This is a genomic window from Pseudomonas sp. GW822-FHT06D10, assembly GCF_058799535.1.
This window is the reverse complement of the sequence record NZ_JBXALN010000003.1, coordinates 614,643-670,069: the sequence shown is the minus strand read 5'-3', so window position 1 is coordinate 670,069 and position 55,427 is coordinate 614,643. Positions and strand designations below refer to the sequence as shown.

The following is a 55,427-nucleotide window of genomic DNA, read 5'->3' as shown; positions in this document are numbered from 1 at the left end:
TGGCCCAGGCCATGCATTTCTCCGAGCACGGCGGTTACCAGTTGCTGCCGGCCAACCGCGACCTGACGGCCGCGGAGGTGGTGCTGCTGGAAATGCAGATGAAGGAAAGCCGTCTGCGCAGCGCCCTGGCGCCAATCCGTGAAAACTACGACTACATCCTGATCGACTGCCCGCCGTCGCTGTCGATGCTCACCCTCAACGCCCTGGTCGCCGCCGATGGGGTCATTATCCCCATGCAGTGCGAGTACTACGCGCTGGAAGGTTTGAGCGACCTTGTGGATAACATCAAGCGCATCGCCGAACTGCTCAACCCGGAGCTGAAGATCGAAGGCTTGCTGCGCACCATGTTCGACCCGCGCCTGAGCCTGATGAACGATGTTTCCGCGCAGCTCAAGGAACACTTCGGCGATCAGCTGTATGACACCGTGATTCCGCGCAACATCCGTTTGGCCGAAGCGCCGAGCTACGGTATGCCGGCGTTGGCGTACGACAAACAATCCCGTGGCGCGCTGGCCTACCTGGCCCTGGCGGGCGAGATGGTTCGCCGGCAACGTAAACAATCGCGCGTCGCAGCCGCCCAGCCAACTTAAGGAATCCCCATGGCCGTCAAGAAAAGAGGTCTCGGACGTGGACTGGATGCACTGTTGAGTGGTCCGACTGTCAGCGCACTGGAAGAACAAGCGGTGCAGGCCGACCAGCGTGAGCTGCAACACCTGCCCCTGGACCTGATCCAGCGTGGCAAGTACCAGCCGCGTCGGGACATGGACCCGCAAGCGCTGGAAGAACTGGCGAATTCGATCAAGAGCCAGGGCGTGATGCAGCCGATCGTGGTCCGGCCCATCGGTGGTGGTCGTTTCGAGATCATTGCCGGCGAGCGCCGCTGGCGCGCCAGCCAGCAGGCCGGCCAGGAAACCATCCCGGCGATGGTCCGCGATGTGCCGGATGAAACCGCTATCGCCATGGCTCTGATCGAGAACATCCAGCGTGAAGATCTCAACCCCATCGAGGAGGCGGTGGCCCTGCAGCGCCTGCAGCAGGAATTCCAGCTGACTCAGCAACAGGTCGCCGAAGCCGTGGGCAAGTCCCGCGTCAGCGTGGCCAACCTGCTGCGCCTGATCGCCCTGCCTGAGGTGATCAAGACCATGCTGTCCCACGGCGACCTGGAAATGGGTCATGCCCGTGCATTGCTCGGATTGCCGGAAAATCAACAGGTTGAAGGGGCGCGACACGTTGTCGCACGAGGCCTCACCGTGCGCCAGACCGAGGCCCTGGTTCGCCAGTGGCTGAGCGGCAAACAGGAACCTGCTGAACCGGTCAAGCCAGACCCGGATATCGCCCGTCTCGAGCAGCGTCTGGCCGAGCGCCTGGGCTCTGCGGTGCAGATTCGCCACGGCAAGAAGGGTAAAGGTCAGTTGGTGATCGGCTACAACTCCCTGGATGAGCTGCAAGGCGTCCTCGCTCACATCCGCTGAAACATTTCCTTATGTAGCGCGCAGTCGGAAATCACTACCCGGCAGTTGAATAGGGGCTGAACCGCCCCTATACTCTGCGCGCATTTTGTCGGCACAAATTATGCCAAGTTAATGAATTCTGGCAGCCGACCCTTGAGGAGCAAGAGCGATGGAAACCCGCACGCCAAACCGCTTGCCGTTTCATCGCTTGGCGGTTTTTCCGGTTTTACTGGCTCAGTTGATCATTTTACTGATAGCCGCTCTGGCGCTCTGGCAATGGCGTGGAGTCGTAGCCGGATACTCAGGCCTTTGCGGAGGACTGATAGCCTTGCTACCCAATGTGTATTTCGCTCACAGGGCATTTCGGTTTTCCGGCGCCCGAGCGGCCCAAGCCATCGTCCGGTCTTTTTATGCCGGTGAGGCGGGCAAACTGATTTTGACGGCGGTGCTGTTTGCACTGACGTTTGCAGGTGTGAAGCCATTGGCGCCGCTGGCTGTATTCGGCGTCTTCGTGCTGACCCAACTGGTCAGCTGGTTCGCTCCCCTGCTAATGAGAACAAGACTTTCGAGACCTTAGGGCGTTTGAGGCAACCATGTCAGCAGAAACAACCGCTTCGGGCTATATCCAGCACCACTTGCAGAACCTGACCTTCGGTCAGCTACCCAATGGGAGCTGGGGCTTTGCCCACTCCGCAGCAGAAGCCAAGGAAATGGGCTTCTGGGCATTCCACGTCGATACCCTCGGCTGGTCTGTCGCACTGGGTGTGATCTTCATTCTTCTGTTCCGCATGGCGGCCAAGAAGGCGACTTCCGGCGTGCCGGGCGCTTTGCAGAACTTCGTTGAGGTCATGGTTGGCTTCGTCGATGGCAGCGTGAAGGACAGTTTCCACGGCCGCAGCCCGGTGATCGCACCGTTGGCACTGACCATTTTCGTCTGGGTGTTCCTGATGAACGCCATCGACCTGGTACCGGTGGACTGGATTCCACAACTGGCCATGTTGATCTCCGGCGACCAGCACATTCCGTTCCGTGCCGTATCCACCACTGACCCGAACGCCACCCTGGGCATGGCCCTGTCGGTGTTTGCGCTGATCATTTTCTACAGCATCAAGGTCAAGGGCATCGGCGGCTTCATCGGCGAACTGACCCTGCACCCGTTCGGCAGCAAGAACATCCTGGTTCAGGCGCTGCTGATTCCGGTGAACTTCCTGCTTGAATTCGTGACCCTGGTTGCCAAGCCGATCTCGTTGGCACTGCGTCTGTTCGGCAACATGTATGCCGGCGAACTGGTGTTCATCCTGATCGCTGTGATGTTCGGCAGCGGCCTGCTGTGGCTCAGCGGCATGGGTGTGGTTCTGCAATGGGCGTGGGCTGTGTTCCACATCCTGATCATCACCCTGCAGGCCTTTATCTTCATGATGCTGACCATCGTCTACCTGTCGATGGCGCACGAAGAGAACCATTAAGACCAGTCTCGACTAGTCTGATGTCCCTCTCGTTGCGGCGAGAGGGGGCCCGTCTCGGGTCAATGAAACGATTTGTTTTACCGCTTTAATCTAAAAAACCTAAACCATACGACGTAAAAGTCGGGAGGAAAGATGGAAACTGTAGTTGGTCTAACCGCTATCGCTGTTGCACTGTTGATCGGCCTGGGCGCACTGGGTACCGCAATTGGTTTCGGCCTGCTGGGCGGCAAGTTCCTGGAAGGCGCAGCGCGTCAGCCAGAAATGGTTCCAATGCTGCAAGTTAAAATGTTCATCGTTGCCGGTCTGCTCGACGCCGTAACCATGATCGGTGTTGGTATCGCTCTGTTCTTCACCTTCGCAAACCCCTTCGTTGGTCAACTCGCTGGCTAATCACTCGATTCTTCGAGTTGATTGGTGTGACGGACAACGAACGAGCGAGGTGTTGGCGTGAACATTAATGCAACCCTGATTGGCCAGTCCGTTGCGTTCTTAATTTTTGTATTGTTCTGCATGAAGTTCATTTGGCCTCCGGTCATTGCAGCTCTGCACGAACGTCAAAAGAAGATCGCGGATGGACTGGACGCTGCCAGCCGAGCAGCTCGTGACCTGGAACTGGCCCAAGATAAAGCGGGTCAGCAACTGCGCGAAGCTAAAGCTCAGGCAGCTGAAATCATTGAGCAAGCCAAGAAGCGCGGTTCTCAGATCGTCGACGAAGCCCGTGAACAGGCTCGTGTCGAAGCTGAACGTGTGAAGGCTCAGGCTCAGGCCGAGATCGAACAGGAACTGAACGGCGTCAAAGACGCGCTGCGCGCCCAACTGGGCAGCCTGGCAGTCAACGGCGCAGAGAAGATCCTGGGTGCCACAATCGATCAAAACGCGCACGCAGAGCTGGTTAACAAACTGGCTGCTGAAATTTAAGCGAGGGCGATCATGGCAGAACTGACCACGTTGGCCCGACCTTACGCTAAGGCGGCCTTCGAGCACGCTCAGGCCCACCAGCAGCTGGCCTCTTGGTCAGCCATGCTCGGCCTGGCTGCAGCGGTGTCACAAGATGACACCATGCAGCGCGTGCTTAAGGCCCCGCGACTGACGAGCGCAGAAAAGGCCAGCACTTTTATCGAAGTGTGTGGCGACAAGTTTGATGCACAGGCACAGAATTTCATTCACGTTGCCGCCGAAAACGACCGTCTCCTGCTGTTGCCGGAGATCTCCGCTCTGTTCGACCTGTACAAGGCCGAGCAAGAGAAATCGGTGGATGTGGATGTGACCAGTGCGTTCGCATTGAACCAAGAACAGCAAGACAAACTCGCCAAGGTTCTCAGTGCACGGCTCGGCCGGGAAGTGCGACTGCACGCTGCGGAGGATGCCAGCCTTATTGGTGGCGTCGTAATCCGCGCCGGCGACCTGGTTATCGATGGCTCGATTCGCGGCAAACTCGCGAACCTTGCCGAAGCATTGAAATCTTGAGTTTGAAGGGGCAGCAGAGCAATGCAGCAACTCAATCCTTCCGAAATAAGTGAAATTATCAAGGGCCGCATCGAAAAGCTCGATGTGACCTCCCAAGCCCGTAACGAAGGCACTGTCGTCAGCGTATCTGACGGCATCGTGCGGATTCACGGTCTGGCCGACGTTATGTACGGCGAGATGATCGAGTTTCCGGGCGGCGTCTACGGTATGGCCCTCAACCTGGAGCAAGACTCCGTAGGTGCCGTTGTATTGGGCGCGTACACCAGTCTGGCTGAAGGCATGAGCGCCAAGTGCACTGGCCGCATCCTGGAGGTTCCGGTTGGTAAGGAACTGCTGGGTCGCGTAGTCGACGCACTGGGTAACCCAGTTGACGGCAAAGGTCCGCTGAACAACACCGAGACCGACGCGGTCGAGAAAGTTGCTCCAGGCGTGATCTGGCGTAAGTCGGTAGACCAGCCTGTACAGACTGGCTACAAGGCTGTCGATGCCATGATCCCAGTCGGCCGTGGCCAGCGTGAGCTGATCATCGGTGACCGTCAGATCGGTAAGACCGCTCTGGCGATCGACGCGATCATCAACCAGAAAGACAGCGGCATTTTCTGCGTCTACGTGGCTATCGGTCAGAAGCAATCGACCATCGCCAACGTGGTTCGCAAGCTCGAAGAAAACGGTGCACTGGCTAACACCATCATCGTTGCAGCGAGCGCTTCGGAATCTGCAGCACTGCAGTTCCTGGCTCCGTACTCCGGTTGCACCATGGGCGAATACTTCCGTGACCGCGGTGAAGACGCGCTGATCGTTTATGACGATCTGTCCAAGCAAGCAGTGGCCTACCGCCAGATTTCCCTGCTGCTGCGCCGTCCACCAGGCCGTGAAGCCTACCCAGGTGACGTGTTCTATCTCCACTCCCGTCTGCTGGAGCGCGCATCCCGCGTTTCCGAAGAGTACGTAGAGAAGTTCACCAACGGCGCAGTGACTGGCAAGACCGGTTCCCTGACCGCTCTGCCGATCATCGAAACCCAGGCTGGCGACGTTTCCGCGTTCGTTCCGACCAACGTGATTTCCATCACCGACGGTCAGATCTTCCTGGAATCGGCCATGTTCAACTCCGGGATCCGTCCTGCTGTGAACGCCGGTGTTTCGGTATCCCGTGTGGGTGGTGCCGCTCAGACCAAGATCATCAAGAAGCTGTCCGGTGGTATCCGTACCGCTCTGGCTCAGTACCGTGAACTGGCGGCATTCGCCCAGTTCGCTTCTGACCTGGACGAAGCGACCCGTAAGCAACTTGAGCATGGTCAGCGCGTTACTGAGCTGATGAAGCAGAAGCAATATGCGCCGATGTCCATCGCCGACATGTCCTTGTCCCTGTATGCCGCTGAACGTGGCTTCCTGACGGACGTCGAGATTGCCAAAGTTGGTAGCTTCGAACAGGCCATGATTGCTTACTTCAACCGCGATCACGCCGACCTGATGGCGAAGATCAACGTGAAGGGTGACTTCAATGACGAAATCGACGCTGGCCTGAAAGCCGGTATCGAGAAGTTCAAAGCCACCCAAACCTGGTAAGCCGCAGCGGGAGCCGCAAGGCTCCCGCTTGCTAACCTGATAGGTGTTACATGGCAGGCGCAAAAGAGATTCGCAGTAAGATTGCGAGCATCAAAAGCACGCAAAAAATTACCAGCGCCATGGAAAAAGTGGCGGTCAGCAAAATGCGCAAGGCACAAATGCGCATGGCTGCTAGCCGTCCTTATGCGGAGCGCATCCGCCAGGTTATTGGTCATCTGGCCAACGCCAACCCGGAATATCGTCACCCGTTCATGATCGACCGTGCTATCAAGCGCGTCGGTTACGTTGTGGTGAGCAGTGACCGTGGTCTGTGTGGTGGCTTGAACACCAACCTGTTCAAGGCCCTGGTCAAGGACATGGCGGTAAACCGCGAACAAGGCGTCGAGATCGATCTGTGTGTGGTCGGTAGCAAGGGTGCGGCCTTCTTCCGCAACTTCGGCGGTAACGTCGTTGCAGCTATCAGCCATCTGGGTGAAGAGCCGTCGATCAATGATCTGATCGGCAGCGTCAAGGTGATGCTGGATGCATACCTGGAAGGCCGGATTGACCGCCTGTCCGTGGTATCCAACAAGTTCATCAACACCATGACCCAGCAGCCGACCGTGGAGCAGTTGATTCCACTGGAGGCAACCCCGGATCAAGAACTCAAGCACCACTGGGACTACCTCTACGAACCGGATGCCAAGGAGCTGCTGGACGGCTTGATGGTCCGTTACGTGGAGTCGCAGGTCTACCAGGCGGTGGTCGAGAACAACGCAGCTGAACAAGCGGCGCGGATGATCGCAATGAAGAACGCTACCGACAACGCCGGTGATTTGATCAGCGATTTGCAGCTGATCTACAACAAGGCGCGTCAGGCTGCGATCACCCAAGAGATCTCGGAAATCGTCGGCGGCGCTGCCGCGGTTTAACGGTTCAAATATTCAGAGGATCCAGCTATGAGTAGCGGACGTATCGTTCAAATCATCGGCGCCGTTATCGACGTGGAATTTCCACGCGACAGCGTACCGAGCATCTACGACGCCTTGAAGGTTCAAGGCGCCGAAACCACTCTGGAAGTTCAGCAGCAGCTGGGCGACGGCGTGGTGCGTACCATTGCGATGGGCTCCACCGAAGGCTTGAAGCGCGGTCTGGACGTCAACAACACTGGCGCAGCCATCTCCGTACCGGTCGGTAAAGCGACCCTGGGCCGGATCATGGACGTACTGGGCAACCCAATCGACGAAGCCGGTCCTATCGGTGAAGAAGAGCGTTGGGGCATCCACCGTCCAGCACCTTCCTTCGCAGAACAGGCAGGCGGCAACGACCTGCTGGAAACCGGGATCAAGGTAATTGACCTGGTTTGCCCGTTCGCCAAGGGCGGTAAAGTCGGTCTGTTCGGTGGTGCCGGTGTAGGCAAGACCGTAAACATGATGGAACTGATCCGTAACATCGCCATCGAGCACAGCGGTTATTCCGTGTTCGCCGGTGTGGGTGAGCGTACTCGTGAGGGTAACGACTTCTACCACGAGATGAAGGACTCCAACGTTCTGGACAAAGTGGCACTGGTCTACGGCCAGATGAACGAGCCGCCGGGAAACCGTCTGCGCGTAGCCCTGACCGGCCTGACCATGGCCGAGAAGTTCCGTGACGAAGGTAACGACGTTCTGCTGTTCGTCGACAACATCTACCGTTACACCCTGGCCGGTACCGAAGTATCCGCACTGCTGGGCCGTATGCCTTCCGCAGTAGGCTACCAGCCGACCCTGGCTGAAGAGATGGGCGTTCTGCAAGAACGTATCACTTCGACCAAGCAAGGCTCGATCACCTCGATCCAAGCGGTATACGTACCTGCGGACGACTTGACCGACCCGTCGCCAGCGACCACCTTCGCCCACTTGGACGCCACCGTCGTTCTGTCCCGTGACATCGCTTCCCTGGGTATCTACCCAGCGGTAGACCCACTGGACTCGACCTCCCGTCAGCTGGACCCGAACGTGATCGGCAACGAACACTACGAGACCGCTCGCGGCGTTCAGTACGTACTGCAGCGTTACAAAGAGCTGAAGGACATCATTGCGATCCTGGGTATGGACGAGCTGTCGGAAACCGACAAGCAGTTGGTATCCCGCGCTCGTAAGATCCAGCGCTTCTTGTCGCAGCCGTTCTTCGTGGCTGAAGTCTTCACTGGTTCTCCAGGCAAATACGTTTCCCTGAAAGACACCATCGCTGGCTTCAAAGGCATCCTCAACGGTGACTACGACCACCTGCCAGAACAAGCGTTCTACATGGTCGGCGGCATCGACGAAGCGATCGAGAAAGCCAAGAAACTGTAATCCCGGCGCCCGGCAACGGGCGCTAATTTAGGTTGAGGCAAGCAGATGGCTATGACAGTCCATTGCGATATCGTCAGCGCGGAAGGGGAAATCTTCTCCGGTCTGGTGGAGATGGTGGTTGCGCACGGTGAACTGGGTGATCTTGGTATCGCTCTGGGTCACGCACCGCTGATCACCAACCTGAAGCCAGGTCCGATCCGCTTGATCAAGCAGGGCGGGGAAGCCGAGGTGTTCTACATCTCCGGTGGTTTCCTCGAGGTTCAGCCGAACATGGTCAAGGTTCTTGCCGACACCGTGCAACGTGCTGCCGACCTGGACGAAGCCTCCGCTCAGGAAGCCGTCAAGGCTGCTGAGAAGGCCCTGAATGAAAAAGGCGCAGATTTCGACTACGGTTCTGCTGCTGCACGTCTGGCCGAGGCCGCAGCTCAGCTGCGTACCGTCCAGCAGATCCGCAAGAAGTTCGGCGGCTAAGTCGCAGGCTTTCTGTGTGATTGATTAAAAAGGGTAGCCTCGGCTACCCTTTTTATTTTCCGCCATTCACCCCCCTCTTGGTCGCAGTCTGACCTTCCAGGATTGGTAGCCAGTCATGTCTCTCGAAATCGTTATCCTCGCCGCAGGCCAGGGCACCCGCATGCGTTCGGCGCTGCCCAAGGTTCTTCACCCGGTCGCCGGCAACTCCATGCTCGGGCATGTTATCCACAGCGCCCGGCAACTCGATCCACAGCGCATCCACGTGGTGATTGGCCACGGTGCCGATGCGGTGCGCGAGCGGCTGGCCGCCGACGACCTGAATTTCGTGCTGCAGGACAAGCAACTGGGTACCGGCCATGCCGTGGCCCAGGCGGTGCCCTTCATTAGCGCCGATACCGTACTGATCCTCTACGGCGACGTGCCGCTGATCGAAGTCGAGACCCTGCAGCGCCTGCTCAAGCAGGTGGGGCCGGAGCAACTGGGCCTGCTTACCGTCGAGCTGGACGACCCTACCGGCTACGGGCGCATCGTTCGTGATGCCGACGGCAAAGTCGTCGCCATTGTCGAGCAGAAGGATGCTGACGAAGCCACCCGCGCCATCACCGAAGGCAACACCGGCATTCTCGCAGTGCCCGGCAAGCGCCTGGGCGACTGGACCGGCCGGCTGTCCAACAACAACGCCCAGGGCGAGTACTACCTCACCGACGTGATCGCCATGGCGGTCAGCGACGGCCTGATCGTCGCCACCGAGCAGCCCCACGACGCCATGGAAGTGCAGGGCGCCAACGACCGCAAGCAACTGGCCGAGCTGGAGCGGCACTACCAGCTGCGGGCCGGCCGCCGGTTGATGGCCCAGGGCGTGACCTTGCGCGACCCGGCACGTTTTGATGTGCGTGGCGAAGTCATCGTTGGCCGTGATGTGCTGATCGACATCAACGTGATTCTCGAAGGCCGGGTAGTGATCGAGGACGACGTGGTGATCGGCCCCAACTGCGTGATCAAGGACAGCACCCTGCGCAAGGGCGCGGTGATCAAGGCCAACAGCCACCTCGATGGCGCGGTGATGGGCGAGGGCAGCGATGCCGGTCCGTTCGCCCGGCTGCGTCCCGGTACCGTGCTGGAAGCCAGGGCTCATGTGGGTAACTTCGTCGAACTGAAGAATGCCCACCTGGGCCAGGGTGCCAAGGCCGGCCACCTGACCTACCTGGGCGACGCGGTGATCGGTGCGCGCACCAACATTGGCGCCGGCACCATCACCTGCAACTACGATGGGGTGAACAAGCACAAGACGATCATGGGCGAAGACGTGTTCATCGGCTCCAACAACTCGTTGGTAGCACCTGTGGATATCTCCTCCGGCGCCACTACGGCTGCCGGTTCCACCATCACCCAGGATGTGGCCCCGGCTCAACTGGCGGTCGGCCGCGCCCGGCAGAAGAACATCGATGGCTGGAAACGGCCGGAGAAGATCAAGAAGGACTGAGGTTATCCACAACCGCGGAACCCTGTTCGCCGGCAAGCTGGCTCTTACACCCATCTGTAGGAGCCGGCTTGCCGGCGATTTTTTTCACCTGCGCGCTTGACGAAGTTTCGATCTTGGGTTTTTATTGCTTCCGTTATCTTTCGAATCGAAACTTAAAGCCATCATGTCAAAACGCAACACACCTCAACGTCGCCACAATATCCTCGCCTTGCTCAATGAACAGGGCGAAGTGAGCGTTGACGAGTTGGCCAAGCGTTTCGAAACCTCTGAAGTTACGATTCGAAAGGACCTGGCCGCCCTGGAGAGCAATGGCTTGCTGCTGCGCCGCTACGGTGGAGCGATCACCATGCCCCAGGAACTGGTCAGCGATATTGGCCAGCCCGTATCCCTCTACAAGCAGGCCATTGCCCGCGCTGCGGTGCAGCGTATCCGTGAGCATGCCCGGATCATCATCGACAGTGGCAGCACCACCGCCGCGATGATCCCCGAGCTGGGCCTGCAGCCTGGCCTGGTGGTCATGACCAACTCGCTGAATGTGGCCAACGCCCTGAGCGAGCTGGAGCACGAACCGGTGCTGTTGATGACCGGTGGCACCTGGGACCCGCATTCCGAGTCCTTCCAGGGCCAGGTGGCCGAGCAGGTTCTACGCTCATACGACTTCGACCAGCTGTTTATCGGTGCCGATGGCATCGATCTGGCCCGTGGCACTACCACCTTCAACGAACTGCTGGGTTTGAGCCGGGTCATGGCCGAAGTGGCCCGGGAAGTGGTGGTGATGGTCGAATCCGACAAGATCGGCCGCAAGATTCCCAACCTGGAGCTGCCGTGGAGCAGCGTCCATACCCTTATTACCGATGATCGCCTGCCCTTAGAGGTCCGCGACCAGATCCAGGCCCGCGGCATAACTCTGATTTGCGCGGCTGTCAGCTAGGAGAGAAACCATGTGTGGAATTGTTGGCGCCGTTGCTGAACGCAATATCACCGCCATTTTGCTGGAAGGCCTCAAGCGCCTCGAATACCGCGGCTACGACAGCGCCGGTGTGGCGGTCTATACCAATGCCGGCAAGCTGGAGCGCATGCGGCGCCCGGGCAAGGTCAGCGAACTGGAGCAGGCCCTGGCCAGTGAGCCGCTGGTCGGCCGCCTGGGCATCGCCCACACCCGCTGGGCCACCCACGGTGCGCCATGCGAACGTAATGCCCACCCGCATTTCTCCGGCGACCTGGCGATCGTGCACAACGGCATCATCGAGAACCACGAAGCCTTGCGCGCTCAGCTTGGCGCCCTGGGTTACGAGTTCACTTCGGACACCGACACCGAAGTCATCGCCCACTTGCTGAACCACAAGCTCAAGGACCTGGGCGACCTCACGGTGGCTCTAAAGGCCACCGTCAAGGAGCTGCACGGTGCCTACGGCCTGGCCGTGATCAGCGCCAGCCAGCCGGACCGTCTGGTTGCGGCCCGCAGCGGCAGCCCGCTGGTGATCGGACTGGGCCTGGGGGAAAACTTCCTCGCCTCCGACCAACTGGCCCTGCGCCAGGTCACCGACCGCTTCATGTACCTGGAAGAAGGTGATATCGCCGAAATCCGCCGCGACAGCGTGCAGATCTGGGACATCGACGGCAAAGCGGTTGAGCGCGAGGCGGTGCAGTACCGCGACGGCGCCGAAGCGGCAGAGAAGGGCGAGTTCCGCCACTTCATGCTCAAGGAAATCCACGAGCAGCCATCCGTGGTGCAGCGCACCCTGGAAGGCCGCCTGAGTGCCAACCAGGTACTGGTCCAGGCCTTCGGTCCGCAAGCCGCCGAGCTGTTCGCCAAGGTGCGCAATGTGCAGATCGTCGCCTGCGGCACCAGCTACCACGCCGGCATGGTCGCCCGTTACTGGCTGGAAGAACTGGCCGGTATCCCCTGCCAGGTGGAAGTGGCCAGCGAGTTCCGCTACCGCAAGGTGGTGGTGCAGCCCGACACCCTGTTCGTGACCATCTCCCAGTCCGGCGAAACCGCCGACACTTTGGCCGCTCTGCGCAATGCCAAGGAGCTGGGCTTCCTCGCCAGCCTGGCGATCTGCAACGTCGGCATCAGCTCCCTGGTGCGTGAATCGGACCTGACCCTGCTGACCCAGGCCGGTCGCGAGATCGGCGTGGCCTCGACCAAGGCCTTCACCACCCAACTGGTGGGCCTGCTGCTGCTGACCCTGTCCCTGGGCCAGGTACGTGGCACCCTGGCTGCCGGCGTGGAAGCCGAGCTGGTGGAAGAGCTGCGTCGCCTGCCGATCCGCCTGGGCGAAGCCCTGGCCATGGATGGCGTGGTGGAAAAAACGGCCGAGCTGTTTGCCGACAAGCACCACACCCTGTTCCTCGGCCGTGGTGCCCAGTACCCGGTGGCGATGGAAGGCTCGCTCAAGCTCAAGGAGATTTCCTACATCCACGCCGAAGCCTATCCGGCCGGCGAGCTCAAGCACGGCCCCCTGGCGCTTGTGGATAACGACATGCCGGTGGTTACCGTGGCACCGAACAACGAGCTGCTGGAAAAGCTCAAGTCCAACCTGCAGGAAGTGCGCGCCCGTGGCGGCGAACTGATCGTGTTCGCCGACGAGCAGGCCGGCATGACCAATGGCGAAGGTACCCACGTGATCCAGATGCCGCACATCCACGACATCCTCTCGCCGATCCTCTACACCATCCCGCTGCAGCTGCTGTCCTACTACGTGGCCGTGCTCAAGGGCACCGACGTCGACCAGCCGCGCAACCTCGCCAAGTCGGTGACCGTGGAGTGAGTTATCCACAGTGACCGCCCAGGTGCTCGCTCTTGCAACAAGGCGCTCCAGATGAGCGCCTTGTTGCAGGGGGCTGCTTCACATGGCGCCGACTCAGTTGGGCGCTAGCAGCGAGCGAAAGCGTGAATCGCTGCGGGTTGGGGCCAGGGTGTACAGCTGTTCTTTCTTGTCGATCCAGGTGTAGAGCGCGTATTCCTTGTCGCTGTCACCAACGTGTTTGCCCAGGCCATAAACCGAAAGATGACTGCTCGGGGTATTGCCATACGTGTAGAACATTGAGCAGGTGCGGTTACGTTGTTTGTCGCGCCAGGTGTAGTGATGGACAGCTTGATTGCCAATGTACAGGGGCTCGCCATCCACCGTCAGGTTGCCACGATCAAGGCGATCGAAGAGGAAGTTCATGGCTTCGATCTCGAAACCATCATGGTTGAATTGGTCAAGGTTGCCGACCAGCGTGATTGCAGGATTCAAAGTGGGCATATCAAGCCTCTCTCTACTGTGATGGGTTGCCAAATTGGCAAGCCCATCTCAGCGCCATGCCGCTGCCAGCATCAGTAGGAAACAATTCCGCGACAGCATTCGGGGCGATATTTTCTTGGGCCGGCGAGACAGTCTTTAATCCTCACTATCACTCAAGTGATGGTCCTGGATCATCGAAGCTGACACAGCAAGAGGGGAGCCCAGCCGGGCTCCCCTCTTTGTTCTTTTCCTTTGCCTGCCTGCAGCGCTCGTCGCTCAGGCGTGGCGGCGCTGAACAGCGCTCAGCGCGAATGCTGTATCGAAACAATGTCGCCAGTCGACGCGTCGATATCCACCCTGAACATTGCCTGGTCACGCTGACGGCTGAACATGCAGGTAAAGATGCTGGGCGAAACCTGCGGGAACTGCTCGAACCAGCTGTAGATACCTGCTTCGAGCTGGCCATTGATCAGTAACTGGTCGGCAATCCTGATCTGTTGCTGGCGGTCGCCGGAGACCACGTAGAGGGTTGCGGCCACGCCCGTATCGTCATCGTTCCACAGGATGGCCAGGTGTTGCCGATCCGGCACCACGATCGCCAGCAGGCCGCGGCTGTTGACCACGCTCAGGAGCTGTTCCTGCCAGCGCCAGCGAGCCTCGACGACCCGGCAAGGAGACCACCCCAGGGCGATCATCTGGTCCACCGTCATGTTTTCGTCGATGACCTTGCCGTCTTCGCGGATCCGCTCGAAATCACTAATCACAACTTTCACTCCACAGGCAGCACACCAGGCGTGCCGACAATTTTCAGATTCCTGTCACCGACGAACTCCACCTGCTGCACGCCGCCCTTGTAGTTCTCCAGCGGGCCGGTGATACCACTGTGAATCTTTTGCGGTGCGGTGGTTTCGACGGTGATCACATGGGATACGTCTGTCTTGAATCGATCGAGGATCACCAGTTTATCCCGAGCGTAGGCCTGGCTGGGAATCGGCTCGGGGGCGGCGAAACCTCCGAAGGCTGGCTTGCCCTGCATGATGGCTTCGGCCTGGCCCTTGGCGACGACCATCTGGTATTGCCTTCCCGGTGGCACTATTTCGGTCTTGACCTGGGTGCCTTCCAGCCAAGCCGGCAAGTTGCCCTCGGCGACCATCGCCTCGTTGACCTGGGCGGCCGTGCGCACCTCGAGCACCTGCGACTGGTTGGCCAGTCGCGCGGCATTGCGTTCGGCGCTCAACTTGGCCATTTTCGGCCCGGCGCCGAGCAGCGCCAGGCCGGCGATACCTTGCAGCAGGTCGCGGTAGCCCGGGCCGAGCCGGTCGCCGAGCTGGCCCAGCAACTCCATGCCGCCATAGATCGCGGCCCCCACCGCCACGGTGGTCAGCAGGGCCGCGAGGCCGGCCATGGCGGCCAGCACCAGCGCGCCGGCGGCGGCGACCAGGCCCAGCGCCTCCAGGCCGGTATGCAGCCAGCCCTCGATATCCAGCACGAATTCCACCTGCAGCGTCGGACCGCCGATGAAGGTGTTCGGGCTACCCGACTTGATATGCGCGCCGCAGGTCATCTTGCTGCTCAGTCGCGCCGCCGGCTTGCCGTTGATATACACGGTAGCGCTGCCTTCGGCGATGGTGACCGGGAAGGGCCAGGGGGGATGCGCCACGGGAAAGCCGGTACAGGAACTGGACACGTCCTCGCCGGCACGCATGGCATTGCGCAAGTTGACGAATACGTTGGGACTGCCCCTTATGAGTTCACCGGTGGTTGGCTCGGGCAGATCGAAGATGGTCGACAGCCCCTTCACCAGCTGGAACATCGACAGGCCACCGGCGGCGACCGAACCCGCCAGGATCACCACCGCCAGGCCGCCTGTTGCCGCGGTCGCCGCAATGATGGCCGCGCCAATGAGAGCGCCTGCGACCGCGCCGGCGAGCATGGCAGCAACTCCGAATCCATGGGCGATGTCGTCGCCCAACCGCGCTGCGGCCTGTACATCCATGCTGAGACTCCGCCTGCGATGCGATACGCATCTTCCCTGGGGCCAGTGGGTGGCCCGAGCGGCGGATTATCAAAGAGTAACCGGGGGCGCGGCAAGAGCTGGAAGGCAGTCTGTCGTCACAGGGGACCACTCGCGCTTCACGCCGCCGGCGGGAAGGAACCAAACGGCTGGGGTGCACCCTTGTCCTTGCTCGCCTGTCCGCGTTGGATCTTCGAAAAACAATTGAAATCAGAGCGTTATTTTTGTGCGACAGTTTTGGTTCTGCGAATCCACTGCGAGTGCCAGTGGACGCCCCGGCGAATCCCGACTTGTGCACAGGCCGGAATTTTTTAGCGCGCTAATGGAAAACCAATGACACTTCGCCTGATTCATGGATGGATGATCGTTCTGATGGTGGCTGTCCTGGGCCTGGGAGTCCTGACCCCAGTGCTCTCCAACAGCCTCTTGCTGCTGATGGACCGAACCAATTTCATTCCTGCTGAATCGTCCATCTGGACCTTTGAACCGACCCTGATCAACCAGGGTTCCTCTTCCTATTGGCTATACGGTGAAGATCAGCAGTACTACTTCTATTTTTCCTACGCCCAAGACCAACCTTACCGGTTGATTGCCAAAACCAACCGTTGCCCCGGACTTGACAAGCACGAGGTGCAGACCTGGTGCGCTCCCTGACGTCGTGGCCGTGGATTATGCTGCGCGTGCGGGGCGCCTGTCGGGCGGGCGCTGCCAGGTGAGATAAGACATGGACAGGTTTCAGGAAATGCAGGTGTTCGTCTGTGTCGCCCAGGAGCAGGGGTTCGCCGCGGCTGCGCGGCGCCTTAACCTGTCGGCGGCCAGCGTCACCCGGGCCGTGGCAGCCCTCGAACAGCGCATCGGCACCCAGTTGCTGGTGCGCACCACCCGCAAGGTGCACCTGAGCGAAGCCGGGCAACGTTATCTGGAGGACTGCCGACGCATTCTCGCCGAGGTCCAGGATGCCGAGGCCTCGGCCGCCGGCATCCACGCCCAGCCACGGGGGCAACTGAGCCTGACTGCGCCGGTGCTGTTCGGCGATCTGTTCGTCACACCGCTGCTGGTGCGCTATCTGCAACGTTATCCACAGGTCAGCGTCAACGCCTTGCTGGTGGACCGAGTGGCGAACATGGTGGATGAAGGCATCGATGTGGCGGTGCGCATCGGCGAATTGCCGGACAGCGGCCAGCACAGCATCCGAGTAGGCCAGGTGCGCCGGGTGGTCTGTGCGGCCCCCGGATTCCTGGCGGCCCATGGTTGCCCCCAGCACCCCGATGACCTGCGTCAGGCTCCGCTGATTGCGCCATCCTCCACCGGCCAGGCGCGCCACTGGCAATTCAACGACGCCGGGCGCGCTCTGAGCCTGCGCCCGGAACCGCGGCTGCAGGTGAGCGCCAACCAGGCCGCCATCAGTGCCGCCTGCCTGGGGCTGGGCCTGACCCGGGTGCTGTCCTATCAGGTGGCCGATCAGGTCGCTGCCGGCCAGCTGCAGATCGTGCTGGCGGATTTCGAGCTGCCGCCCTTGCCGATCCACGTGGTGTACCAGGGCGGTCGCAAGGCGCCGGCGCGGGTGCGCAGCTTTGTCGATTTCGCCGTGCAGGTCCTGCGCGAGCATCCATCGCTCAATACTTGATCAGCTTTATTGCGCTGGCTGAAATGCCGGATTGCGATTTCTGGTGATTCTGTTGTTTTGCGTCATGGACCAAGATGGCCCTGCCAGCGCGGCCCTTCGACCGCGTCCCAGCCTGCGGAGTCGAGCATGTCCCTGCTTCCCATCAAGTTCTACAACTTTCCCCGGTCCGGCCACGCTCACCGCGTCGAGCTGATGCTGTCGCTGCTGGACCTGCCTACCGAAACCATCTTTGTCGACCTGGCCCAGGGTGCCCACAAGCAGCCCGAGTTCCTGGCCCTCAACGCCTTTGGCCAAGTACCGGTGATCGATGACCAGGGCACGGTGCTGGCGGACTCCAACGCGATCCTGGTGTACCTGGCGCAACGCTATGGCCGCGGCCGCTGGTTGCCCACCGACCCGGTGGGCGCGGCGCAGGTACAGCGCTGGTTGTCGGTGGCGGCGGGGCCGATCGCCTTCGGTCCGGCGGCGGCGCGACTGATCACGGTGTTCGGCGCCACCTTCAATGCCGAGGAGGTCATTGCCCGCGCCCACGGCCTGCTCAAGGTCATGGACCAGGAACTGGCGAGCAGGCCGTTCCTGGTGGGTGAACAGGCGACCATCGCCGACGTCGCCGGCTACAGCTATATCGCCCACGCGCCGGAGGGCAACGTGTCCCTGGCCGATTATCCCAACGTGCGGGCCTGGCTGGCGCGGATCGAGGCCTTGCCGGGCTTCGTGCCCATGCCGTCCACGGCGGCGGGGCTCAAAAGCGCCTGAGGCGCACCTGCGGAGGCAGCACCATGAGCAGCAGTTCCCCCTGGCATGCCGGCGAGCGGCAGTTGCAGGCCCGGGCCGGAGTGGCCGAGCGCATGGAGGCCTTTGGCACCAAGGTGATCCGCCAGGCGATGCCGGATCAGCACCGGCAGTTCTACGGGCAGTTGCCGTTCATCCTGGTGGGCGCGGTGGATGCCCAGGGCAACCCCTGGGCGAGCATTCTCGAAGGCCCGCCCGGTTTCGCCCAGGCCCCCGAGGCGACCCGGCTGCGCCTGGGCAGCCTGCCGGCCGCCGACGACCCCGTGCAGTTGCAGGAAGGTGCGGCCCTGGGCTTGCTGGGCATTGAACTGCACACCCGGCGGCGCAACCGCCTCAATGGCCGGGTCAGTGCTGTGGACCGCCACGGCTTCAGCGTGACGGTGCAACAGGCGTTCGGCAATTGCCCGCAATACATCCAGCAGCGCGAGCTGCAGCAGGTGGCCTTGAGCGATCCCGCCAGCCGGCCGGCACAGTATCGCGACGGCCTGGATCCTGAGGCTCGGGCCCTGATCGGTGGCGCCGACACCTTCTTTGTCGCCAGCTACGTCGACCTGGACGGCCAGCGCTCGGTGGATGTGTCCCACCGTGGCGGCCAGGCCGGGTTCGTCCGGGTCGAGGGCAATTGCCTGACCATCCCGGATTTTGCCGGCAACCTGCACTTCAACACCCTGGGCAACCTGCTGCTCAACCCCCGGGCCGGCTTGTTGTTCATCGACTTTCCCAGCGGTGAGCTGCTGCAGCTCAGCGGCCGCACCGAAATCATCCACGACGGGCCGCTGGTCAAGGCCTTCCAGGGCGCCGAGCGGTTGTGGCGCTTTACCGTGGAGCGGCTGGTACGGCGCCCGGCGGCGCTGTCCCTGCGTTGGCAGTTGCAGGGTTTTTCCCCCAACAGCCTGCTGACCGGCAGTTGGCCGCAAGCCGAGGCTCGGCTGCGCGCCACGGCCCTGGGCCAGCAGTGGCGGCCATTGCGGGTGACTCGGATCGAGGACGAAAGCAGCAGCATTCGCTCCTTCTACCTGGAACCGGCGGACGCAGCCGGCGCCCCGAGCTTTGTGCCCGGCCAGCACCTGCCCGTGCAAGTCGTGCTCGACGGCCAGCCGCTGATTCGCACCTACAGCCTGTCCAGCGCGCCTTCCGATGATTTTCTGCGTATCAGCGTCAAGCGCGAGGGCCAGGTTTCCCGCCACCTGCATCAGGCACTCAAGGTCGGCGACTTGCTGCAGGCCCGCGCCCCACAGGGGCGTTTCACTGCCGATGCGCTGTCGTCACAGCCACTGGTGCTGCTGGCGGCCGGGGTCGGCATCACACCGTTGCTGTCGATGCTGCGGGAGGTGCTGTACCAGGGCCTGCGCACCCGGCATACCCGGCCCACCTGGTTGATCCAGGGTTCGCGCACGCTTGCCGAGCAACCCTTTGCCAAGGAGCTGCAAACCCTGCTGGCGCAGGCTGGGGATTCAGTGCGGCTGCTGCGCCTGCTCAGCCAGCCGGAAGCCGGGGCCCGGCCGGGTGCTGGCTTTGATCATTGCGGGCGCATCGATGTGCAACTGCTGCTGGCGCAACCGGACCTGGATCTTGACCGCGCAGACTTCGTGCTCTGCGGCCCCGGGGCCTTTACCCAGGGCCTGTACGACAGCCTGCGGGACCTGGATATCGACGACCGGCAGATCCATGCCGAAACCTTCGGCCCTTCGACCCTGCGCCGCCGGCCGGACCCCGAGGCCGTGCCCTTTGCCCAACCGCCTGCCGCCACCCGGGCCGTGGCGGTGCGGTTCCAGCAGGCCGGCCGGGAGCTGTCCTGGGAGCCGGCCAGCGGCAGCCTGCTGCAACTGGCGGAGAGTGCCGGCCTGCATCCGCCATTCAGTTGCCGTGGCGGCTCCTGCGGCACTTGCCAGACCCGGTTGCTCAGCGGCCAGGTGAATTATCCACAGGTGCCTGCACAGTTACCGGAACCGGGGCAGGTGCTGATCTGCTGCGCGGTGCCGGCGGCTGTGGATAACCTGGTGCCAGCGTTGGTACTGGACCTGTAGAAGCGGGAAAAAACTCCTTGCGGCGATTGCTGCCAACCGCGCTGCTGCGTAGGCTGGCGGCTGCTTTGTCGCGGTAGCTGAGGGTTGTAAGTGAGGGGGGAAGGCCCTGCGGTTCTTTTCGCTGCCTCGCGGGCCCGGCAGCGGCTGCAGGCGATGTCGATCAGGTGTATGGCGCCCGGTATTCCGGGGCTTTTGCGTTAAAGGGAATCAACGATTCATGCTCCCCCGGTTTTTGCTCCGTCTTTGCGCCGTGCTGGTCTGCGGGCTGCTGCTCAATGCCTGTCGTCATGAAGAGGGGCCGCCCCTGGATCAGCAGCTCTATATCTGGCAACGCCAGTGGACCCCGGCCCACGCCGACGCCCTGGCAGGCTCGCGGGCGGACTTTTCCACCGTCCGGGTGCTGGCCCTGCAGGCTTTTCCACAGGCCGGCTGGAGCCGGGCGCGGATCGACGCCGCCTTGCTCAAGCAAGACGGTCGCCCACTGATTGCGGTGGTGCGCCTGGATGGCCAACTGCCGTCCCTGAACCAGGACGACATCCTCCAGCAGGTGCAGCAACTGCTGGCCGACTGGCAAGGGCAGGGCCTGACCCTGGCCGGCCTGGAGATCGACCACGATGCCGGCAGCGCCCGGCTGCCGGCCTATGCCGGGCTCCTGCGGCGGCTGCGCGAGGTGCTGCCGCAGCAGCTGGCCCTGAGCATCACCGCGCTGCCCGCCTGGCTCGACAGCCGCGAGTTGCCCGGGCTGCTGGCTCAGGTCGACAGCAGCGTGCTCCAGGTGCATGCGGTCAGCGACCCCCGGCGCGGGCTGTTCGACCCGCACCAGGCTGAACAATGGGCCAGGCGCTGGGCTGGGGTTAGCGACAAGCCGTTCTACCTGGCCCTGCCTGCCTACGGCGTGGCCTTGCTGCCCGGCACCGCCCAGGCTCCAGTGGTGGAAAGCGAGGCGCCCATTGCGCGCCGGGGCCAGCGCCGGGAGCTGATGGCCGACCCCGAGCAACTGAGCCAACTGGCCAAGACCCTGCGCAATGATCCGCCGGCCCATCTGGCCGGGCTGATCTGGTTTCGCCTGCCGCTCAAGGGCGATGTCCGCGCCTGGAGCCTGGATACCCTGCGCGCGGTGGCCCGTGGAGACGTGCTGGACAGCCGCTTGGGCATCAGCCTGCAGGAGCAGGACGGTCTCTTCGATATCCGCTTGGACAACCCGGGCAATCTCGACCGCCCTTTGCCTGAACAACTGACCCTGGCCGTTGCCCAATGCGACGGATTCGACGGGCTGAGCGGTTATTCCGCCGAGCTGCGTGACGGCCAGCTGCTATTGACCCGCCAGCAGGCCGGCCGTCTGGCGGCGGGCGGCACCCGGGCCGTGGGCTGGGCCCGCTGTACAAAAATTGACCAAGGAGCTGCACATGTTCGTCCCTAGATCCCGCTACCTGCTGTGCCTGAGCCTGTGCCTGCCCTTGGCCCCGGCCCTGGCCTGCGGTCCGACCTTCCCCATGCGCCTGCTGGAGGATCGCCCGCAGACCCTGGCGCAGTTGCCCGAAGGCAGCTTCCAGTTCGAAGTGTCCCGCCTGGGCAAGCCCATCGTCGGGCTCAAGCCAGTGGTCAAGGATGCCTTCAGCCGCGATTACAACCTGCCTGACAGCTACGAGGTACAGGCGCGCAACTGGGCGGAACAGCAAGGGCTGGACGACGCCCAGAAAGCCCTGGTCGGGCAGTTGCGCATGCTCAATGACGGGCGCGTGGCGGAGCAGCAAGGGGCCAGCCTGCCGCCGCAGATCAACCTCTACACCGCGGGCGCGGTGGCCTTCGGCGCCGGGGATCATGAGCTGGCGGCGGAGTATTTCCGCAAGGTGCTGGCGCTGCCCGCCGAGCAGCGGGCGCTGCGCAGTACCTGGGCCGCCTACTCCCTGGGCCGGGCCCTGCAAGCCATCAGTGAAGAGGCCAACGAGCTGGACGACCAGGGGCGCAGCGACACCTTGCTGGCGGCGCGCCAGGCCTTCGTCCAGACCCGCCAACTGAGCATCGACGGCTTCAGCGACCCCCTGGAGCTGGGCATCGCCAGCCTGGGAGAAGAGGCGCGCATTCTGAAGAACCAGAACCACTGGAGCGAGGCCATCGATCTGTATGCCAGCCAGAACCTGCTGGGGTCGGAGGTCGGCTACAGCTCGCTGAAGCAGGTGGTGGGCGAGTTGGGCGGCCTGTCGGACGCGCAATTGCTGGAGCAGCTCAAGCAGCCCTTGGTGGCGCGCTTGCTCACGGCTTCGCTGGTTTCGCACCAGGGCTGGTCCTTTGGTGAAAAGCCGGAGGCCGAGCAAAAACTGATCAAGCTGCTGAGCCAGGGCACCGCCGGCACGTTCGACAACGCCGATCGCCTGGCGGCGCTGAATTACCAGAACGGCGATTTCGCCACCACCCGGTTGCTGCTCGAGCATGCCGGCGACGGTGGCCTGGCCTGGTGGCTGCGGGCCAAGCTGGCCGTGCGCGACGGCGACAAGGCTGCGGCCGCAGCCGCTTACGCCAAGGCCGCCGCGGCTTTCCCCCGGGACGAGAGCTGGGGCTTTCGCGGCGACTACGACGGCAACTATGAAGACCTCAAGCCGGGCTGCCGGGTAGAAGGCGAAAGCGCCTTGCTGGCCCTGGACCGTGGCGACTATGTGCAGGCGTTCGAGCTGCTCTACCGCAGTGGCGACATTTACTGGCACGACGCGGCAACCGTGGCTGAGCGGGTGCTGACCCTGGATGAACTCAAGCATTTCGTCGACGCCCAGGTTCCGGCGCCGCCGCTCGTCCCCCAGCAGCCCGATGCCTACTACGAGAGCCTGCCGATTGCCGCCCAGGTACGCGAACTGCTGGGCCGGCGGCTGTTGCGCGAGGGCCGCTACGAAGAGGGCTGGGGCTACTTCTACACCCCCGAGCGCCAGGCGATCGCCAAGGCCTACGGCGAGTACCGGCGCAGTGCCGAGTCGGCCTGGCTGCCAACCCGGCGAGCCGAGGCCTATTACCAGGCGGGCAAGCTGGCACGGGCATCGGGGATGGAGATCCTCGGCTACGAGATGGGTCCGGACTACCACAGCCTGTGGGGCAGCTACAGCCTGGAAATCCCGCCGGTACAGGCTGGCCCGCTGATCAGCGCCGACGAAGTGCAGCGCCAGCAGGCCACCACTGCCGAACCCGATGTGCGCTACCACTATCGCTACGTGGCCGGCGAGCTGGGCAACCAGGCGGCGGACTTCCTGCCCCACACCAGCCAGGCTTATGCCGCGGTGCTGTGCAAGGCGGCGCGCTGGACCCGGGGCAGCGATGCCGAGATCGAGTACTACCGGCGCTATGTGCAGAACGGTCCCTTTGTGGAGTGGGCCGGCAACTTCGGCATGAACTGTGAGGAACCGGATTTCGGCAGCGCCAACAAGCGCTACCTGACCCAGTGGCTGGACGCATCCCGTTCCGCGGTGGCCGAGCACAGGCTGGCTGCCGGCGCCGGTGCCGGCGTGCTGCTGTTGGGGACGGCCTACCTGTTCCGACGCCGCCGCGCGGTGTCCTCGCACAAGGCGACATAAAAGCGTGCCCAGGATCCTGTAGCCGCTGCCGCAGGCTGCGTACGAGCTGGGCGGCACTCCGACGCAGCGGTCGCGGCGATTTGTGGGGCGAATATTTTGCCGGGGATCGCCAGGCTCCTGCGGACCTTCGCGCAGCTTCGCCGAGGCTCGGCAGCGGCTACAGGTGCCGTCAGGCCTGCTGGACGAACGTCAGGCGCAGGGCGAAGCCGATCAGCAGGCTGCCGAACAGCCATTGCTGCACTCGTTGCGCCGACGGGCTGCGCTGCATCCAGCGGCCCAGCCCGGCACCGGCCAGGGCGTAGCAGCAGTCGAACAGGCCGCCCACGGCCACCAGCAGCACCCCCAGGGTCATGAATTGCGGGACCACCGCACCGGCCTGGGGATCGACGAACTGCGGCAGCAGTACCGAACAGAACAGCAATGCCTTGGGGTTCAGCAGGTTGGTCAACAGGCCGCGCTGGATCGCCTCGCGCCAGCGCAGGGGCGTGGCTGCGGCGGTGCCGGGCTCAAGGTTGGGCAACAGGTTCGCCCGCAGGCACTGGATACCAATCCACAGCAGGTAGGCGGCGCCCGCCAGGCGTACCAGGTCGAAGGTCCAGGGCGCGGCCTTGAACAGCGCCGCCAGGCCCAGTGCGGCCAGGGCTACATGGCAGCCGCGGGACAGGGCCAGGCCCAGCGCGGTGGCCAGAGCCTGGGCCTTGCCCTGGCGGGCGCCGGTTTGCAGCAGCAGGATCATGTCGGGGCCGGGCAGCAGGTAGACCACCGCCAGAGCCAGGAAATACATCCACAGTTGCGCCACCTTGCACCCCCTTCGTTGTCGAGTCGGTGCGCCCAGTTTAGGGCCACAGGGCAGGGCAGGTGCTTGCGTAATCAACCAACGGGAAAGCTGAAATTGGCATAATGTTCCACTAATGAACGGAATCACCATCTGGATATGCCAAACATGAAACTTGATGCCTATGACCGCAAGATCCTCGCCGCGCTGCAGCGCGATGGTCGCCTGAGCAACGTGCAACTGGCCGAAGAGATCGGCCTGTCGCCGTCACCCTGTCTGCGTCGGGTGCGCATGCTGGAAGAGGCCGGGGTGATCCGTGGCTACCAGGCCACCCTGGACCGCGACGAGGTGGGCCTGGGGCTGACCGTGTTCGTCGGGGTCAAGGTGGAGCGCCACAACGATGCCGAGGCCGAAGCCTTCCGCCAGGCGGTATTGCAGTTGCCGGAGGTGATCTCGGCGTTCCTGGTATCGGGTGAATCGGATTTCCTGCTGCAAGTGGTGGTCCCGGACCTGCGTGGCTATGACCGCTTCCTGACCGGCCACTTGCTGAAGATCCCCGGGGTCAGCGACATCCGCAGCAACTTCGCGATTCACACGGTGAAAACCCCGGGGCCTCTGCCATTGGGGCATCTACCGGGCTGAAGGGTTCAGGTCCACCAGTAACGCACCAGGTGGAAGAAGATCGGCGCGGCAAAGCACACCGAATCCAGGCGATCGAGCATGCCGCCGTGGCCCTCGATCATGTGCCCCCAGTCCTTGACCCCGCGATCGCGCTTGATCGCCGACATGACGATGCCGCCGGCAAAGCCCAGCAGGTTGATCAGCAGGGCGATGAGGAATGACTGCCAGACATTGAACGGGGTGATCCAGAACAGCGCCCCGCCGATCATCGAAGCCAGCAGGATGCCGCCGACAAAGCCTTCCACGGTCTTGGACGGCGACAGGTTGGGGGCGATCTTGCGCTTGCCGAAGAGTTTTCCACAGACGTACTGCAGCACGTCCGAGAGCTGCACCACGATCACCAGGTAAGCGATCAGCAGCAGGTTGCGGCCTTCATAGCCGGCTATGTCCAGGGTCAGCAGGGCGGGCACGAAGGACACGCAGAACACCGCGATCATCAGCCCCCACTGGACCTTGGAGGCACGCTCCAGAAAGTGCGTGCTGTCGCCACCGAGCGACGCGAGGATCGGCAGCAGCAGGAACACGTAGACCGGAATGAAGATCGAGAACAGCCCGTACCAGTCGGAGTAGATCAGCAGGTATTGCAGGGGCAGGGCCAGGTAGAAGGCCGCCACCAGGGCCGGGTAGTCGCTGCGCCGGGTCGGGGTCAGGGTGAGGAATTCCCGCAGGGCGTAGAACGACACCGCATAGAACAGCAGGATCACCGCCGCGGTGCCGAGCCAGAAGGCGATACCGATCACCAGCACCATCACCCACCAGGCATTGATCCGCGCATTGAGGTTGTCGATCACCGGGTTGGGCGCGCCACGGGTGCGCCACTGGAGGATGAAACCGATCAGCGAGGCCAGCACCAGAATGGCGCCGATGCCGCCGAATAACATCAGGGTCTGCTTATCCATCTCAGGCGTGCTCCGGGGCCAGGGCCAGCAGCGCGGCGCGGCTGCGTTCGAGGAAGTGTTCCTTGCTTTCGTCTTCTTCCAGGGTCAGGGGTGCGCCGAAACTGGTGGTGCACAGCAGCGGCAGGGGCAGGAAGCGGCCCTTGGGCATGACCCGGTTGAGGTTGGCGATCCACACCGGAATCACCTCAACCTGTGGATAACGTTTGGCCAGGTGGTAGATCCCGCTCTTGAACGGCAGCAGGCCGTCTTCGGGGTTGCGCGTGCCTTCCGGGAAGATGATCAGCGAGTCGCCGTTCTCCAGGGCATCGATCATGGGTTGCAGGGGGTTGTTATCCACAGCCTCCTTGCGCTCGCGGTCGATCAGCACGCCGTTGAACACCCGATTGATGATGTAGCGGCGCAGGTTGCTTTTCTGCCAGTAGTCGGCGCCGGCCACGGGCCGCGTCAGTTTGCGCAGGGCCGGCGGCAGGGAGGCCCAGAGCAGTACGAAGTCGCCGTGGCTGCTGTGGTTGGCGAAGTAGATCCGCTGCACCGCGCGCGGTGCCGAGCCCAGCCACAGGCTGCGGGCGCCGGTGATGCTGCGGGCGGCGGAGGTGATGAGATTGGCGACCAGGGGTTCGAACATGGGCATTCCTTATCCGGCAAAGGTCAGCCAGGGGCTGACCAGGATCACGCTCAGTATCACCAGCACTTGTGCTGCCAGCAGTAATGCCTGGCGGCGCAGCAGGCCCAGGGCCCCGCGGCTGCGTTGGTCCCAGGGCCGGCCGCCGCGCTGCGCGGGTTGCAGGCCGAGGGCGCTCAGGGCCTGGTCCAGGGCCTGGGTACTGTGTTCCAGGGTAGTTGGGGCGTCGGCCACGCGTTGAAACAGGTCGGCGTCGAAGGCTACCCGCAGCGCCAGGTACTTTTCCACAAGCCCCAGCAGCACCAGGGCCAGGCTGACCAGCAGCCCGCCCAGGGTGACGCTGGTCAGCAGGTACTGGCCCAGGCCATACAGCGCGCCGAGCAGGGTCAGGCCTGTGGATAACTGATCCAGGGCGCGGCCCCGGCGCAGCAGGCTGGCCACGCTGTAGAGCTGCATTTCAGTGGACATGGGCCGTTCTCCCGGCGCTGCTCAGGGCTTGCAGCGCCTGGCGGTGGGCGGGGTGCAGGACGATCTGCGGGCGGGCCCGCTGGATCTGCACGATGGCGGCATCCACCGTGGCTGCGCGGCCGCTGTGCAGCAGCCAGGCGGCAATCGCCGTGGCGCTGCGCGAATAACCCAGGGCGCAGCACACCAGCAGCGGCCCTTGCTGGCGCAGGCGTTCGATGGCGTGGGCGGCGGCCAGGCACTGCTCGGCACTGGGGGCGCACAGGTCCAGCACCGGCAGGCTCTGGTAGGCCCGCAGCCCGCGGCTGTCCAGGGACAGCTCGGCGCACAGGTCGAGCACGGCGTCGAACGGGCTGTCCTTGAGCTCGGCCGGTGTCGGCAGGCGCCCGAGCCAGACGTTATCCACAACCGGGTCCGGCTGTGGATGTTTTCTTGTCCACAGCCGCGAGTTGATCCAGGCCGCCGCCAGGTAAGGCGCCAGCAACCAGCGCGCAGCGGGGCTGAGGCTGCCGTCCTGGCGCTTCTGGAAACCCTCGGCACCCAGCAGGGCGTAGTTCAAGGCCACCAGCAACAGCGCCACGCCGGGCCAGATCAGCCACAGCGCGGCGCCGCCCCAGGCAAAGGCTGCCCCGGCGAACAGCGTCGCACCCAAGCCATAGCGCAGGGCCAGCTGGCGGCGCTTCGGGTCCTGGGCCGCACGGGCTCTGAACAATGGGCTGGGACGATCCAGCGGCCATAGCCAGACACACAGCCAGCCGGCCAGGGCGCCTGTGGGTACATCGATGAAGTGGTGTTGATAAGTGCTCAGCACCGAGACCCCGATCAGCGCGAACCAGCCATGCACCAGCCAGCGCCAGAAGCCCTGGGTATGCCGTGCGTAGCAGACCCAGAGCACCACCAGCAGGGCGATGTGCAGCGACGGCGCCTGGTTGAAGGGCTTGTCGAAGCCGGCCAGCACCGCGAACAGCCAGCCGAAAACCCCGTCCAGTTCCGGCCGGGAGAAGGTGAAGCTCAGCGGCCAGAGCAGGAAGCAACTGACCGCGATCACCTGGGCGGTGAGCAGGCGCAGGGCGTGGCGCTTGAGCTCGTCACGGCTGCGCGGCAACAACAGGGAGAAGCCGTAGAGCAGATCGATGGACCAGTAGGGCACGATGGTCCAGGCCCAGAACGGCATGTGCCGTTCCCAGTCGAAGACCATGCTGCCGACGTCGTCGCGCTGGGCGGTGACCCAGGTGGCGAAGCCGTAGGTGCTGAAGAACAGCGGTGCCAGCAACAGCAGCCAGAGCACCGCGGGTTTCAGCAGGCCCGGCTCCCGGGCCGGCAAGGCGCCTGCGGCCATCATTGCACCCGTTGCGCCAGGGATACGCTGAAGATCCCCCATTCATCCACACGCATGGTGACCTTGCGAAAGCCGGCGGCCTCCACCAGTTGGTCCATCTCCGCCTGGGTGCGGCGGCGCATGACCCAGGCCTGGCCTTCGCGGTGGCTGGTCAGGGCGCGGGCGATCAGTTCCAGCTGCGGGTGCCACGGCTGGCCGGTGTACACCAGGTAGCCGCCGGGCTCCACGGCACTGGCCAGGCCCGCCAGGGAGCCGCCGACCATCTGGTTGTCGGCGAACAGCTCATAGAGCCCGGAGACCACCGCCAGGGTGGGTTTCGGGTCCAGGGCTGCGAGGTCCTCGCGGTCGAAAGCGTTGCCTTTGACGAAGCGGGCGATGTCCCCCAGGCCTTTTTCCTGGATCAGCGCACTGCCGTCGCGCACGTTGATATCGCTGTAGTCGCGCAGCAGGATCGATTCCGGCAGCGGGCTGACCCCTTGCAGGGCTTCGAGGATGTAGCGGCCGTGGCCGGCGGCGATATCGACGATGCGCACTTCGCTGTTTTGCTCACGGAGTTTTTCCATGGCCAGGCGCAGCAGTTCTTCCACATGCAGCTTGCGCTGGCGGATGCCGCGCCAGCCGATGGAGTTCAGGTAGTTCTGGTCGATCATCCGGCCCAGTGCGGAATGCCCGGTGGGGCGGTTGCGGTAGACGTAGTCCAGGGTGCTGCCGGAGTCGAAACCGGTGTCGAAGCCCAGCTTGACCCCCGCCGACAGCTGGCTGCCCAGGCGCATGCTGGCGCGGGTGGCGCGCCAGTACAGGTCGCGCAGGGAATTGTGCGGCAGCGGCGCGGCCAGGGCTTCGGACTCGGCGCAGGTAACGCCCAGGCGGTCGGCGTCCAGCAGGGCAGGGCGGTTCAGCGGGCGCTCGAAATTCTGCAGGATGAAGCGACGGATGCTGGCCATGGCCGGCGCCCGGTTCTTTTCCCCCAGGGTGTCGTGGAAGAAGCCCGGGAGGATGTGCTTTTCCTTGTGCAGGCTGCCCAGGCGCTCGAAGAACTGCTCCTGGGGCTTGCGATGCACCACGAAGTCGGAGCCGGAGATCAGCAACTGGGTCGGCACCTGGATCGCCTGGGCGTCGGCTACCACCCGGTCTGCCGCTTCATACAGGCCCAGCAGTACATTCACCGAGATCGCCTTGGTGATCAGCGGGTCGCTGTCATAGCTGCGGACCCGCTCCGGGTCGTGGCTCAGGAAGCGCGCCTTGACGTAGCTGTTGACGAAGAAGTTGCCACGAAAGCGCCGCATCAGGGCCAGGCCGGGCCGGGCGAAGGGCACGTACAGCTTGACCTTGAACGCCGGCGAGGCCAGCACCAGGGAGCGGATGCGCGGCGCGTAGTCGTGGACCCAGGTGGACGCGATCACCGCGCCCACACTCTGGGCCACCACGGCGATGTTTTCCTCGGCGATCCCGTGGGCGCTGCCCAGGTGATCACAGAAGGTCTGCACGTCGCGCACGCTGGTAGCGAAGCTCGGGCTGTCGCCACGGGCGCCCGGCGACTGGCCATGGCCACGGGCGTCCCAGGCGAAGAAATCGAACTGGGGCAGGTTCAGCTCTTCCACCAGGTGGGCAATGCGCCCGGAGTGTTCGTGACCGCGGTGGAACAGCATCACCGCTTGCCGCGGTTCGCCAGGGGCCACTTCAGTGGCTGGCCAGTGGCGGTAGAACAGTTCGACACCGTCATGGGTTCGGAACGTCTGGTGTTGAGCGTCGCGCATAGCCATTTCCTTATGCAGAGGGAGCATTGTGCTGAACTTCTTTGAGGCCCTGGCGGACCCGATTGATCAGGGTGTAGACCAGCAGTGCGGCGACCAGTGCCAGCACGCCGTTTATCCACAGGGCGCTGAGCCAGCCCAGGGCGATGCCGGTGGCCAGCACGCCGAGGATGAAGGCGCGGTCGCTCTTGCCCATGGGCCCGTCGTAGCGCCGCGAGGCCCCGACCATGGGCCCGAGCACCCCGGCGTATTCACTGAACAGCGCCAGCAGGGTCACGGCCAGCACCAGCAGCAGGCTGGCCCCGGGCAACAGGGCGAAAGGCAGGATCAGGGCGCTGTCGGCGACCACGTCGCAGAGTTCGTTGAGGTAGGCCCCCAGGCGCGATTGCTGGCCGAATTCCCGCGCCAGCATGCCGTCGATGGCATTGAGCGCCATGCGCAGGATCATCCACAGGGGAATCAGGGCGAACAGCCAGGCATGGCCGGGGAACAGGGCGATGACGGTGCCGACCAGGACCGAGATGACGGCGGCCAGGACAGTGATCTGGTTGGCCGTGGTGCCGTTGTCGTACAGGCGCTGCACCAACGGCCGCAGCAGGTTCTGAAAGCGCGGTTTGAGCTGGTAAATCGAGAGCATGATGGGACGGTTCCTTGTCGCACGCGGTGAGCAGGGCTGGATTATTGCCTTAAATGCCAGGGGGCTGACATCAGAAGTTTTGTCATGAGCAAACAGCTGTCTCTGTGTCTACGACGTACGCAATAGATGAAAAGGCATGGCGGGGGACAAAAATTTCACTCGGCTCGTTATATAGTAACGAATTGTTTCGAATTTCTTCGGCCCGTGGGTTTATCCACAGGGCCGGACCAGAGCGGCGGGGTGGTATGCAAGTCGATCTTGAGACGCAAGGTGGCGAGGTGGCTGCCTTGCCACGGTTTCAGCAGGCGGCGTCCCATGCGGCGCGTTTGCAGCGCTGGGGCGCCGCTTTGCTGGGCCTGGCGGTGCTGGGGCTGGTGGCGGCGGTGTTTGTCGATCTGTTTGCGGCGCTGACCATCTGGCCGGCACTGCTGGTGAACCTTTCGTGTGCCTTGCTGGTGGTGGTGGCCGGGCTGCAATCGGCGTGCTGGGTCAGCCGCTGGCGCGAAGAGGTAATCACCCCGGCGCCGGTTGTCACGCCCGAGGCCGGGGAGGATCGGCAGCCACAGGGCCGGCTGGCGGCTGCCCTGACCCTGCGCGGGCGGCGCCTGTTGCAGCAGATCGGCGCGCCTACCCTGTGGCTTGGTGGCTGGTCGCTGCTGATCCTGTATAGCGTGGTGCAGGTGTTCAACCTGTCGTTGCCCGCCACCGCCCTGGGCCTGAGTGCCAGCGTGGTGGCGGTGCTGGCTCTGCTGCTGGCGTTTGCCCTGCTGGTGCTGGAGCGCCAACTGGCCCAGGAGCACCCAGGGGAATGGCCGGAAGCCGGCGCCCTGGCGCAGCTGCTGCGGGCGGCGATTATCTGTTTGCTGGTGAGCGCCCTGTGCCTGTTGTTCAGCAGCGACACGGCCTTGTGGCCAGTACGGCTGGCGGTGCTGACGGGGCTGCTGCCGGCATTGGTGGCCGGCGAGTTGTTGTTGCGCGCGGTGCTGTCGCTGTTCAGCCCACAGCGCGAACAGCTGGAGCCCCGGCTTCTGGCCCACAGTTTTGTTGCCGACATGCTGCGTTGGCCGCCCCAACCCCTGCTCAGCCTGCAGCATGAATTGCACAACCGTTTTGGCATCGATCTGCGGCAGATCTGGGCCTTCGCCTATATGCGCCGGGCCTTTGTACCGGTATTGCTGGTGGTGTTGGCGGTAGGTTGGCTGTTGACCGGCGTTCATGAACTTTCCATGCAAAATCGCGGTATTTACGAGCGTTTCGGTAAGCCGGTACAGGTCTTTGGCCCGGGCCTGCATCTGGGCCTGCCCTGGCCCCTGGGGCGGGTACTGACGGTGGAAAACGGCGTGGTCCATGAACTGGCCACCAGCGTGGGCGAAAGCTCGCAGCCGTTTCAAGCGGCCCCTGCCGAAGGCCCGGCCCCCGCCATTGCCAACCGCCTGTGGGATGCCAGCCACGTGAATGACAAATCCCAGGTGATCGCCAGCGGCAATGCCCAGCAACAGAGTTTTCAGATCGTCAACATGGACGTGCGCTTCGTCTACCGCATCGGCCTGGGCGACGCTGCGGCGCTGGCCGCCACTTACAACAGCAGCGATGTGCCGACGCTGATCCGCAGCACCGCCAGCCGCGTGCTGGTGCACGACTTTGCCTCGCGTACCCTCGATGGCCTGCTGGGGCAGGACCGCACCGGGCTGGCCGATGACATCGGCAGGGCCGTGCAGGGCGATCTGGATCGGCTCGACAGCGGGGTGGAGATTCTCGCCACGGTAGTCGAGGCCATCCATCCACCGGCTGGCGCGGCCAATGCCTACCACGGTGTGCAAGCGGCGCAGATTGGCGCCCAGGCGCTGATTTCCCGGGAACGTGGAGCGGCTGCCGAGCAGACCAACCAGGCGCAGTTGCAAGCCAGCGTGGCTCGCGACCAGGCCCAGGCCGATGCGCGCGAAGTGCAGGCGGCGGCCCAGGCTGCCGACCTGCGCTTTGCCGCCGAACAGAAAGCCTACGCCAGTGCGGGGCAGGCCTTCGTCCTCGAGCAGTACCTGAGCCAGCTGAGCCAGGGCCTGAGCCAGGCCAAGCTGCTGATTCTTGATCATCGTCTGGGGGGCGACAGCGCGCCGACCCTCGACCTGCGTACGTTCACCTTGCCGGCCGACCCTTCGGCGCCGCGTAAAGCCGCTCAGCCAGGAGCCGTCCATTGAGCCAGTCCTCCCATTCCCACGATCACGCCGGCCACGACCACGGGCACGGCCATCACCACCATCACGGGCATCACCACCATCATCATGGGGCGCCGGCCGAGGCCGGGCCTTTCCCCTGGCGGCGCATGGGCTGGGCCGTGCTACTGGTGCTGTTTGCCGTGGCCGCGGCGAGCCTGGTGCAAGTGCGCTCCGGCGAAGCCACGGTGATCACCCGCTTCGGCAACCCGGCGCGGGTGCTGCTGGAGCCGGGCCTGAACTGGCGCTGGCCGGCACCCTTTGAAGCGGCGATCCCGGTGGACCTGCGCCTGCGCACCACGTCCAGTGGCTTGCAGGATGTGGGCACCCGCGACGGTTTGCGGATTATCGTCCAGGCCTACGTGGCCTGGCGGGTCCAGGGCGACGCGGACAATGTGCAGCGTTTCATGCGGGCGGTGCAGAACCAGCCGGACGAAGCGGCGCGGCAGATCCGCACCTTTGTCGGTTCGGCCCTGGAAACCACCGCCAGCAGCTTCGATCTGGCCAACCTGGTGAACACCGATGCCAGCCAGGTGCGCATCGCTGATTTCGAAGCGCAACTGCGCCAGCAGATCGAACAGCAATTGCTTTCCACTTATGGAGTGCGAGTGGTGCAGGTGGGAGTGGAGCGTCTGACCCTGCCCTCGGTGACCCTGACCGCCACCGTGGACCGCATGCGCGCCGAGCGTGAAACCATCGCCACGGAACGCACCGCCATCGGCAAGCGCGAAGCGGCGCAAATCCGCTCTGGCGCCGAACGCGATGCGCGGATCGTCCAGGCCGATGCCACGGTGAAGGCCGCGGATATCGAGGCGCAATCCCGGGTTGAAGCGGCGCAGATTTATGGCCGCGCCTACGCCAGTTCCCCGCAGCTGTACAACTTGCTGCGCTCACTGGACACCCTGGGCACCGTGGTGACTCCGGGCACCAAGTTGATCCTGCGCACCGACGCGGCGCCTTTCCGGGTGCTGGTGGATGGCCCGCCAAACCTGCCGGGCAAAGCCGCTGGTTCGCAACCATGAATAAGGTTCCACGTGGAACAAATGAGTTGAGCAGCCCGTGGATCCAGGCCGGGCGTCTGGCATTCATCGCCTTGTACGGGGTGACAGTACTGGCGGCGCTGGCCTGGGCCTTCTCCAATGTGCGGCAGATCGACCCGCAGAACCGGGCCATGGTCTTGCACTTTGGCAAATTGGAAAGGGTGCAGAGCGCCGGATTGCTCTTGGCCTGGCCCCAGCCTTTTGAGCAGGTGGTGCTGCTGCCCGCCGCCGACCGGGTACTGGAGCGGCGGGTGGAGGGTTTGCTGCGTTCCGAGGCGGCTCTGGAAGGGGACCGGGTTGCCACCCTGGCCACGCCTTTGAACGACACCCTGGCCGGGTCCGGTTACCTGCTGACTGGCGATGCCGGTGTGGTACAGCTGGACGTGCGGGTGTTCTACAAGGTCAGCGATCCCTACGCCTATGTGCTCCAGGCTGACCACGTGCTGCCGGCCCTGGATCGGTTGGTGACCCGCAGTGCCGTGGCCCTGACCGCCGCCCGTGACCTGGACACCATCCTGGTGGCGCGCCCGGAACTGATCGGCAGCGACAACCAGGCCGCCGAGCGTCGTGAGCGGCTGCGGGGCGATCTGCTGCAAAGCATCAACCAGCGCCTGGCGCAGTTGACCACCAGCGGCCAGGGCATTGGCGTCGAGGCAACGCGGGTGGATGTGCAATCGAGCCTGCCCGGCCCGGCGGTCAGCGCCTTCAACGCGGTGCTCACTGCCAGCCAGCAAGCCGACAAGGCGGTCGCCAACGCCCGCACCGAAGCGGAAAAACTGACCCAGGGCGCCAACCAGCAGGCGGACCGCAGCCTGCAAGTGGCCCATGCCCAGGCCAGCGAACGGCTGGCCCTGGCCCGGGCCCAGACTGCCACGGTGCAGAGCCTGGCCCAGGCGCAGCGCAACGGCACCGACCCGGAAATGCTGCTGCGTATCTACCGTGAACGCCTGCCGAAGATTCTCGGGCAAGCCGGTTCGGTGACCACGGTCAATCCCCAAGACGATTCACGCCTGATCATTCAGGGAGCCGAACAATGACTGCCACCACCCATGCCGCGCCCCCCGCCAGCATGCTGACCTCGGCCGAGCAACGCAGCGCCGCCCGCCAGTTGACCCTGGCCATGCTCGCCCTGGGGCTTCTGGCCCTTGGCCTGGTCTGGCGCTGGCTGGCCCCAGGGCAGGTGGGCGTCAGCCAGTTGCTGTTGGGTGTCGCCTCGCTGCTGGTGGCGGTGCCGGTGATGCGCTCGGCCTGGTTCAGCCTGCGTTACCCGAGCCTGCACGGCATTACCGACCAACTGATCGCCCTGGCGATGCTCGGCGCCTGGGCCACTGGCGACCTGCTGACCGCGGCCCTGTTGCCGATCATCATGATCTTCGGCCACGTACTGGAAGAGCGCAGCGTGATCGGCTCCCAGGAAGCCATCGACGCCCTGGGCCGCTTGACCCGCAGCCTGGCGCGACAGGTACGGGCCGATGGCAGCGTCGTGGAAGTGGACAACGCCAGCCTCAAGGCCGGCGACCTGGTGGAAGTACGCGCCGGCGATAGGGTGCCCGCCGATGGTCTGGTGGTGTCCGGCCAGGCGAGCCTGGATACCGCGCCGATCACTGGCGAATCGGTCCCCCTGGAAGCGGTTCAGGGCATGCAGATATTTGGCGGCGCAATTAATCTCGATGGGCTGTTGCGTGTGCAGGTCACCCGTACCGGCGAGGAGTCGACCTTGGGCAAGGTGATTGCCCTGATGCAAAGCGCCGAGCGCGCCAAGCCGCCCATCACCCGTTTGCTGGAGCGCTATGCCGGCAGTTACATGGTGCTGGTGTTGCTGTTGGCGGCGGTGACCTGGTTCATCACCAACGATGCCCAAGCCATGCTCGCGGTGCTGGTGGCGGCCTGTCCCTGCGCGTTGGTGCTGTCGGCGCCGGCCACCGCCATCGCCGGAATCGCTGTGGCCGCGCGCCACGGCATCCTGATTCGCAGTTCGGCCTTTCTCGAGGAGCTGGCGGACCTGACCTCCCTGGTCGTGGACAAGACCGGAACCCTGACGTACGGCACCTTGCGTTTGCAGGCCATCGACAGCCCCCGGGAAGACCAGCGAAGCCTGCTCACTCTGGCCGCCAGCCTCGGCTCGGCCAGCAGCCACCCGGTCAGCCGGGCCCTGGCAGGGCTGGTGCCCCAGGAAGAGCAATGGCCACTGGGGGACATTCATGAACGCCAGGGCCTGGGGGTGGTGGCCCGTACCGAGGAGGGCGAAGCGGCCCTTGGCCGTCCGGAGCTGTTCCGCCAGTTGGGTATCGACACCAGCCCGGTGCCGGGGCACGACGGGCCGATTGCCGGCCTGGCGCTTGATGGCGAATTTCTCGGTTGGCTGTTGCTGGCCGACAGCGTCAAACCCGAGGCCCGGCATGCCCTGGGCGAGTTGCGCGAACTGGGGTTGGGCCGGCAGTTGCTGCTCACCGGCGACCGCCAGAGTGTGGCCGACAGCCTGGCGCTGGAAGTGGGAATCGCCGACATCGAGGCCCAGGCCCTGCCGCAAGACAAGCTTGAGCGGGTACTGGAGGAGATCGACAAGGGCTTCCGGCCGATGGTGGTCGGCGACGGCATCAACGACTCCCTGGCTCTCAAGGCCGGGGTGGTGGGGGTGGCCATGGGCGCCGGTGGTGCGGACATCGCCCTGGCTTCGGCGGATGTGGTGCTGATCGGCAGCGACCTGCGACGCCTGGGCACCTGCGTGCGCCTGAGCCGTGAATGCCGGCGGACCTTGCAGGTCAACGTGATCATCGGCCTGGGCTGGACCCTGGCCATCGTCGCCTTTGCCGCGTTCGGCTGGCTGGGGGCGGCGGGGGCGATGATCGCTGCGGTGTTGCACAACCTGAGCACCTTGCTGGTGCTGGGCAATGCCGGTCGCCTGCTGCGTTTCCAGGAGCCGCTGTTGAAGCTGTAGACGCTGCCGCGCAGTTTTTTTCATCCCGGCTGTAACGCCGGGATGCTTCCTCTCTCTAGTGCTATGACGGGATTGCACAAGCACCCGCCGATCCCCTGCGACTATTGAGGAAACAAAAATGAACATGAAGAAAACCGCCGCCGGCGCTGCCCTGGCTTTTGCTGCCGCCACGCTGTTTGCCGGTGTCGTGACTCAAGCGTCTGCTGCCGATGCCCAGGTGCACTGCTACGGCGTTAACGCCTGCAAAGGGCAGAACGACTGCAAGACCAAGGACCACGCCTGCAAGGGCATGGGCGCCTGCAAAGGCCAGGGCTTCAAGGCCATGACCCAGGCCGCGTGTGACAAATCAGGCGGCAAAGTCGGCGAGTAAGCGGCGTTCGAGTGCTGCCGCAGTGGGGTTGGCAACCACTGCGGCCACTTGGCAAGGAGTTGGCGATGTCTGAATTTTCTTCCAGCCTGGGCTATGGCCTGGGTTTGCGCAGTGCCTACTACCAGCAGATTCTCGACGAGGCGCCGGACGTCGACTGGTTTGAAGTGGTGTCCGAGAACTTCATGGTGCAGGGCGGCAAGGCGCTGTATTACCTGGATGCGATTGCCGAGCGCTACCCCATCGTGATGCACGGGGTGTCGCTGTCCATCGGCGGGCCCCATGCCCTGGACCGGGATTACCTGCTGCGGCTCAGGCAACTGGCCAGCCGGGCAAACCCGGCGTGGATCTCCGATCACCTGTGCTGGAGCCGGGGCAACGCCCATCAACTGCACGACCTGCTGCCGCTGCCCTACACCGAGGAGAGCCTGCACTACGTGGCAGGGCGAGTGCGTCAGGTGCAGGACGTTCTGGAGCGCCCCCTGGTGCTGGAGAACGTCTCCAGTTATGTGCGGGCGGCGGCCGACGAGTTCAGCGAGTGGGAGTTTCTCGCCGCCTTGAGCCAGCTCAGCGGCTGCGAACTGCTGCTGGATGTGAACAACGTCTACGTCAGTTCGCGCAACCATGGTTTCGATCCCTGGCACTTCATCCAGGCGCTGCCGGCCCAGCGCGTGCGGCAACTGCATCTGGCCGGGCACCAGGATTATGGCGACTACGTGATCGATACCCACGACCACCCGGTTTGCGATCCCGTGTGGGCGCTGTATCAACGCACCCTTGAACACCTGGGGCCGGTGGCCACCCTGCTGGAGCGCGATGATCATTTTCCGCCCCTGGAAGAGCTGCTCAGCGAACTGCACAAGGCCCGAGATCTCGGGCAACAGACCCTGGCCGGGAGGCAGCAATGCGCCTGAACGACTGGCAACTGGCTTTTGAAGCCTATCTGTTGGGCGAACAGGCCCAGGCCCGCGCCGTCCTGCAAGACAGCCTGATCGGTGGCCCGACCCTGGATGTCGAGACCGGCCTGGCGATCTATCACAATGCCTACATGGCCCGGTTGCAGGAGGTCATGGCCAGCGACTTCCCGGCCATCCGGCACTGGCTGGGGGATACAGAATTCCAGGCCCTGACGCAGGCCTACATTCGCCAGTGCCCGTCCCGGCATTTCAGCCTGCGCTGGCTGGGGCAGGGCTTTGCCGAATTCATCCTGGGCCATCTGGTGCCGGAGCAGGGCGCCCCCCTGGCGGAACTGGCGCGTCTGGAGTGGGCCTTCACCCTGGCCTTCGACGCTGCCGACGCCCAAGTGCTGACGGTGGCGGCCATGGCCGGGCTGGATGTCGAGCAATGGCCGCAGCTGCAACTGCGCCTGGCGCCCTGTGTGCAATGGCTAGACTGCCGCTACAACAGCGTGGCCCAGTGGCGTGCGGTCAAGGAGCAGGCGGATTTCCCCCGCAGTGCTTTACTCGATCAGCAGCAGCTGTGCCTGGTTTGGCGAGCGGACCGGGTCTGCCGTTATCGCAGCCTGCCGGCCGAAGAGGCCACAGCGCTGCGGGGCATGATCGAGCAACGGTGGAATTTTGCGGAACTCTGCGCCGGGCTGGCCGTCACTTATGCCGAGGGGGCCCCGCTGCAGGCGGTTACCTGGTTGAAACAGTGGGTCGAAGATGGCCTGGTGATGCGCAGCGAATCATAGAAAACCACTATCAAATCGATAGCCTGCTATTTTCTAGGATGGTCTACCCTCATTTCAGACGTCTGAAACAAGGGGGGATTTTCCATGCTCGCGCAACTTCCACCGGCCTTACAGAATCTGCATTTGCCTTTACGCCTGCGGCTCTGGGACGGCCATGAATTCAATCTGGGGCCGGAGCCCAACGTCACGATCGTGGTCAAGGACCCGCAATTGGTGGCGCAGCTGACTCACCCTAGCCTGGACGCCTTGGGGGGCGCCTTTGTCGAGGGCAAACTGGAACTGGAAGGTTCCATCAGCGAAGTCATCCGGGTCTGCGACGAACTGAGCCAGGCCTTGCTCGACGATGACGACGGCAACCAGCCGGTGCGCTCGCTGCACGACAAGGCGACCGACGCTGCCGCGATTTCCTATCACTACGACCTTTCCAACGCCTTCTACCAACTGTGGCTCGACAGCGACATGGCCTATTCCTGCGCCTATTTCGAGACTGGAAGCGAGTCTCTGGAACAGGCCCAGCAAGCCAAATTCCGCCATCTGTGCCGCAAGCTGCGCCTGCAACCGGGGGACTACCTGCTGGATGTCGGGTGCGGCTGGGGCGGGCTGGCCCGCTACGCCGCCCGAGAGTTCGGCGCCAAGGTGTTCGGCATCACCTTGAGCAAGGAACAGCTGGCCCTGGCCCGCGAGCGAGTGACCGCCGAAGGCCTGGACGACCTGGTGGATCTGCAACTGCTGGATTACCGCGACCTGCCCCAGGATGGCCGCTTCGACAAGGTGGTCAGTGTCGGCATGTTCGAGCACGTCGGCCACGCCAACTTGCCGGAGTACTGCCAGACCCTGTTCAGGGCCGTGCGCGAGGGCGGGTTGGTGATGAACCACGGCATCACCGCCAAGCACACCGACGGCCGCCCGGTGGGCCGCGGGGCCGGGGACTTCATCGAGCGCTATGTGTTTCCCAATGGCGAGCTGCCGCACCTGGCAATGATCTCGGCGTTCATCAGCGAGGCGGGGCTGGAAATTGTCGATGTCGAGAGCCTGCGCATGCATTACGCGCGGACACTGGATCACTGGAGCGAACGCCTGGAAGACAATCTGGAAGCCGCCGCCAGGCAGGTTCCGGAGCAGGCGCTACGGATCTGGCGGCTGTACCTGGCGGGCTGCGCCTATGCCTTTGCCAAGGGCTGGATCAACCTGCACCAGATCCTTGCGGTCAAGCCCCATGCCGATGGCAGCCATGAACTGCCCTGGACCCGGGATGACCTCTATCATCCATAAGCCTGGCCCTTAAAGGATCGGAGAAATCAGCCGCGCGACCCGCATGCCCAGTTGTTGCAGGCGGTGGGTCTGGCGGCTTTCTTCCTTGGCGATTTCCCGGGCCTTGGCGAAGTCGGCTTCCAGCATGTGTTCCACTTCGGTGGCGAAGTCGTCGTCCACCGTCAGCAGCATCACTTCGAAATTCAGGCGGAACGAACGGTTGTCCAGGTTGGCGCTGCCAATGGCGCTGATTTCGTTGTCGATCAGCACCACCTTCTGGTGCAGGAATCCCGGCTGATAGCGGAATACTCGCACCCCGGCGCGCACCGCTTCGAAGGCGTACAGGCTGGAGGCGGCATAGACGATGCGGTGGTCCGGGCGGGCGGGCAGCAGGATGCGCACATCCACGTCCCGCAGCACCGCCAGGCGCAGGGCAGCGAACACCGCCTCATCGGGAATGAAGTACGGGCTGGTGATCCACACCCGCTCGGTGGCCGCGTGGATGGCCTCGACAAAGAACAGCGAGCAGGTTTCGTAGGCATCGGCCGGGCCGCTGGCCAGCAGCTGGCAGAGCACGCCGTCGTCCGGGTAGGTGTCCGGGAGGATCAGCGGCGGCAGTTCCCGGGCGGCCCAGAACCAGTCTTCGGCAAAGGACTCCTGCAGGCAGGCCACCACCGGGCCGCTGACCTGCACGTGGGTATCACGCCAGGGCGCCAGGGGCGGCTTCTTGCCCAGGTATTCGTCGCCGACATTATGCCCGCCGACGAACCCCAGCATGCCGTCCACCACCACGATCTTGCGGTGATTGCGGAAGTTCACCTGGAAGCGGTTGAGCCAGCCACTGCGGGTGGCGAAGGCGTGCACCTGGACCCCGGCGTCGCGCAGGGTCTGTACGTAGCTGGCGGGCAGGGAGTGGCTGCCGATGCGGTCGTAGAGCAGGTGGATCGACACGCCCTCGGCGGCCTTTTCCAGCAGCAGGCGTTGCAGGCGCCGGCCCAGGTCATCGTCGTGGATGATGAAGAACTGGATCAGCACCGCCTTGTGGGAGCGGCGGATGGCGTTGAAGATCGCTTCGAAGGTGGCGTCGCCGTTGACCAGCAGGCGCACCTGATTGTTGGCCAGGCACGGCATGCGCCCCAGCTTGGGCATGGCCCGCAGCGAGGCGTAGGCCTTGGAGGCGCGGGCGGTGAGGGCTTCTTCCACCCAGGGACGCCAGTTCAGCTCATTGATGGCCTTGTGCATTTCCACGTTGGCCTGGCGCCGGGCCTGGATGTAGGCATCGAAGGTACTGCGACCAAACACCAGGTAGGGAATCAGGGTCAGGTAGGGCATGAACAGCAGCGACAGGGCCCAGGCGATGGCGCCCTGGGCGGTCCTGACGGTGAGTACCGCGTGGATCGCGGCGATCAACCCGAGAAAATGCAGCAGTGCGATGAGATAGCCGAAGATGTGCGGGCCAAAATAATCCATGGGGCAGCCTTGCTCCTGAAGATTCAATGCCTAACAGACCATGTTCCACGGTGAATGTCGCTATTTTATTCTGCATGCAACACCGTGCCCCGGCTGAAGTCTAACGGCCACTATTGTCTAGGAGTCATTCGATGAAACTTCGTTTACTGGGTTGGGCCTTGGCGGCGGGGTTGGCGCTTCCGGTGGTGGCGCAGGCGCAGATGCTGCAGCCGGGGTTGTGGGAGCTGACCAGCAGCAACATGAAGATCGACGACCAGAACATGCCGGACCTGTCGCTGATTCTCGGCCAGTTGCAGCAGCAGATGACCCCGCAACAGCGGGCGATGCTGGAGAAACAGGGTGTGACCATGGGCGGCAAGGGGATTCGGGTGTGCCTGACACCGGCCCAGGTGCAGTCGGACACCATCCCGCTGCAGGACCCGCAGTCGGGTTGCCAGCAGCAGGTGACCGAACGCAGTGGCAATCAATGGAAGTTCCGCTTCAGTTGCCCCAAGGCCCAGGGCAATGGAGTGGCCACGTTCATCAGCGATCGTGAGTTCACCACCAACGTGGCCGGCACCTTCAACGCCACCGGCCTGCAGCAGAAGGGCAGCATGGACACCCGCGCCGTGTGGCTGGGCCAGGACTGCGGCACGGTCAAACCCCGCGCCTCCTGACTTTTGGCTGACGCTGACGCTGCCCGTGCCCCGGGCAGCGCCTAGCGCATCCGGGCCAGGGCCTGCTCCAGGCTCAGGCGGCCCAGGTCTTCGCCATTTCGGCTGCGCAGGCTGACGTAGCCTCCGTCCTTTTCCTTTTCCCCGACCACCAGCAGGTAAGGCACTTTCTGCAGGCTGTGTTCGCGAATCTTGTAGCCGATCTTTTCGTTGCGCAGATCGGCGCTGGCCCGCAGCCCGTGACGGCGCAAGCTGTCGCTGATGGCCCGGGCGTAGTCGGCCTGGGCTTCGCTGATGTTCAGCACCACCGCTTGTTGCGGTGCCAGCCACAGGGGCAGGGCGCCGCCATGGTGTTCCAGGAGAATGCCGATGAAGCGTTCCAGGGAACCAAACAGCGCCCGGTGCAGCATCACCGGCTGGCAGCGTTCGCCGCGCTCGTCGATGTAGCTGATGGCGAAGCGCTCGGGCAGGTTGAGGTCCACCTGCAGGGTGCCGCACTGCCAGTCGCGACCGATGGCGTCGCGCAGCACGAACTCCAGCTTGGGGCCGTAGAAGGCACCTTCCCCGGGGTTGATCCGGTAGTCGATGTGCATGCTCTGCAAGGCACCGACCAGGGCCTCTTCCAGCTGGTCCCAGACCTCATCGCTGCCGATGCGGTGGTCGGGGCGGGTCGAGAGCTTCACCGCCACCTGGTCGAAACCGAACTCCTTGTAGATGTCGTATACCAGGGCAATGGTGGCGGCGCATTCGCTTTGCATCTGTTGCGGGGTGCAGAAGATGTGGGCGTCGTCCTGGGTGAAATGGCGCACTCGCAACAGGCCGTGCAGGGCCCCTGAAGGTTCGTAGCGGTGGACTTTGCCGAACTCGGCGATGCGCAGTGGCAGGTCGCGGTAACTCTTGCGGCCATGACCGAAGATCGCCACCGCGCCGGGGCAGTTCATCGGCTTGAGGGCGAAGGTGCGCTGGTCTTGCGTGGTGGTGAACATGTGGTCGCGGTAGTTCTGCCAGTGCCCGGAGGTTTCCCAGAGGCCGCGGTCCATCACGTCGGGGGTGTTCACTTCCTGGTAGCCGGCCTGTTCCTGGCGCCTGCGCATGTAGCCGATCAGTTCCTGGAACAGGGTCCAGCCCTTGGCGTGCCAGAACACCGAGCCCGGCGCGCAGTCGTCGAAATGGAACAGATCCAGCTGCTGGCCGAGCTTGCGGTGGTCGCGCTGTTGCGCCTGTTCCAGGCGCAACAGGTAGGCCTCCAGTTCCGGGCGGGTGCCCCAGCAGGTGCCGTAGATCCGCTGCAGCGGTGCGTTGCGGGCGTCGCCACGCCAGTAGGCACCGGCCACCTTGGTCAGCTTGAAGGCGCGCAGTTGGCCAGTGGAACGCAGGTGTGGCCCACGGCACAAATCTTCGAAATCCCCCTGACGGTACAGCGAAAGCACGGCATCTGGCGGCAAGTCGCGGATCAGCTCGACCTTGTAGTGCTCGCCCTGGTCGGCGAAATGCTGCAGGGCCTGCTCCCGGGACAATTCCCGGCGGCGCACCGAATGATTGGTGGCGGCCAGGCTATGCATGCGCGCCTCGATCAGTTCCAGGTCCTCTGGGGTGAAGGGGCGCTCGTGGGCGAAGTCGTAGAAGAAGCCATCCTCGATCACCGGGCCGATGGCCACCTGCGCCGAAGGGAACAGCTGTTTCACCGCCATCGCCAGCAGGTGCGCGCAGGAGTGGCGCAGTACTTCCAGGCCCTCGGGGTCGCGGGCGGTGACGATGCTCAAGCGGGCGTCGCTGTGCAACAGGTAGTCACAGTCCACCAGTTGGCCGTTCACTCGCCCGGCCACGGCGGCCTTGGCCAGGCCGCTGCCGATGCTGGCGGCCACCTCGAAAACGGACAACGGCTGGTCGTACTCACGGCACGCGCCATCAGGCAGGGTGATGCGGATCATCTTCGGTGGTCCTTGGTGTCGGGCTATTAACGGGTGAAGCGCAGGGGCAGGCCCTGACAGTCGTCGTACAGGCGGCCCTGGTGCCAGGCGAGCTGGCCCGACACCAGGGTGCTGCTGACGCTGTGGCGAAAGCGCTGGCCGGCAAAGGGCGTCCAGCCGCAGTGGGCGAGGATCGGCTGGCTGTCCACGGCCAGGCCTGTGGGCTCGGCGCGGACCAGCACCAGGTCGGCCCAGTAGCCTTCGCGCAGGTAGCCGCGATCGGGAATGGCGAACAGGTCGGCGACTCGGTGGCTGGTTTTTTCCACCAGGGTGGCCAGGGGCAGCACCCGGTCGGCCACCAGTTCCAGCAGCGCTGGCAATGCATGCTGCACCAGCGGCAGGCCGGAGGGCGCGCGGCTGTAAGGCAGCTGTTTCTGCTCCCAGGTATGGGGCGCGTGGTCGGTGCCGATGACATCCAGGCGCTGGCTGTTCAGGGCCTGGCGCAGGGCATCGCGATCGGCCTGGGTCTTGATCGCCGGGTTGCATTTGATCAGGTGGCCGAGGCGCGGGTAGTCGCGGTCATCGAACAGCAGGTGATGCACGCAGACCTCGGCGGTGATGCGCTTTTGCGCCAGGGGCCGGTCCTCGAACAGCGCCAGCTCCCGGGCGCTGGTCAGGTGCAGTACGTGCAGGCGAGTGCCGTGTTTCTTCGCCAGTTCCACCGCCAGGGATGAGGAGCGAAAGCAGGCCTCGGCATCGCGGATGTGCGGGTGGGCGGCGGCGGGAATCTGCTCGCCATAGAGTTGCAGCCAGCGCTGTTGCCGGGCCTGGATGCTGGGGGTGTGTTCGCAGTGGGCCAGGAGCAGGGTCGGCACCTGGCGGAACAGCCGGTCCAGCACCTCGGGATCGTCCACCAGCATGTTGCCGGTGGAGGCCCCCATGAACACCTTGACCCCGGCCACCTCCGTGGGGTCCAGGGCGGCGACGAGGTCGAGGTTGTCGTTGCTGACCCCGAAGTGAAAGCCATAGTTGGCCACCGAAACGCTCGCTGCGCGGCGCTTCTTGTCGTTCAGGGCGGCAAGATCCAGGGTCGCCGGCGAGGTGTTGGGCATGTCCATGAAGCTGGTGATGCCACCGGCCACCGCCGCCCGCGACTCGCTGTACAGGCTGCCCTTGTCCGGCGCGCCGGGGTCGCGAAAGTGCACCTGGTCGTCGATCATGCCCGGCAGCAGCCACTGGCCGCGGGCGTCGATTTCGATCTCGGCGCTGAGGTGGTCCAGGCTGCCGATGGTGTCGATGCGCCCGTGCGCCACCAGCACGTCGGCGTCGAATTCGCGCCCTTCGTTCACCAGGCGGGCGTTGCGGATGAGGATTCGGCTCATGCTCAAAACTCGTTCTGCAGGGCCTTGTAGCCACGCACCAGGTCGACGTTGGTGCGCGCCACGTCTTCGGAAAACTCCGAGGCGCTGACACTCACGGGAGGGAACTGCGCCAGGTCGGTCTTGGGCCCGATGCGGGTGGTGGAGGGCACGTAGAAACCCGGCGGCAGGTCGCGGCCATCCACCACGGAGTTGTGTCGAACCACGCTGCCGTCGCCCACTTCGCAGTTGAACAGCACGCTGTTGAAACCGATGAACACTCGGTCGCCGACCACGCAGGGGCCATGGACGATGGAGCGGTGGGCGATGGAAGTGTGCTGGCCGATGGTCACCGCCGCGCCGGATTTGGAGTGGATCACCACGCCATCCTGGATGTTCGAGTTGGCGCCGATGGTGATGGCTTGCATCTGGCCGCTGGCGTCCACTTCGTCGGCGCGGATCACCGCGTAGGGGCCGACGAAGACGTTGTCGCCGATCACCACCTTGCCGCAGATGATGGCCGTCTTGTCGACGTAGGCGGATTCGGCGATCACGGGCAGATCGCCGGAGGGGTTTTTACGAATCATGGCGCGAGTCCTTCAAGGGGGAACTGATGACTTCCACCGCGCCATCGCGAATGGCGTTGTAGAAACAGTTGGGGCGCCCGGTGTGGCAGGCCGGTCCTTGCTGATCCACTAGCAGCAGCACGGCATCGCCGTCGCAGTCCAGGCGCGCTTCGATCAGGCGCTGGCGATGCCCGGAGCTTTCGCCCTTGCGCCACAGGCACCGACGCGAGCGCGACCAGTAGCAGGCCTGGCCGCTGGCCAGGGTTTCGCCCAGGGCCTGGCGGTTCATCCAGGCCAGCATCAGCACCTCGCCGCTGTCGTGCTGCTGGGCAATGGCGGCGATCAGGCCGTCGCTGTTCCAGGGCAGGGCGTCGAGCACCGCGGTCAAGGCCCAGCGGCTGCCCAGGGGCGCGGCTTCCAGATCCAGCAGCGACAGCGGTGGGCGGCGGATCATGGTCGGCTCAGGGCCTGGTACAGGGTGTCGAGGTTGTACTCGAACAGGCCGGTGAAGGTACTGGCCGGACCGCTGGCCGAGAGCGCATCGGAGTACAGGGTGCCGCCGATATGGGCGCCGCTTTCGTCGGCGATCTGCTTGAGCAGGCGGGCGTCCTTGATGTTCTCCATGAACACTGCCTTGACCTTGGCGTTGCGGATCTGGGTAATCAGCGCAGCCACTTCGGCGGCGGAAGGTTCACGCTCGGTGGACAGGCCCTGGGGCGCCATGAAGTCGATACCGTAGGCCTGGCCCAGGTAGCCGAAGGCGTCGTGGGAGGTGACGATCTTGCGGTTGCCCGGGGGCAGGGAACCGAGCTTGGCCTTGGCCTCGGCCAGCAGGCGATAGATCTGTTTCAGGTAGGCCTGGCTGTTGCGCTGGTAGTCGGCCTGGTGGGCCGGGTCGGCAGCGATCAGCGCCTTGGTGATGTTGCTCACATAGAGCTCGCTGTTGGCCAGGTTGTGCCAGGCATGAGGGTCGGGAACGCTTTCGCCGTCTTCCTCCAGGGTGCGTGGAATAACCCCGCGGCTGGCAGTGACGACCTGCGCCTGGGTGGCGGTGCTGGCCACCAGGCGGTCCAGCCAGGGTTCGAAACCCAGGCCATTCTTGATGATCAGCCGGGCCTTGAGCAGGGCCTTGGCGTCATCCGGGCTCGGCTCGTAGGTGTGGGCATCCTCGTCGGCACCCACCAGGTTGGTGATGTACACATGCTCACCGCCGACCTGGCGGGTCATGTCGGCGAGGATGCTGAAGCTGGTGACCACCGCCAGCTTGTCCGCCGCCTGTGCAGTAGGCAGCGACAAGGGCAACAGCAGGCTGAACAGCACGAGTAGAGCGCGCATCGGGAAACACCTCATGGGGATGTGAGCAAAGGTGGGCGGTGCAGCAAGCCGTGCACCGGACCGAACACCACGGACAGCAGGTACAGGCCGCCGGCCACCAGCACGATGGCCGGGCCGCTGGGCAGCGAGTAGTGGAACGACAGCAGCAGGCCGAGCCACACCGAAAGGCAGCCAAACAGCGCGGCGATGCCGATCAGGGCGGGCAGGCGTCGGCTCCAGAAACGCGAGGCGGCGGCCGGCAGCATCATCAGGCCCACCACCATCAGCGCGCCGATGGCCTGGAAACCTATCACCAGGTTGAGCACCACCAGGGTCAGGAACAGGCCGTGGGCCAGGGGGCCGAGGCGGCTGACGCTGTGCAGGAACAGCGGGTCGAGGGTGTCCAGCAGCAGGGCTTTGTAGATCAGCGCCATGGCCAGCAGGCTGAAGAGCGAGACCAGCAGCATGCCGTTCAGGGTCGGGCCATCCACCGCCAGGGCCGAGCCGAACAGCAGGTGCAAGAGGTCCAGGCGCTTGCCCGCCAGCCCGAGGATCAGCACGCCGCTGGCCAGGGAAATGGGGTAGATGGCGGCGATGCTGGCGTCTTCCCGCAGGCCGGTGCGCCGGGTGATCCAGGCGGCCAGCCCGGCCATGCCCAACCCGGCACCGAGGCCGCCCAGGGTCAGCGCCGGCAGGCTGAGCCCGGCGAACCAGAAGCCCAGGGCGGCGCCCGGGAGAATGCCGTGGGCCACGGCGTCACCTATCAGGCTCATGCGCCGCAGGATCAGGAACACCCCCAGGGGCGCGGTGCTGCAGGCCAGCAGCAGGCCGCCGAGCAGGGCCCGACGCATGAACAGGAATTCGCTGAACGGCTGCCAGAAATGTGCGGCGAAGTGCATCAAGCCACCTGCGCGCAGGATTGTGGGGCGATCAGCTCCAGGCTGGGGCCGAATACGCAGCCACTGCTTTTTACCAGCAGGGTCTGGGGGATGTGCTGGCGCACGGCGGCCAGGTCATGGCAGACCACCACCAGGGTCCGGCCCTGAGCGTGCCAGTTGTACAAGTGGCGCCAGAGCAGGGCCTGGCCGGTTTCGTCGAGGGCGGCGTGGGGCTCGTCCAACAGCAGCAAGGGGGCTTCGGTCAGGCTCAATCGGGCGAGCAGGGCGCGTTGCAATTCACCACCGGAAAGGGCCATCAACGGGCGCTTTTCCAGGCCGCTCAGGCACCAGTCTTCGAGGACCGTGCGCAGCTTTTCTGCCCTGACCCTGGCCGGTTCACGCTTGCCCCAGAAGCCGCCGGCCACCAGTTCTTCCAGGCTGATGGGGAACTGTCGATCCAGGTGTTGTTGCTGTGGCAAGAAGGACAAGCCGCCTCGGGCAGTGCCGAGGTGGATCTTGCCCGCGAGTGGTTTCTGCAGCCCGGCGATGACTTTCAACAAGCTGCTCTTGCCCGACCCGTTGGCGCCAATGATCGCGCTCAGGCTGGCCCTGGGTAGGTGCAGATCCAGGGCTGGAGTCAGGGGTTGCCCCGGAGCGCCCCAACGCAGGTGTTCGCAGCGGATCATCAGGCCTCCCAGTTCCAGCGGCTTTCGGCCACGGCGTCATGGGCATGCAGGCTTTCGGCGTGCACGACCCGCAATTGAAAGGCGTTGATTCCGGGGGAACGGCGCAGGGCCAGGTTCAAGCGGCGGGCGGCGTCTTCGCAAAACATCAGGTTCTGCCCGTTGGCCAGGGCGAAGGCCTGCTCGTCGGCACGCTTGACCGCGGTTTGCACGGCGGTGCCCAGGGCGTTTTCCGCATCGTTGATCAGGGCAATCAACGGCAGTTCGTCGATGAAATCATCCAGGCGCAGATGCAATGCCGCGTTGCTGCGCTGGCTATGGGGCGTGGCGACGATGCCTTGGGGCGAGCCCAGCCAGGCCAGGACGTCGGCGTGTTGCAACGGCCGGTTGGCAAAATCTTCGATGAACTGCTGCTGGATCAACTGCCGCGCCAGCGCCGCCGAACAGGGGCAAGTGGAGGAATAAGGCACGTCGATTTTTAGTTCCACGTGGAACATCGCGTTTTTCAGCCGCGCTTCGATACTCAGCGGGTAGCTTTTCCAGCCGGCCAACGGGCTGACCAAGGCCGGGCGTTTCAACAGCAGATCCAACTGAATGCGCAGGTAGGCGCTGTGGGCCAGGCCTTCATGGCTATCGAGAAAGCGCTGCAAGATCCGCCGGAGCAGAGCGGGGGTGAGGTTCTCCTGTTCCAGCATTTCCAGGGCCAGATACAAGCGCGACATGTGAATGCCCCGGGCCTCGCCATCGTCGAGGCTGACACCGGCATCGGCCTTGGCTGCGCTTGGCTGGTTGTTGATCACTACAGGTAAGGCAATGCCGCACATGCCCACCCATTCCAGGGGCAAGGCTTGGCGTGAGGCCTGCGCGGCGATATCCGGCAGAGTCAGCGCGTTCATGAACAGGTCCGTCGTGGGAAGTGATTTCACATGTTATATTATAACAATACGTTCGATGGGAAATTTTTCCTCGACGGTTGTTTATCTTGTCTTGTGAGTAGGGACGCTCCTTTTTTCGCGGTATTTGCCATGCACAGACGTCAATTGCTCAACCTGCTGTTGGCCGGTACGGCCCTGATGTTTCCCTGGAGTGTCCGCGCCGCGCAGATTCGCAACGCACGATTGTGGAAGGACGCAGAAAAGTTGCGGCTGGTGCTCGATCTGAGCGGCCCGGTGCAATACAAGACCTTCAGCTTGAGTGCCCCGGAGCGCTTGATCATCGACCTGAACGGCGCGCGCCTGAGCGGTGATTTCAGCCAGCTGGCCCTGGCCAACACGGTGATCCGCGCCATTCGTTCCGGGCACTTCGGCCAGGGCGATACGCGGATCGTCCTCGACCTGCGCGAGCCGGTGCAGCTCCACAGTTTTCTCCTGCCGCCCCAGGATGGCCAGGGCCATCGGCTGGTGCTGGATCTGTCCAATGCCACCAGGCTGCCCCTGCCGATCGCTGCGGCCGCCGCGCCGCTGGCCAAGCCCGAGGCCACGACAGGCAAGCCCCATCCCAAGCGCGACATCATCGTGGTAGTAGACCCCGGCCATGGCGGCAAGGACCCGGGCGCCGTGGGGGCCAGGGGCGAACGGGAGAAGGATGTGGTGCTGGCCATCGCCCGCCTGCTGGCCAAGCGGCTCAAGCGCGAGAAGGGTTTCGACGTGAAGCTGGTGCGCAACGATGATTTTTTCGTGCCGCTGCGCAAACGCGTGGAGATTGCCCGCAAGCACCAGGCCGACATGTTCATCTCGGTGCATGCCGATGCCGCGCCGCGGCTTACCGCATCCGGCGCATCGGTGTACGCCCTGTCCGAAGGTGGCGCCACCTCGGCCACCGCGCGCTTGATGGCCCAGCGGGAAAATGGCGCCGACCTGCTGGGGGCGACGACGCTGCTCAACCTCAAGGACAAGGATCCGATGCTGGCGGGGGTGATTGTCGACATGTCGATGAACGCCACCATCGCCGCCAGCCTGCAATTGGGCGGGACTGTGCTGCAGAGCCTGTCGGGCATTACCACCCTGCATCAGAAGCGTGTGGAACAGGCCGGTTTTGCGGTGCTCAAGTCACCGGACGTGCCGTCGATCCTGGTGGAAACCGGCTTCATCTCCAACAGCCGCGACAGCCAGCGCCTGGTCACCGCGCGCCACCAGCAGGCGATTGCCGATGGCCTGTTCAACGGCCTGCAGCGCTACTTCGAGAAAAACCCACCGGTTAACAGCTACATGGCCTGGCTCCAGGAAACCAAGAACAACCGCCCCGCCTGAACGCCGACCTGCAGGAGCCGGCTTGCCGGCGAAGAGGCCGGTGAGTGTTGTGGCTGAGGATGTCTTCGCTGGCACGCCGGCTTCTACGCAAGAGGTACGGGAAAGGGAGCTAGCAGCCGCTGATGCGGCTGCAGGTGAACTGCCCGCGGCTGCCGCCGGAGCTGGAAAAGCGGTTGCGCGTGGTCCAGCCCACGCGCTGGCTGTAGCCCACCCAGGCCTCGCCGTCGGAGGCCAGGCCGGTGAAGAACGTCAGCTGCCCGTAGCGGCTGTTGGTCTGCGCCCAATAGCGCTTGCCGATCACCTCGAAGCCGCGCAGGTAGGTGGTGCTGCCGGCCGTGGCGACGCTGTAGGCGTTGCCCTGCGGGTCGACGCAGGCCAGCAGGGTGGCGCTGCGGGTGCAGGTGGCCAGGGTACTGGGCACCGCCGCGCTGGCGTGACCAGCCAGCAGCAACAGGCCTGAAAGCAGGGTGGGCAGGACAGGGCGCATGGCGATTCTCGTGACGACAGGGGCGCAGCATCGCGCCCTTCGTCGTGGGCGGCAAGGGAGGGTTGGCTAATTTGTGTTGTTATAATATAACATAAAAAAACAGCCTGACCCGTGACTCGCCATGACTGAACAAGACCTTCTCGCCCAACCCGAGACGCACTACATGAACGAAACCCAGCAGGGCTTCTTTCGCCAGCTGCTGCTGGCCCAGCGCAGTGATCTGCAGGAGCGCATTGCCGGCGAGTTCGACCAGCTGCGCGAGCAGGAACCCCACAGCGACCCCGCCGACATCGGCAGCGCCGAAGAGCAGCGCCAGTGGCAGCTGCGCCTGCTGGAGCGGGAAAAGAAGCTCCTGGACAAGATCGACGAAGCCCTGGAGCGCCTGGCCCGTGGCGAATACGGCTGGTGCCGCGACACCGGCGAGCCCATCGGCCTCAAGCGCCTGCTGCTGCGGCCCACCGCCACCCTGTGTATCGAAGCCAAAGAACGCCAAGAGCTGCGCGAACGCCATCAACGGGCGCTTTGACCCAGCCGCGATCCTGATGAGGAACAACCCATGACCGACCGTCTCCCCGTTACCGTGCTGTCCGGCTTTCTCGGCGCCGGCAAAAGCACCTTGCTCAATCACATCCTGCGCAACCGCGACCACCTGCGGGTGGCGGTGATCGTCAACGACATGAGCGAAATCAACATCGATGGCAGCGAAGTGCAGCGCGATGTCAGCCTCAATCGCGCCGAAGAAAAGCTGGTGGAAATGAGCAACGGCTGCATCTGCTGCACCCTGCGCGAAGACCTGCTGGTGGAAGTGGGCAAGCTGGCCCGCGACGGGCGCTTCGATTACCTGCTGATCGAATCCACCGGGATTTCCGAGCCGCTGCCGGTGGCGGAAACCTTCACCTTTCGCGATGAATCCGGCCAGAGCCTGGCGGATATCGCCCGGCTCGACACCATGGTCACGGTGGTCGACGGCATGAATTTCCTGCTGGACTACCAGGCCGCGCACAGCCTGGCTTCCCGGGGCGAAACCCTGGGCGAAGACGATGAACGTTCAATCAGCGACCTGCTGATCGAACAGGTGGAGTTCGCCGACGTGATCCTGGTCAGCAAGATCGACCTGATCAGCAGCGACCAGCGCCAGGAACTGCTGGCCATCCTCAAGAGCCTCAATGCCCAGGCCGAGATCGTGCCCATGGTCATGGGCCAGGTGCCGCTGGCGAAGATCCTCAACACCGGGCGCTTCGATTTCGAGCGCGCGGCCCAGGCTCCGGGCTGGCTGCGGGAGTTGCGCGGCGAGCATGTGCCGGAAACCGAGGAGTACGGCATCGCTTCCACCGCCTACCGGGCGCGGCGGCCGTTCCATCCCCAGCGCTTCTTCGACTTCATCAACCGGCCCTGGGTCAACGGCAAGCTGCTGCGCTCCAAGGGCTTCTTCTGGCTGGCCAGCAAGTATCAGGAAGCCGGTAGCTGGTCCCAGGCCGGTGGCCTGATGCGCCATGGCTTTGCCGGGCGCTGGTGGCGCTTCGTGCCCAAGCAGCACTGGCCCCAGGACGAAGAAGGCACCGCGGCGATCATGCACAACTGGACCGCGGCCACCGGCGATTGCCGCCAGGAACTGGTGTTCATCGGCCAGAACATCGACTTCACCCGGCTTTGCGCGGAGCTCGACCTGTGCCTGCTGGATGACGATGAAATGGCCCTCGGCGTCGAGGGCTGGAGCCTGCTGAACGATCCCTTTGGCCCCTGGCATGACGAGGAAGCGGCCTGATGCTGACCCTGAACTTGCCGGTGACTCCACTGGCCAATCCGCCCAGATGGCTGCTGCTGCCGAGCGTGACCGCGCCGGTCTCTCGCCGCCAGGCCATCGGCAGCACCCCGGCGGTGCTCGCCCAGGTGCTGGAGGATGAGGTCAATCTCGGCCTCTGGCAGCGCCAGTTACCGACCCACATCGCCGACTTCGCCGAGTTGCTGCTGTCCCTGGACCAGCCGCTGGCCGAATCCCTGTCCCTGGAGCTGCCCGACGAAGACGCGCAACCCAATCTGCGCGGCCTGGCTTCGGGGTTCAGTGATCTGCAGGGTTATGAAGGCTTTATCGCCGATGTTGCCTGGTTGGTCAGCGCTTTTGCCTGCCTGCTCGGGGCCAGGCGCGTCGGGCTGCGCCTGCGGGTCCTGGACAAGCCCATGTGCCCGCGGTTTCACGTGGACCATGTACCGGTGCGGCTGATTACCACCTACGCCGGAGCCGGCAGCCAATGGCTGCGCGAAGGCGCCATGGACCGCAGGAAACTGGGCCAGGCCGAGGGCGAACCACGGGACCCGGCACAGATCCAGCAGATCGCCAGCGGCGACGTGGCGCTGTTCAAGGGCGAGAAATGGCACGGCAACGAAGGCTTTGGCCTGATCCACCGCTCGCCGCAGCCAGCGCCAGGGGCACGCCGGCTGATCCTCACCCTCGATTGGCTGGGCTGACCTAGGCCCGTGCAGCCGCTTGCCGAGCCTGGGCGAAGCTCCGCAGGACCTTCAGCGCTCCCAAGAGCGGCGTCGAATCGAGCGGATTTTCGCCCAGGGCGGGAAGGGCGTAGCATCACCTCACAGGTTTCCCGGACCCATTTCCATGCTGCAGAACATCCCCACCCACGTGATCGCCGGCCCCCTGGGCGCCGGCAAGACCAGCCTGATCCGCCATCTGCTGAGCCAGCGCCCGGCCGCCGAGCGCTGGGCGGTGCTGATCAACGAGTTTGGCCAGATCGGCCTGGACGCGGCCTTGCTGACCCGCGACGAAGATGGCATCGCCCTGGGCGAAGTGGCCGGCGGCTGCCTGTGCTGCGTCAACGGTGCACCGTTCCAGGTGGGCCTGGGCCGCCTGTTGCGCAAGGCCCGGCCGGACCGCCTGCTTATCGAGCCCTCCGGCCTCGGCCACCCGGCCCAATTGCTCAAGCAGTTGAATGAAGCGCCCTGGAAGGGCGTGCTGGCGGTGCAACCCTGCGTGCTGGTGCTGGATGCCCAGGCGCTGGCCGCTGGCAAGCCGTTGCCCCGGGCGCAGCAGGATGCGCTGCCCAGCGCCGGCCTGCTGGTACTGAACAAGGACGAACTGCTCAGCGACAGCGACAGGTTGCGGGTGCTGGAGCAATTGCCGGACCTTCCCTTGTTCTGGACCCGCCATGCCGCCTTGCCCCTGGCCGAGCTGCCGGGCCTGGGAGCCAGCGCCGAAGCGGCCCTGGAGCAGTCGGGCATTCCCCAGGGCCTGGCCCAGTTGCCGGCCGTGTGGAGCGATCCGGCGCTGCCGATCTGCCTCAGCAAGTCCCAGGAGGATGGCTGGAGCATCGGCTGGCGCTGGCACCCCAGCCAACAGTTCGATCTGGTCCGGGTCGAGCACTGGCTGCAGAACCTCGACTGGCGCCGGGCCAAGCTGGTGCTCCACAGTGATCAAGGCTGGCGGTCGGGCAACGGGCTGGATAATTCACCGCTGAACTGGCTGCCCAGCGAATGGCGCCGGGATTCGCGCCTGGAACTGATCTTCAGTAGCCCTCAGGACATTGCCGTCCTGCAGGCCAGTCTCGATGCCTGTCGCCTGTAGGAAAAACGGCGTGCACGCCACTCTTACGGCTTGAACTTGCGATGTTCCTCGCGCCACTGGCTCAGCTCGATCACCTCGGCACTGGGCAGGGGCTCCTTGGCTTCGAACGGGTAGGGCGCCAGCTCGATATGGGCGCTGTGGGCGC

The 55,427-nt window shown here is 64.2% G+C and carries 56 protein-coding genes (2 of these 56 cut by a window edge); 35 read left to right on the top strand and 21 right to left on the bottom strand.

Annotated elements, in window-relative coordinates; all coding sequences use genetic code 11:
- The 14 genes from AC1RL5_RS13030 to glmS form a co-directional block, all read left to right on the top strand.
- Nucleotides 1-590: the 3' portion of a ParA family protein gene (locus AC1RL5_RS13030; RefSeq protein ID WP_011064388.1), read on the top strand. It extends 208 nt beyond the left edge of the window; the window shows 590 of its 798 coding nt (coding positions 209-798); its start codon lies off the left edge, out of view; its stop codon occupies nt 588-590.
- 9 nt (nt 591-599) lie between these two features.
- Complete coding sequence (locus tag AC1RL5_RS13025; protein ID WP_011064387.1) at nt 600-1,472, top strand: ParB/RepB/Spo0J family partition protein; 873 nt, start codon at nt 600-602, stop codon at nt 1,470-1,472.
- 148 nt (nt 1,473-1,620) lie between these two features.
- Nucleotides 1,621-2,028, top strand: coding sequence for a F0F1 ATP synthase subunit I (locus tag AC1RL5_RS13020; RefSeq protein ID WP_015637573.1), 408 nt, complete (start codon nt 1,621-1,623; stop codon nt 2,026-2,028).
- A 16-nt stretch (nt 2,029-2,044) separates the two neighbouring features.
- Complete coding sequence (gene atpB / locus AC1RL5_RS13015; protein ID WP_011064386.1) at nt 2,045-2,917, top strand: F0F1 ATP synthase subunit A; 873 nt, start codon at nt 2,045-2,047, stop codon at nt 2,915-2,917.
- Nucleotides 2,918-3,049: 132 nt separating this feature from the next.
- Complete coding sequence (gene atpE, locus AC1RL5_RS13010; protein WP_002555987.1) at nt 3,050-3,307, top strand: F0F1 ATP synthase subunit C; 258 nt, start codon at nt 3,050-3,052, stop codon at nt 3,305-3,307.
- A gap of 57 nt (nt 3,308-3,364) precedes the next feature.
- Nucleotides 3,365-3,835, top strand: coding sequence for a F0F1 ATP synthase subunit B (locus AC1RL5_RS13005; protein ID WP_011064385.1), 471 nt, complete (start codon nt 3,365-3,367; stop codon nt 3,833-3,835).
- 12 nt (nt 3,836-3,847) lie between these two features.
- Nucleotides 3,848-4,384, top strand: a complete 537-nt coding sequence (locus AC1RL5_RS13000) for a F0F1 ATP synthase subunit delta (protein WP_011064384.1) — start codon at nt 3,848-3,850, stop codon at nt 4,382-4,384.
- 21 nt (nt 4,385-4,405) lie between these two features.
- The gene (gene atpA, locus AC1RL5_RS12995; protein WP_011064383.1) at nt 4,406-5,950 is read left to right on the top strand and encodes a F0F1 ATP synthase subunit alpha; all 1,545 of its coding nucleotides are present in this window, start codon (nt 4,406-4,408) and stop codon (nt 5,948-5,950) included.
- Between the two features lie 50 nt (nt 5,951-6,000).
- Nucleotides 6,001-6,861 carry a F0F1 ATP synthase subunit gamma gene (gene atpG / locus AC1RL5_RS12990; RefSeq protein ID WP_011064382.1) on the top strand — a complete coding sequence of 287 codons (861 nt, stop codon included), beginning with the start codon at nt 6,001-6,003 and terminating at the stop codon, nt 6,859-6,861.
- A gap of 27 nt (nt 6,862-6,888) precedes the next feature.
- The gene (gene atpD, locus AC1RL5_RS12985; protein WP_011064381.1) at nt 6,889-8,265 is read left to right on the top strand and encodes a F0F1 ATP synthase subunit beta; all 1,377 of its coding nucleotides are present in this window, start codon (nt 6,889-6,891) and stop codon (nt 8,263-8,265) included.
- A gap of 45 nt (nt 8,266-8,310) precedes the next feature.
- Nucleotides 8,311-8,736 (top strand): F0F1 ATP synthase subunit epsilon, encoded by a 426-nt coding sequence (locus tag AC1RL5_RS12980; RefSeq protein WP_011064380.1) that lies wholly within the window; start codon nt 8,311-8,313, stop codon nt 8,734-8,736.
- A 115-nt stretch (nt 8,737-8,851) separates the two neighbouring features.
- On the top strand, nt 8,852-10,219 hold the full coding sequence (glmU, locus tag AC1RL5_RS12975) for a bifunctional UDP-N-acetylglucosamine diphosphorylase/glucosamine-1-phosphate N-acetyltransferase GlmU (RefSeq protein ID WP_103407644.1): 1,368 nt from the start codon (nt 8,852-8,854) through the stop codon (nt 10,217-10,219).
- 160 nt (nt 10,220-10,379) lie between these two features.
- Nucleotides 10,380-11,150: a DeoR/GlpR family DNA-binding transcription regulator gene (locus AC1RL5_RS12970; RefSeq protein ID WP_169892547.1), complete on the top strand. Its 771-nt coding sequence runs from the start codon at nt 10,380-10,382 to the stop codon at nt 11,148-11,150.
- A 10-nt stretch (nt 11,151-11,160) separates the two neighbouring features.
- Entirely contained in the window at nt 11,161-12,993 is a 1,833-nt protein-coding gene (glmS, locus tag AC1RL5_RS12965) for a glutamine--fructose-6-phosphate transaminase (isomerizing) (protein WP_103407643.1), read from the top strand.
- A 93-nt stretch (nt 12,994-13,086) separates the two neighbouring features.
- Here the strand turns inward: glmS and AC1RL5_RS12960 are convergent, their stop codons facing one another.
- The 3 genes from AC1RL5_RS12960 to AC1RL5_RS12950 form a co-directional block, all read right to left on the bottom strand.
- Complete coding sequence (locus tag AC1RL5_RS12960; RefSeq protein ID WP_015637570.1) at nt 13,087-13,473, bottom strand: hypothetical protein; 387 nt, start codon at nt 13,471-13,473, stop codon at nt 13,087-13,089.
- A 281-nt stretch (nt 13,474-13,754) separates the two neighbouring features.
- Nucleotides 13,755-14,216: a hypothetical protein gene (locus AC1RL5_RS12955; protein ID WP_011064375.1), complete on the bottom strand. Its 462-nt coding sequence runs from the start codon at nt 14,214-14,216 to the stop codon at nt 13,755-13,757.
- A gap of 5 nt (nt 14,217-14,221) precedes the next feature.
- Complete coding sequence (locus AC1RL5_RS12950) at nt 14,222-15,448, bottom strand: PAAR domain-containing protein (RefSeq protein WP_015637569.1); 1,227 nt, start codon at nt 15,446-15,448, stop codon at nt 14,222-14,224.
- A gap of 351 nt (nt 15,449-15,799) precedes the next feature.
- Between AC1RL5_RS12950 and AC1RL5_RS12945 the strand changes: the two genes are divergently transcribed.
- The 6 genes from AC1RL5_RS12945 (at nt 15,800) to AC1RL5_RS12920 (ending at nt 23,469) form a co-directional block, all read left to right on the top strand.
- Nucleotides 15,800-16,120 carry a hypothetical protein gene (locus tag AC1RL5_RS12945; RefSeq protein WP_492589292.1) on the top strand — a complete coding sequence of 107 codons (321 nt, stop codon included), beginning with the start codon at nt 15,800-15,802 and terminating at the stop codon, nt 16,118-16,120.
- Between the two features lie 70 nt (nt 16,121-16,190).
- Nucleotides 16,191-17,093, top strand: coding sequence for a LysR family transcriptional regulator (locus AC1RL5_RS12940; RefSeq protein WP_093405739.1), 903 nt, complete (start codon nt 16,191-16,193; stop codon nt 17,091-17,093).
- A 126-nt stretch (nt 17,094-17,219) separates the two neighbouring features.
- Complete coding sequence (locus tag AC1RL5_RS12935) at nt 17,220-17,849, top strand: glutathione S-transferase family protein (protein WP_053154760.1); 630 nt, start codon at nt 17,220-17,222, stop codon at nt 17,847-17,849.
- Nucleotides 17,850-17,872: 23 nt separating this feature from the next.
- Nucleotides 17,873-19,912, top strand: coding sequence for a 2Fe-2S iron-sulfur cluster-binding protein (locus tag AC1RL5_RS12930; protein WP_492589294.1), 2,040 nt, complete (start codon nt 17,873-17,875; stop codon nt 19,910-19,912).
- 217 nt (nt 19,913-20,129) lie between these two features.
- A complete protein-coding gene (locus AC1RL5_RS12925; RefSeq protein ID WP_072451917.1) occupies nt 20,130-21,332 on the top strand; it encodes a DUF3142 domain-containing protein in 1,203 nt (400 codons plus the stop codon).
- Complete coding sequence (locus tag AC1RL5_RS12920) at nt 21,319-23,469, top strand: hypothetical protein (protein ID WP_492589295.1); 2,151 nt, start codon at nt 21,319-21,321, stop codon at nt 23,467-23,469. The genes AC1RL5_RS12925 and AC1RL5_RS12920 overlap by 14 nt, the downstream gene beginning before the upstream one ends.
- A 169-nt stretch (nt 23,470-23,638) precedes the next feature.
- Here the strand turns inward: AC1RL5_RS12920 and AC1RL5_RS12915 are convergent, their stop codons facing one another.
- Nucleotides 23,639-24,253: a LysE family translocator gene (locus tag AC1RL5_RS12915; RefSeq protein ID WP_015637564.1), complete on the bottom strand. Its 615-nt coding sequence runs from the start codon at nt 24,251-24,253 to the stop codon at nt 23,639-23,641.
- Nucleotides 24,254-24,412: 159 nt separating this feature from the next.
- Between AC1RL5_RS12915 and AC1RL5_RS12910 the strand changes: the two genes are divergently transcribed.
- A complete protein-coding gene (locus tag AC1RL5_RS12910; RefSeq protein ID WP_011064366.1) occupies nt 24,413-24,886 on the top strand; it encodes an Lrp/AsnC family transcriptional regulator in 474 nt (157 codons plus the stop codon).
- 5 nt (nt 24,887-24,891) lie between these two features.
- Here AC1RL5_RS12910 and AC1RL5_RS12905 read toward each other — a convergent pair whose 3' ends face one another.
- Genes AC1RL5_RS12905 through AC1RL5_RS12880 form a run of 6 tightly spaced genes read right to left on the bottom strand, consistent with a single transcriptional unit; the run spans nt 24,892 to nt 30,641 of the window.
- The gene (locus AC1RL5_RS12905) at nt 24,892-25,824 is read right to left on the bottom strand and encodes a phosphatidate cytidylyltransferase (protein WP_011064365.1); all 933 of its coding nucleotides are present in this window, start codon (nt 25,822-25,824) and stop codon (nt 24,892-24,894) included.
- Between the two features lies 1 nt (nt 25,825).
- Nucleotides 25,826-26,449, bottom strand: a complete 624-nt coding sequence (locus AC1RL5_RS12900; protein WP_053160534.1) for a lysophospholipid acyltransferase family protein — start codon at nt 26,447-26,449, stop codon at nt 25,826-25,828.
- Between the two features lie 9 nt (nt 26,450-26,458).
- On the bottom strand, nt 26,459-26,914 hold the full coding sequence (locus AC1RL5_RS12895; protein ID WP_015637562.1) for a hypothetical protein: 456 nt from the start codon (nt 26,912-26,914) through the stop codon (nt 26,459-26,461).
- Entirely contained in the window at nt 26,904-28,250 is a 1,347-nt protein-coding gene (locus AC1RL5_RS12890) for a phosphatase PAP2/dual specificity phosphatase family protein (protein ID WP_492589297.1), read from the bottom strand. Before AC1RL5_RS12890 ends, AC1RL5_RS12895 begins: the two co-directional genes overlap by 11 nt.
- A complete protein-coding gene (locus AC1RL5_RS12885; protein ID WP_011064361.1) occupies nt 28,250-30,007 on the bottom strand; it encodes a bifunctional alpha/beta hydrolase/class I SAM-dependent methyltransferase in 1,758 nt (585 codons plus the stop codon). The genes AC1RL5_RS12890 and AC1RL5_RS12885 overlap by 1 nt, the downstream gene beginning before the upstream one ends.
- Before the next feature lie 10 nt (nt 30,008-30,017).
- Nucleotides 30,018-30,641 carry a CDP-alcohol phosphatidyltransferase family protein gene (locus AC1RL5_RS12880; protein ID WP_011064360.1) on the bottom strand — a complete coding sequence of 208 codons (624 nt, stop codon included), beginning with the start codon at nt 30,639-30,641 and terminating at the stop codon, nt 30,018-30,020.
- 245 nt (nt 30,642-30,886) lie between these two features.
- On the opposite strand from AC1RL5_RS12880, the gene hflK (AC1RL5_RS12875) reads away from it, so the two are divergent.
- The 8 genes from hflK (AC1RL5_RS12875) to cfaB all read left to right on the top strand — a co-directional run bounded on the left by hflK (AC1RL5_RS12875) (nt 30,887) and on the right by cfaB (nt 40,161).
- Nucleotides 30,887-32,836: a protease modulator HflK gene (hflK, locus tag AC1RL5_RS12875; protein ID WP_145713499.1), complete on the top strand. Its 1,950-nt coding sequence runs from the start codon at nt 30,887-30,889 to the stop codon at nt 32,834-32,836.
- Nucleotides 32,833-33,873, top strand: a complete 1,041-nt coding sequence (gene hflC / locus AC1RL5_RS12870) for a protease modulator HflC (protein ID WP_019093399.1) — start codon at nt 32,833-32,835, stop codon at nt 33,871-33,873. The genes hflK (AC1RL5_RS12875) and hflC overlap by 4 nt, the downstream gene beginning before the upstream one ends.
- Nucleotides 33,870-34,928: a protease modulator HflK gene (gene hflK / locus AC1RL5_RS12865; RefSeq protein WP_065364990.1), complete on the top strand. Its 1,059-nt coding sequence runs from the start codon at nt 33,870-33,872 to the stop codon at nt 34,926-34,928. The genes hflC and hflK (AC1RL5_RS12865) overlap by 4 nt, the downstream gene beginning before the upstream one ends.
- The gene (locus AC1RL5_RS12860) at nt 34,925-36,829 is read left to right on the top strand and encodes a cation-translocating P-type ATPase (RefSeq protein WP_093405715.1); all 1,905 of its coding nucleotides are present in this window, start codon (nt 34,925-34,927) and stop codon (nt 36,827-36,829) included. The genes hflK (AC1RL5_RS12865) and AC1RL5_RS12860 overlap by 4 nt, the downstream gene beginning before the upstream one ends.
- A gap of 118 nt (nt 36,830-36,947) precedes the next feature.
- Nucleotides 36,948-37,199 (top strand): BufA2 family periplasmic bufferin-type metallophore, encoded by a 252-nt coding sequence (gene bufA2 / locus AC1RL5_RS12855; protein WP_492589298.1) that lies wholly within the window; start codon nt 36,948-36,950, stop codon nt 37,197-37,199.
- 65 nt (nt 37,200-37,264) lie between these two features.
- Nucleotides 37,265-38,110 (top strand): MNIO family bufferin maturase, encoded by an 846-nt coding sequence (bufB, locus tag AC1RL5_RS12850; RefSeq protein WP_072451912.1) that lies wholly within the window; start codon nt 37,265-37,267, stop codon nt 38,108-38,110.
- On the top strand, nt 38,101-38,889 hold the full coding sequence (locus tag AC1RL5_RS12845; protein ID WP_019093402.1) for an HvfC/BufC N-terminal domain-containing protein: 789 nt from the start codon (nt 38,101-38,103) through the stop codon (nt 38,887-38,889). Before bufB ends, AC1RL5_RS12845 begins: the two co-directional genes overlap by 10 nt.
- A gap of 84 nt (nt 38,890-38,973) precedes the next feature.
- Nucleotides 38,974-40,161, top strand: a complete 1,188-nt coding sequence (gene cfaB, locus AC1RL5_RS12840; protein WP_011064352.1) for a C17 cyclopropane fatty acid synthase CfaB — start codon at nt 38,974-38,976, stop codon at nt 40,159-40,161.
- 9 nt (nt 40,162-40,170) lie between these two features.
- On the opposite strand, the gene cls is transcribed toward cfaB, so the two are convergent.
- A complete protein-coding gene (cls, locus tag AC1RL5_RS12835; RefSeq protein WP_011064351.1) occupies nt 40,171-41,610 on the bottom strand; it encodes a cardiolipin synthase in 1,440 nt (479 codons plus the stop codon).
- A 131-nt stretch (nt 41,611-41,741) separates the two neighbouring features.
- Here cls and AC1RL5_RS12830 point away from each other — a divergent pair, with 131 nt between their 5' ends.
- Complete coding sequence (locus AC1RL5_RS12830; protein ID WP_011064350.1) at nt 41,742-42,266, top strand: DUF3617 domain-containing protein; 525 nt, start codon at nt 41,742-41,744, stop codon at nt 42,264-42,266.
- 41 nt (nt 42,267-42,307) lie between these two features.
- Here AC1RL5_RS12830 and thrS read toward each other — a convergent pair whose 3' ends face one another.
- From thrS to folE2, 8 genes are read right to left on the bottom strand one after another with little or no spacing between them, the layout of a single operon-like run.
- Entirely contained in the window at nt 42,308-44,194 is a 1,887-nt protein-coding gene (thrS, locus tag AC1RL5_RS12825; RefSeq protein WP_492589299.1) for a threonine--tRNA ligase, read from the bottom strand.
- A gap of 26 nt (nt 44,195-44,220) precedes the next feature.
- Nucleotides 44,221-45,555 carry a dihydroorotase gene (locus tag AC1RL5_RS12820; RefSeq protein WP_072451910.1) on the bottom strand — a complete coding sequence of 445 codons (1,335 nt, stop codon included), beginning with the start codon at nt 45,553-45,555 and terminating at the stop codon, nt 44,221-44,223.
- A 2-nt stretch (nt 45,556-45,557) separates the two neighbouring features.
- On the bottom strand, nt 45,558-46,118 hold the full coding sequence (locus tag AC1RL5_RS12815; protein ID WP_011064347.1) for a gamma carbonic anhydrase family protein: 561 nt from the start codon (nt 46,116-46,118) through the stop codon (nt 45,558-45,560).
- Entirely contained in the window at nt 46,108-46,551 is a 444-nt protein-coding gene (hisI, locus tag AC1RL5_RS12810) for a phosphoribosyl-AMP cyclohydrolase (protein WP_011064346.1), read from the bottom strand. The genes AC1RL5_RS12815 and hisI overlap by 11 nt, the downstream gene beginning before the upstream one ends.
- Nucleotides 46,548-47,432, bottom strand: coding sequence for a metal ABC transporter substrate-binding protein (locus AC1RL5_RS12805; RefSeq protein ID WP_053160522.1), 885 nt, complete (start codon nt 47,430-47,432; stop codon nt 46,548-46,550). Before AC1RL5_RS12805 ends, hisI begins: the two co-directional genes overlap by 4 nt.
- A gap of 11 nt (nt 47,433-47,443) precedes the next feature.
- Nucleotides 47,444-48,310 (bottom strand): metal ABC transporter permease, encoded by an 867-nt coding sequence (locus AC1RL5_RS12800; protein ID WP_011064344.1) that lies wholly within the window; start codon nt 48,308-48,310, stop codon nt 47,444-47,446.
- Nucleotides 48,310-48,975, bottom strand: coding sequence for a metal ABC transporter ATP-binding protein (locus AC1RL5_RS12795; protein ID WP_015637547.1), 666 nt, complete (start codon nt 48,973-48,975; stop codon nt 48,310-48,312). The genes AC1RL5_RS12800 and AC1RL5_RS12795 overlap by 1 nt, the downstream gene beginning before the upstream one ends.
- Nucleotides 48,975-49,868, bottom strand: coding sequence for a GTP cyclohydrolase FolE2 (folE2, locus tag AC1RL5_RS12790; RefSeq protein WP_015637546.1), 894 nt, complete (start codon nt 49,866-49,868; stop codon nt 48,975-48,977). Before folE2 ends, AC1RL5_RS12795 begins: the two co-directional genes overlap by 1 nt.
- Nucleotides 49,869-49,997: 129 nt before the next feature.
- On the opposite strand from folE2, the gene AC1RL5_RS12785 reads away from it, so the two are divergent.
- On the top strand, nt 49,998-51,221 hold the full coding sequence (locus AC1RL5_RS12785; RefSeq protein ID WP_072451908.1) for an N-acetylmuramoyl-L-alanine amidase: 1,224 nt from the start codon (nt 49,998-50,000) through the stop codon (nt 51,219-51,221).
- A 109-nt stretch (nt 51,222-51,330) separates the two neighbouring features.
- Here AC1RL5_RS12785 and AC1RL5_RS12780 read toward each other — a convergent pair whose 3' ends face one another.
- On the bottom strand, nt 51,331-51,708 hold the full coding sequence (locus tag AC1RL5_RS12780; protein WP_011064340.1) for a hypothetical protein: 378 nt from the start codon (nt 51,706-51,708) through the stop codon (nt 51,331-51,333).
- Nucleotides 51,709-51,829: 121 nt separating this feature from the next.
- Here AC1RL5_RS12780 and dksA point away from each other — a divergent pair, with 121 nt between their 5' ends.
- The 4 genes from dksA (at nt 51,830) to AC1RL5_RS12760 (ending at nt 55,282) form a co-directional block, all read left to right on the top strand.
- Nucleotides 51,830-52,234, top strand: coding sequence for an RNA polymerase-binding protein DksA (dksA, locus tag AC1RL5_RS12775; protein WP_492589301.1), 405 nt, complete (start codon nt 51,830-51,832; stop codon nt 52,232-52,234).
- Nucleotides 52,235-52,264: 30 nt separating this feature from the next.
- The gene (gene zigA, locus AC1RL5_RS12770) at nt 52,265-53,473 is read left to right on the top strand and encodes a zinc metallochaperone GTPase ZigA (protein ID WP_072451906.1); all 1,209 of its coding nucleotides are present in this window, start codon (nt 52,265-52,267) and stop codon (nt 53,471-53,473) included.
- Nucleotides 53,473-54,174 (top strand): DUF1826 domain-containing protein, encoded by a 702-nt coding sequence (locus AC1RL5_RS12765; protein WP_103407632.1) that lies wholly within the window; start codon nt 53,473-53,475, stop codon nt 54,172-54,174. The genes zigA and AC1RL5_RS12765 overlap by 1 nt, the downstream gene beginning before the upstream one ends.
- A gap of 145 nt (nt 54,175-54,319) precedes the next feature.
- Complete coding sequence (locus AC1RL5_RS12760) at nt 54,320-55,282, top strand: CobW family GTP-binding protein (protein WP_072451904.1); 963 nt, start codon at nt 54,320-54,322, stop codon at nt 55,280-55,282.
- A gap of 23 nt (nt 55,283-55,305) precedes the next feature.
- On the opposite strand, the gene AC1RL5_RS12755 is transcribed toward AC1RL5_RS12760, so the two are convergent.
- Nucleotides 55,306-55,427: the 3' end of a DUF3301 domain-containing protein gene (locus AC1RL5_RS12755; protein WP_015637540.1), read on the bottom strand. The gene runs 271 nt beyond the window's last position; the window shows 122 of its 393 coding nt (coding positions 272-393); its start codon lies beyond the right edge, outside the window — the gene reads right to left on this strand; it ends in the stop codon at nt 55,306-55,308.

Coding starts and splice junctions, on each gene's coding strand:
- AC1RL5_RS13025 (WP_011064387.1), top strand. CDS start 600: ATGGCCGTCAAGAAAAGAGGTCTCGGACGTGGACTGGATGCACTGTTG.
- AC1RL5_RS13020 (WP_015637573.1), top strand. CDS start 1,621: ATGGAAACCCGCACGCCAAACCGCTTGCCGTTTCATCGCTTGGCGGTT.
- atpB (WP_011064386.1), top strand. CDS start 2,045: ATGTCAGCAGAAACAACCGCTTCGGGCTATATCCAGCACCACTTGCAG.
- atpE (WP_002555987.1), top strand. CDS start 3,050: ATGGAAACTGTAGTTGGTCTAACCGCTATCGCTGTTGCACTGTTGATC.
- AC1RL5_RS13000 (WP_011064384.1), top strand. CDS start 3,848: ATGGCAGAACTGACCACGTTGGCCCGACCTTACGCTAAGGCGGCCTTC.
- atpA (WP_011064383.1), top strand. CDS start 4,406: ATGCAGCAACTCAATCCTTCCGAAATAAGTGAAATTATCAAGGGCCGC.
- atpG (WP_011064382.1), top strand. CDS start 6,001: ATGGCAGGCGCAAAAGAGATTCGCAGTAAGATTGCGAGCATCAAAAGC.
- atpD (WP_011064381.1), top strand. CDS start 6,889: ATGAGTAGCGGACGTATCGTTCAAATCATCGGCGCCGTTATCGACGTG.
- AC1RL5_RS12980 (WP_011064380.1), top strand. CDS start 8,311: ATGGCTATGACAGTCCATTGCGATATCGTCAGCGCGGAAGGGGAAATC.
- glmU (WP_103407644.1), top strand. CDS start 8,852: ATGTCTCTCGAAATCGTTATCCTCGCCGCAGGCCAGGGCACCCGCATG.
- glmS (WP_103407643.1), top strand. CDS start 11,161: ATGTGTGGAATTGTTGGCGCCGTTGCTGAACGCAATATCACCGCCATT.
- AC1RL5_RS12960 (WP_015637570.1), bottom strand. CDS start 13,473: ATGCCCACTTTGAATCCTGCAATCACGCTGGTCGGCAACCTTGACCAA.
- AC1RL5_RS12950 (WP_015637569.1), bottom strand. CDS start 15,448: ATGGATGTACAGGCCGCAGCGCGGTTGGGCGACGACATCGCCCATGGA.
- AC1RL5_RS12945 (WP_492589292.1), top strand. CDS start 15,800: ATGACACTTCGCCTGATTCATGGATGGATGATCGTTCTGATGGTGGCT.
- AC1RL5_RS12940 (WP_093405739.1), top strand. CDS start 16,191: ATGGACAGGTTTCAGGAAATGCAGGTGTTCGTCTGTGTCGCCCAGGAG.
- AC1RL5_RS12935 (WP_053154760.1), top strand. CDS start 17,220: ATGTCCCTGCTTCCCATCAAGTTCTACAACTTTCCCCGGTCCGGCCAC.
- AC1RL5_RS12930 (WP_492589294.1), top strand. CDS start 17,873: ATGAGCAGCAGTTCCCCCTGGCATGCCGGCGAGCGGCAGTTGCAGGCC.
- AC1RL5_RS12925 (WP_072451917.1), top strand. CDS start 20,130: ATGCTCCCCCGGTTTTTGCTCCGTCTTTGCGCCGTGCTGGTCTGCGGG.
- AC1RL5_RS12920 (WP_492589295.1), top strand. CDS start 21,319: ATGTTCGTCCCTAGATCCCGCTACCTGCTGTGCCTGAGCCTGTGCCTG.
- AC1RL5_RS12915 (WP_015637564.1), bottom strand. CDS start 24,253: ATGTATTTCCTGGCTCTGGCGGTGGTCTACCTGCTGCCCGGCCCCGAC.
- AC1RL5_RS12910 (WP_011064366.1), top strand. CDS start 24,413: ATGAAACTTGATGCCTATGACCGCAAGATCCTCGCCGCGCTGCAGCGC.
- AC1RL5_RS12905 (WP_011064365.1), bottom strand. CDS start 25,824: ATGGATAAGCAGACCCTGATGTTATTCGGCGGCATCGGCGCCATTCTG.
- AC1RL5_RS12900 (WP_053160534.1), bottom strand. CDS start 26,449: ATGTTCGAACCCCTGGTCGCCAATCTCATCACCTCCGCCGCCCGCAGC.
- AC1RL5_RS12895 (WP_015637562.1), bottom strand. CDS start 26,914: ATGTCCACTGAAATGCAGCTCTACAGCGTGGCCAGCCTGCTGCGCCGG.
- AC1RL5_RS12890 (WP_492589297.1), bottom strand. CDS start 28,250: ATGGCCGCAGGCGCCTTGCCGGCCCGGGAGCCGGGCCTGCTGAAACCC.
- AC1RL5_RS12885 (WP_011064361.1), bottom strand. CDS start 30,007: ATGCGCGACGCTCAACACCAGACGTTCCGAACCCATGACGGTGTCGAA.
- AC1RL5_RS12880 (WP_011064360.1), bottom strand. CDS start 30,641: ATGCTCTCGATTTACCAGCTCAAACCGCGCTTTCAGAACCTGCTGCGG.
- hflK (WP_145713499.1), top strand. CDS start 30,887: ATGCAAGTCGATCTTGAGACGCAAGGTGGCGAGGTGGCTGCCTTGCCA.
- hflK (WP_065364990.1), top strand. CDS start 33,870: ATGAATAAGGTTCCACGTGGAACAAATGAGTTGAGCAGCCCGTGGATC.
- AC1RL5_RS12860 (WP_093405715.1), top strand. CDS start 34,925: ATGACTGCCACCACCCATGCCGCGCCCCCCGCCAGCATGCTGACCTCG.
- bufA2 (WP_492589298.1), top strand. CDS start 36,948: ATGAACATGAAGAAAACCGCCGCCGGCGCTGCCCTGGCTTTTGCTGCC.
- bufB (WP_072451912.1), top strand. CDS start 37,265: ATGTCTGAATTTTCTTCCAGCCTGGGCTATGGCCTGGGTTTGCGCAGT.
- AC1RL5_RS12845 (WP_019093402.1), top strand. CDS start 38,101: ATGCGCCTGAACGACTGGCAACTGGCTTTTGAAGCCTATCTGTTGGGC.
- cfaB (WP_011064352.1), top strand. CDS start 38,974: ATGCTCGCGCAACTTCCACCGGCCTTACAGAATCTGCATTTGCCTTTA.
- cls (WP_011064351.1), bottom strand. CDS start 41,610: ATGGATTATTTTGGCCCGCACATCTTCGGCTATCTCATCGCACTGCTG.
- AC1RL5_RS12830 (WP_011064350.1), top strand. CDS start 41,742: ATGAAACTTCGTTTACTGGGTTGGGCCTTGGCGGCGGGGTTGGCGCTT.
- thrS (WP_492589299.1), bottom strand. CDS start 44,194: ATGATCCGCATCACCCTGCCTGATGGCGCGTGCCGTGAGTACGACCAG.
- AC1RL5_RS12820 (WP_072451910.1), bottom strand. CDS start 45,555: ATGAGCCGAATCCTCATCCGCAACGCCCGCCTGGTGAACGAAGGGCGC.
- AC1RL5_RS12815 (WP_011064347.1), bottom strand. CDS start 46,118: ATGATTCGTAAAAACCCCTCCGGCGATCTGCCCGTGATCGCCGAATCC.
- hisI (WP_011064346.1), bottom strand. CDS start 46,551: ATGATCCGCCGCCCACCGCTGTCGCTGCTGGATCTGGAAGCCGCGCCC.
- AC1RL5_RS12805 (WP_053160522.1), bottom strand. CDS start 47,432: ATGCGCGCTCTACTCGTGCTGTTCAGCCTGCTGTTGCCCTTGTCGCTG.
- AC1RL5_RS12800 (WP_011064344.1), bottom strand. CDS start 48,310: ATGCACTTCGCCGCACATTTCTGGCAGCCGTTCAGCGAATTCCTGTTC.
- AC1RL5_RS12795 (WP_015637547.1), bottom strand. CDS start 48,975: ATGATCCGCTGCGAACACCTGCGTTGGGGCGCTCCGGGGCAACCCCTG.
- folE2 (WP_015637546.1), bottom strand. CDS start 49,868: ATGAACGCGCTGACTCTGCCGGATATCGCCGCGCAGGCCTCACGCCAA.
- AC1RL5_RS12785 (WP_072451908.1), top strand. CDS start 49,998: ATGCACAGACGTCAATTGCTCAACCTGCTGTTGGCCGGTACGGCCCTG.
- AC1RL5_RS12780 (WP_011064340.1), bottom strand. CDS start 51,708: ATGCGCCCTGTCCTGCCCACCCTGCTTTCAGGCCTGTTGCTGCTGGCT.
- dksA (WP_492589301.1), top strand. CDS start 51,830: ATGACTGAACAAGACCTTCTCGCCCAACCCGAGACGCACTACATGAAC.
- zigA (WP_072451906.1), top strand. CDS start 52,265: ATGACCGACCGTCTCCCCGTTACCGTGCTGTCCGGCTTTCTCGGCGCC.
- AC1RL5_RS12765 (WP_103407632.1), top strand. CDS start 53,473: ATGCTGACCCTGAACTTGCCGGTGACTCCACTGGCCAATCCGCCCAGA.
- AC1RL5_RS12760 (WP_072451904.1), top strand. CDS start 54,320: ATGCTGCAGAACATCCCCACCCACGTGATCGCCGGCCCCCTGGGCGCC.